This window comes from Streptomyces sp. NPDC086554 (assembly GCF_040686095.1).
Lineage (GTDB): Bacteria > Actinomycetota > Actinomycetes > Streptomycetales > Streptomycetaceae > Streptomyces.
This window is the reverse complement of record NZ_JBFBJK010000012.1, coordinates 1-55,979: the sequence shown is the minus strand read 5'-3', so window position 1 is coordinate 55,979 and position 55,979 is coordinate 1. Positions and strand designations below refer to the sequence as shown.

The 55,979-nt window shown below is 69.7% G+C and carries 53 protein-coding genes and 2 pseudogenes (1 of these 55 running past the window's edge); 25 read left to right on the top strand and 30 right to left on the bottom strand.

The window, feature by feature from the left end; all coding sequences use genetic code 11:
- Nucleotides 1–549 carry the 3' portion of an ATP-binding cassette domain-containing protein gene (locus AB0O76_RS21090; protein ID WP_365493261.1) on the top strand. 471 nt of this gene lie to the left of the window's left edge, so 549 of the gene's 1,020 nt are visible here — the last part of the coding sequence; its start codon lies beyond the left edge, outside the window; its stop codon occupies nucleotides 547–549.
- Nucleotides 546–1,337 carry an ABC transporter permease gene (locus AB0O76_RS21085; RefSeq protein ID WP_365493258.1) on the top strand — a complete coding sequence of 264 codons (792 nt, stop codon included), beginning with the start codon at nucleotides 546–548 and terminating at the stop codon, nucleotides 1,335–1,337. The genes AB0O76_RS21090 and AB0O76_RS21085 overlap by 4 nt, the downstream gene beginning before the upstream one ends.
- A gap of 37 nt (nucleotides 1,338–1,374) precedes the next feature.
- Here AB0O76_RS21085 and AB0O76_RS21080 read toward each other — a convergent pair whose 3' ends face one another.
- On the bottom strand, nucleotides 1,375–1,860 hold the full coding sequence (locus AB0O76_RS21080; RefSeq protein WP_365493255.1) for a MarR family transcriptional regulator: 486 nt from the start codon (nucleotides 1,858–1,860) through the stop codon (nucleotides 1,375–1,377).
- Nucleotides 1,861–1,965: 105 nt separating this feature from the next.
- Here AB0O76_RS21080 and AB0O76_RS21075 point away from each other — a divergent pair, with 105 nt between their 5' ends.
- Together AB0O76_RS21075 and AB0O76_RS21070 are read left to right on the top strand one after the other, a co-directional pair.
- Nucleotides 1,966–2,946: an ABC transporter ATP-binding protein gene (locus AB0O76_RS21075; RefSeq protein ID WP_365493253.1), complete on the top strand. Its 981-nt coding sequence runs from the start codon at nucleotides 1,966–1,968 to the stop codon at nucleotides 2,944–2,946.
- Nucleotides 2,943–4,559, top strand: a complete 1,617-nt coding sequence (locus AB0O76_RS21070; protein WP_365493250.1) for an ABC transporter permease — start codon at nucleotides 2,943–2,945, stop codon at nucleotides 4,557–4,559. The genes AB0O76_RS21075 and AB0O76_RS21070 overlap by 4 nt, the downstream gene beginning before the upstream one ends.
- A 99-nt stretch (nucleotides 4,560–4,658) precedes the next feature.
- Here the strand turns inward: AB0O76_RS21070 and AB0O76_RS21065 are convergent, their stop codons facing one another.
- The gene (locus AB0O76_RS21065) at nucleotides 4,659–5,144 is read right to left on the bottom strand and encodes a hypothetical protein (protein ID WP_365493247.1); all 486 of its coding nucleotides are present in this window, start codon (nucleotides 5,142–5,144) and stop codon (nucleotides 4,659–4,661) included.
- A 324-nt stretch (nucleotides 5,145–5,468) separates the two neighbouring features.
- Between AB0O76_RS21065 and AB0O76_RS21060 the strand changes: the two genes are divergently transcribed.
- The 3 genes from AB0O76_RS21060 to AB0O76_RS21050 are packed head-to-tail and all read left to right on the top strand — an operon-like array spanning nucleotide 5,469 to nucleotide 8,641.
- The gene (locus AB0O76_RS21060) at nucleotides 5,469–6,740 is read left to right on the top strand and encodes a histidine kinase (RefSeq protein ID WP_365493829.1); all 1,272 of its coding nucleotides are present in this window, start codon (nucleotides 5,469–5,471) and stop codon (nucleotides 6,738–6,740) included.
- Entirely contained in the window at nucleotides 6,737–7,405 is a 669-nt protein-coding gene (locus AB0O76_RS21055; RefSeq protein ID WP_365493244.1) for a response regulator transcription factor, read from the top strand. Before AB0O76_RS21060 ends, AB0O76_RS21055 begins: the two co-directional genes overlap by 4 nt.
- An 18-nt stretch (nucleotides 7,406–7,423) precedes the next feature.
- Nucleotides 7,424–8,641, top strand: coding sequence for a cytochrome P450 (locus AB0O76_RS21050; RefSeq protein ID WP_365493241.1), 1,218 nt, complete (start codon nucleotides 7,424–7,426; stop codon nucleotides 8,639–8,641).
- Nucleotides 8,642–8,674: 33 nt separating this feature from the next.
- On the opposite strand, the gene AB0O76_RS21045 is transcribed toward AB0O76_RS21050, so the two are convergent.
- From AB0O76_RS21045 to AB0O76_RS20970, 16 genes are all read right to left on the bottom strand, one after another.
- Nucleotides 8,675–9,346 carry a response regulator transcription factor gene (locus AB0O76_RS21045; RefSeq protein ID WP_365493238.1) on the bottom strand — a complete coding sequence of 224 codons (672 nt, stop codon included), beginning with the start codon at nucleotides 9,344–9,346 and terminating at the stop codon, nucleotides 8,675–8,677.
- On the bottom strand, nucleotides 9,343–10,539 hold the full coding sequence (locus AB0O76_RS21040; protein ID WP_365493825.1) for a sensor histidine kinase: 1,197 nt from the start codon (nucleotides 10,537–10,539) through the stop codon (nucleotides 9,343–9,345). The genes AB0O76_RS21045 and AB0O76_RS21040 overlap by 4 nt, the downstream gene beginning before the upstream one ends.
- Nucleotides 10,540–10,678: 139 nt before the next feature.
- Nucleotides 10,679–11,854: an acyltransferase gene (locus AB0O76_RS21035; protein WP_365493235.1), complete on the bottom strand. Its 1,176-nt coding sequence runs from the start codon at nucleotides 11,852–11,854 to the stop codon at nucleotides 10,679–10,681.
- Nucleotides 11,847–12,812 carry an alpha/beta hydrolase gene (locus AB0O76_RS21030; protein WP_365493232.1) on the bottom strand — a complete coding sequence of 322 codons (966 nt, stop codon included), beginning with the start codon at nucleotides 12,810–12,812 and terminating at the stop codon, nucleotides 11,847–11,849. Before AB0O76_RS21030 ends, AB0O76_RS21035 begins: the two co-directional genes overlap by 8 nt.
- A gap of 171 nt (nucleotides 12,813–12,983) precedes the next feature.
- The gene (locus AB0O76_RS21025) at nucleotides 12,984–13,859 is read right to left on the bottom strand and encodes an alpha/beta hydrolase (RefSeq protein ID WP_365493229.1); all 876 of its coding nucleotides are present in this window, start codon (nucleotides 13,857–13,859) and stop codon (nucleotides 12,984–12,986) included.
- A gap of 200 nt (nucleotides 13,860–14,059) precedes the next feature.
- Nucleotides 14,060–15,265, bottom strand: a complete 1,206-nt coding sequence (gene kynU / locus AB0O76_RS21020) for a kynureninase (protein WP_365493227.1) — start codon at nucleotides 15,263–15,265, stop codon at nucleotides 14,060–14,062.
- On the bottom strand, nucleotides 15,258–16,088 hold the full coding sequence (locus AB0O76_RS21015) for a tryptophan 2,3-dioxygenase family protein (protein WP_135336349.1): 831 nt from the start codon (nucleotides 16,086–16,088) through the stop codon (nucleotides 15,258–15,260). Before AB0O76_RS21015 ends, kynU begins: the two co-directional genes overlap by 8 nt.
- A gap of 149 nt (nucleotides 16,089–16,237) precedes the next feature.
- On the bottom strand, nucleotides 16,238–16,651 hold the full coding sequence (locus AB0O76_RS21010; protein WP_365493224.1) for a DUF3151 domain-containing protein: 414 nt from the start codon (nucleotides 16,649–16,651) through the stop codon (nucleotides 16,238–16,240).
- A gap of 103 nt (nucleotides 16,652–16,754) precedes the next feature.
- Nucleotides 16,755–17,777: a class II fructose-bisphosphate aldolase gene (fbaA, locus tag AB0O76_RS21005; RefSeq protein ID WP_365493221.1), complete on the bottom strand. Its 1,023-nt coding sequence runs from the start codon at nucleotides 17,775–17,777 to the stop codon at nucleotides 16,755–16,757.
- A gap of 110 nt (nucleotides 17,778–17,887) precedes the next feature.
- Entirely contained in the window at nucleotides 17,888–18,439 is a 552-nt protein-coding gene (pyrE, locus tag AB0O76_RS21000) for an orotate phosphoribosyltransferase (RefSeq protein ID WP_365493219.1), read from the bottom strand.
- Nucleotides 18,440–18,458: 19 nt separating this feature from the next.
- The gene (locus AB0O76_RS20995; protein ID WP_365493216.1) at nucleotides 18,459–19,247 is read right to left on the bottom strand and encodes an aldose 1-epimerase; all 789 of its coding nucleotides are present in this window, start codon (nucleotides 19,245–19,247) and stop codon (nucleotides 18,459–18,461) included.
- Nucleotides 19,248–19,290: 43 nt separating this feature from the next.
- Nucleotides 19,291–20,070, bottom strand: a complete 780-nt coding sequence (locus AB0O76_RS20990) for an SRPBCC domain-containing protein (protein WP_365493213.1) — start codon at nucleotides 20,068–20,070, stop codon at nucleotides 19,291–19,293.
- A gap of 57 nt (nucleotides 20,071–20,127) precedes the next feature.
- Complete coding sequence (locus AB0O76_RS20985) at nucleotides 20,128–21,705, bottom strand: polyamine aminopropyltransferase (protein ID WP_365493210.1); 1,578 nt, start codon at nucleotides 21,703–21,705, stop codon at nucleotides 20,128–20,130.
- A gap of 112 nt (nucleotides 21,706–21,817) precedes the next feature.
- A complete protein-coding gene (locus AB0O76_RS20980) occupies nucleotides 21,818–22,336 on the bottom strand; it encodes a DUF2617 family protein (RefSeq protein ID WP_266864079.1) in 519 nt (172 codons plus the stop codon).
- Nucleotides 22,337–22,665: 329 nt separating this feature from the next.
- Nucleotides 22,666–22,923 (bottom strand): hypothetical protein, encoded by a 258-nt coding sequence (locus tag AB0O76_RS20975; protein WP_365493207.1) that lies wholly within the window; start codon nucleotides 22,921–22,923, stop codon nucleotides 22,666–22,668.
- 218 nt (nucleotides 22,924–23,141) lie between these two features.
- Nucleotides 23,142–23,585: a tyrosine-type recombinase/integrase gene (locus AB0O76_RS20970; protein ID WP_365493205.1), complete on the bottom strand. Its 444-nt coding sequence runs from the start codon at nucleotides 23,583–23,585 to the stop codon at nucleotides 23,142–23,144.
- Nucleotides 23,586–23,680: 95 nt separating this feature from the next.
- Here AB0O76_RS20970 and AB0O76_RS20965 point away from each other — a divergent pair.
- Nucleotides 23,681–24,429 (top strand): annotated as a pseudogene (locus AB0O76_RS20965) (transposase family protein).
- 350 nt (nucleotides 24,430–24,779) lie between these two features.
- A complete protein-coding gene (locus AB0O76_RS20960) occupies nucleotides 24,780–25,013 on the top strand; it encodes an excalibur calcium-binding domain-containing protein (protein ID WP_365493202.1) in 234 nt (77 codons plus the stop codon).
- Nucleotides 25,014–25,063: 50 nt separating this feature from the next.
- Here the strand turns inward: AB0O76_RS20960 and AB0O76_RS20955 are convergent, their stop codons facing one another.
- On the bottom strand, nucleotides 25,064–25,237 hold the full coding sequence (locus AB0O76_RS20955; RefSeq protein WP_365493822.1) for a DUF6233 domain-containing protein: 174 nt from the start codon (nucleotides 25,235–25,237) through the stop codon (nucleotides 25,064–25,066).
- Nucleotides 25,238–25,693: 456 nt separating this feature from the next.
- On the opposite strand from AB0O76_RS20955, the pseudogene AB0O76_RS20950 reads away from it, so the two are divergent.
- Nucleotides 25,694–25,898, top strand: a pseudogene (locus AB0O76_RS20950) (IS5/IS1182 family transposase); the annotation flags it as partial.
- A 5-nt stretch (nucleotides 25,899–25,903) separates the two neighbouring features.
- Here the strand turns inward: AB0O76_RS20950 and AB0O76_RS20945 are convergent.
- Complete coding sequence (locus AB0O76_RS20945; protein ID WP_365493200.1) at nucleotides 25,904–26,305, bottom strand: hypothetical protein; 402 nt, start codon at nucleotides 26,303–26,305, stop codon at nucleotides 25,904–25,906.
- Nucleotides 26,306–26,701: 396 nt separating this feature from the next.
- On the opposite strand from AB0O76_RS20945, the gene AB0O76_RS20940 reads away from it, so the two are divergent.
- Nucleotides 26,702–27,949 carry a pyridoxal phosphate-dependent aminotransferase gene (locus AB0O76_RS20940; RefSeq protein WP_365493197.1) on the top strand — a complete coding sequence of 416 codons (1,248 nt, stop codon included), beginning with the start codon at nucleotides 26,702–26,704 and terminating at the stop codon, nucleotides 27,947–27,949.
- A gap of 88 nt (nucleotides 27,950–28,037) precedes the next feature.
- Here the strand turns inward: AB0O76_RS20940 and AB0O76_RS20935 are convergent, their stop codons facing one another.
- Nucleotides 28,038–28,580: a YbjN domain-containing protein gene (locus AB0O76_RS20935; protein ID WP_365493194.1), complete on the bottom strand. Its 543-nt coding sequence runs from the start codon at nucleotides 28,578–28,580 to the stop codon at nucleotides 28,038–28,040.
- Nucleotides 28,581–28,673: 93 nt separating this feature from the next.
- Entirely contained in the window at nucleotides 28,674–31,301 is a 2,628-nt protein-coding gene (gene clpB, locus AB0O76_RS20930; RefSeq protein WP_365493191.1) for an ATP-dependent chaperone ClpB, read from the bottom strand.
- Between the two features lie 96 nt (nucleotides 31,302–31,397).
- Here clpB and AB0O76_RS20925 point away from each other — a divergent pair, with 96 nt between their 5' ends.
- Nucleotides 31,398–31,811 carry a pyridoxamine 5'-phosphate oxidase family protein gene (locus AB0O76_RS20925; protein WP_365493188.1) on the top strand — a complete coding sequence of 138 codons (414 nt, stop codon included), beginning with the start codon at nucleotides 31,398–31,400 and terminating at the stop codon, nucleotides 31,809–31,811.
- Between the two features lie 109 nt (nucleotides 31,812–31,920).
- Here the strand turns inward: AB0O76_RS20925 and AB0O76_RS20920 are convergent, their stop codons facing one another.
- A complete protein-coding gene (locus AB0O76_RS20920) occupies nucleotides 31,921–32,328 on the bottom strand; it encodes a hypothetical protein (protein ID WP_365493186.1) in 408 nt (135 codons plus the stop codon).
- Nucleotides 32,329–32,632: 304 nt separating this feature from the next.
- Between AB0O76_RS20920 and AB0O76_RS20915 the strand changes: the two genes are divergently transcribed.
- From AB0O76_RS20915 to AB0O76_RS20890, 6 genes are all read left to right on the top strand, one after another.
- Nucleotides 32,633–33,622: a helix-turn-helix transcriptional regulator gene (locus AB0O76_RS20915; RefSeq protein ID WP_365493183.1), complete on the top strand. Its 990-nt coding sequence runs from the start codon at nucleotides 32,633–32,635 to the stop codon at nucleotides 33,620–33,622.
- On the top strand, nucleotides 33,619–34,590 hold the full coding sequence (locus AB0O76_RS20910) for a LuxR C-terminal-related transcriptional regulator (protein WP_365493180.1): 972 nt from the start codon (nucleotides 33,619–33,621) through the stop codon (nucleotides 34,588–34,590). The genes AB0O76_RS20915 and AB0O76_RS20910 overlap by 4 nt, the downstream gene beginning before the upstream one ends.
- Before the next feature lie 75 nt (nucleotides 34,591–34,665).
- The gene (locus AB0O76_RS20905; RefSeq protein ID WP_365493178.1) at nucleotides 34,666–35,649 is read left to right on the top strand and encodes a helix-turn-helix transcriptional regulator; all 984 of its coding nucleotides are present in this window, start codon (nucleotides 34,666–34,668) and stop codon (nucleotides 35,647–35,649) included.
- 248 nt (nucleotides 35,650–35,897) lie between these two features.
- Entirely contained in the window at nucleotides 35,898–36,278 is a 381-nt protein-coding gene (locus AB0O76_RS20900; protein WP_365493175.1) for a hypothetical protein, read from the top strand.
- Between the two features lie 103 nt (nucleotides 36,279–36,381).
- Nucleotides 36,382–37,125 carry an ABC transporter ATP-binding protein gene (locus AB0O76_RS20895; RefSeq protein WP_365493172.1) on the top strand — a complete coding sequence of 248 codons (744 nt, stop codon included), beginning with the start codon at nucleotides 36,382–36,384 and terminating at the stop codon, nucleotides 37,123–37,125.
- Nucleotides 37,125–39,410: an ABC transporter permease gene (locus AB0O76_RS20890; protein ID WP_365493170.1), complete on the top strand. Its 2,286-nt coding sequence runs from the start codon at nucleotides 37,125–37,127 to the stop codon at nucleotides 39,408–39,410. Before AB0O76_RS20895 ends, AB0O76_RS20890 begins: the two co-directional genes overlap by 1 nt.
- A gap of 20 nt (nucleotides 39,411–39,430) precedes the next feature.
- Here AB0O76_RS20890 and AB0O76_RS20885 read toward each other — a convergent pair whose 3' ends face one another.
- Nucleotides 39,431–40,048: a Uma2 family endonuclease gene (locus AB0O76_RS20885; protein ID WP_365493167.1), complete on the bottom strand. Its 618-nt coding sequence runs from the start codon at nucleotides 40,046–40,048 to the stop codon at nucleotides 39,431–39,433.
- A gap of 136 nt (nucleotides 40,049–40,184) precedes the next feature.
- On the bottom strand, nucleotides 40,185–40,535 hold the full coding sequence (locus tag AB0O76_RS20880) for an ATP-binding protein (protein ID WP_365493164.1): 351 nt from the start codon (nucleotides 40,533–40,535) through the stop codon (nucleotides 40,185–40,187).
- 367 nt (nucleotides 40,536–40,902) lie between these two features.
- Here AB0O76_RS20880 and AB0O76_RS20875 point away from each other — a divergent pair, with 367 nt between their 5' ends.
- A complete protein-coding gene (locus tag AB0O76_RS20875) occupies nucleotides 40,903–41,775 on the top strand; it encodes a helix-turn-helix transcriptional regulator (RefSeq protein ID WP_365493161.1) in 873 nt (290 codons plus the stop codon).
- Nucleotides 41,776–41,785: 10 nt separating this feature from the next.
- On the top strand, nucleotides 41,786–41,995 hold the full coding sequence (locus tag AB0O76_RS20870) for a DUF397 domain-containing protein (protein WP_365493158.1): 210 nt from the start codon (nucleotides 41,786–41,788) through the stop codon (nucleotides 41,993–41,995).
- 42 nt (nucleotides 41,996–42,037) lie between these two features.
- Here AB0O76_RS20870 and AB0O76_RS20865 read toward each other — a convergent pair whose 3' ends face one another.
- The 5 genes from AB0O76_RS20865 to dnaK all read right to left on the bottom strand — a co-directional run bounded on the left by AB0O76_RS20865 (nucleotide 42,038) and on the right by dnaK (nucleotide 46,955).
- Complete coding sequence (locus AB0O76_RS20865) at nucleotides 42,038–42,544, bottom strand: hypothetical protein (RefSeq protein ID WP_365493155.1); 507 nt, start codon at nucleotides 42,542–42,544, stop codon at nucleotides 42,038–42,040.
- A 124-nt stretch (nucleotides 42,545–42,668) separates the two neighbouring features.
- Nucleotides 42,669–43,118: a helix-turn-helix domain-containing protein gene (locus tag AB0O76_RS20860; protein ID WP_135334684.1), complete on the bottom strand. Its 450-nt coding sequence runs from the start codon at nucleotides 43,116–43,118 to the stop codon at nucleotides 42,669–42,671.
- Nucleotide 43,119: 1 nt separating this feature from the next.
- The gene (gene dnaJ, locus AB0O76_RS20855; RefSeq protein ID WP_365493152.1) at nucleotides 43,120–44,322 is read right to left on the bottom strand and encodes a molecular chaperone DnaJ; all 1,203 of its coding nucleotides are present in this window, start codon (nucleotides 44,320–44,322) and stop codon (nucleotides 43,120–43,122) included.
- A 39-nt stretch (nucleotides 44,323–44,361) separates the two neighbouring features.
- Nucleotides 44,362–45,084, bottom strand: coding sequence for a nucleotide exchange factor GrpE (gene grpE / locus AB0O76_RS20850; protein WP_365493149.1), 723 nt, complete (start codon nucleotides 45,082–45,084; stop codon nucleotides 44,362–44,364).
- Nucleotides 45,084–46,955, bottom strand: a complete 1,872-nt coding sequence (gene dnaK, locus AB0O76_RS20845) for a molecular chaperone DnaK (RefSeq protein ID WP_365493146.1) — start codon at nucleotides 46,953–46,955, stop codon at nucleotides 45,084–45,086. Before dnaK ends, grpE begins: the two co-directional genes overlap by 1 nt.
- A gap of 354 nt (nucleotides 46,956–47,309) precedes the next feature.
- Here dnaK and AB0O76_RS20840 point away from each other — a divergent pair, with 354 nt between their 5' ends.
- From AB0O76_RS20840 to AB0O76_RS20820, 5 genes are all read left to right on the top strand, one after another.
- Nucleotides 47,310–49,592, top strand: coding sequence for a (Fe-S)-binding protein (locus tag AB0O76_RS20840; protein ID WP_365493143.1), 2,283 nt, complete (start codon nucleotides 47,310–47,312; stop codon nucleotides 49,590–49,592).
- Between the two features lie 135 nt (nucleotides 49,593–49,727).
- Nucleotides 49,728–51,161 (top strand): VCBS repeat-containing protein, encoded by a 1,434-nt coding sequence (locus AB0O76_RS20835; RefSeq protein ID WP_365493140.1) that lies wholly within the window; start codon nucleotides 49,728–49,730, stop codon nucleotides 51,159–51,161.
- 156 nt (nucleotides 51,162–51,317) lie between these two features.
- A complete protein-coding gene (locus AB0O76_RS20830; protein ID WP_365493137.1) occupies nucleotides 51,318–52,703 on the top strand; it encodes an FG-GAP repeat protein in 1,386 nt (461 codons plus the stop codon).
- Between the two features lie 54 nt (nucleotides 52,704–52,757).
- Nucleotides 52,758–54,221 carry an FG-GAP repeat protein gene (locus AB0O76_RS20825; protein ID WP_365493134.1) on the top strand — a complete coding sequence of 488 codons (1,464 nt, stop codon included), beginning with the start codon at nucleotides 52,758–52,760 and terminating at the stop codon, nucleotides 54,219–54,221.
- A 152-nt stretch (nucleotides 54,222–54,373) separates the two neighbouring features.
- Nucleotides 54,374–55,873: an FG-GAP and VCBS repeat-containing protein gene (locus tag AB0O76_RS20820; protein WP_365493131.1), complete on the top strand. Its 1,500-nt coding sequence runs from the start codon at nucleotides 54,374–54,376 to the stop codon at nucleotides 55,871–55,873.
- Nucleotides 55,874–55,979: the final 106 nt, after the last annotated feature.

Below are 55,979 nucleotides of genomic sequence, written 5' to 3'. Positions count from 1 at the left end.
CGCCGCCTCGACATCGCCATGACCCTGGTGGGCAACCCGCGGATCATCTTCCTCGACGAGCCGACCACCGGCCTCGACCCGCGCAGCCGCCACAACATGTGGGGCATCATCCGCGAGCTCGTCTCCGACGGCGTCACCGTCTTCCTCACCACCCAGTACCTCGACGAGGCCGACGAACTCGCCGACCGCATCGCGGTCCTGAACGACGGGAAGATCGCCGCCGAGGGGAGCGCCGAGGAGCTGAAGCGGCTCATCCCCGGCGGCCACATCCGCCTCCGCTTCACCAAGCCCGCCGTCTACCGGGCCGCCGCCGACGCCCTGCACGGGGCCACCCGGGACGACGAGGCGCTGTCGCTGCAGATGCCCAGCGACGGCAGCCAGCGCGAGCTGCGCTCCGTCCTCGACTGGCTTGACGCCGCCGGCATCGAGGCGGACGAGCTGACCGTGCACACCCCCGACCTCGACGACGTGTTCTTCGCCCTGACCGGCAGCACCCGCAGCACCCGCAGCACCGACAAGACCGACCAGGCCAAGGAGGCCGTCCGATGACCCCCATGACCCTCGCCGTGCGTGACTCGACCACGATGCTGCGGCGCAACCTCCTGCACGCGCGGCGCTATCCGTCCCTCACGCTGAACCTGCTGCTCACGCCGGTCATGATGCTGCTGCTCTTCGTCTACATCTTCGGCGACGTGATGAGCGCCGGCATCGGGAGCGGCGGGGCGGACCGGTCCGACTACATCGCGTATCTCGTCCCGGGCATCCTGCTGATGACCATCGGCGGCACCACGGTCGGCAGCGCGGTGTCCGTCGCCACGGACATGAGCGAGGGGATCATCGCCCGCTTCCGCACCATGCGGATCCACCGCGGATCGATCCTCATCGGTCACGTCGTCGGCAGCGTGCTGCAGTGCGTCCTGAGCGTGCTCGTCGTCGGGGCCGTCGGCCTCGCCATCGGCTTCCGCTCCGTGGACGCCACCGCCCTGGAGTGGGTCGCGGCGCTTGGGCTGCTCGTGCTGTTCTCCCTCGCGTTCACCTGGATCGCGGTCGGGATGGGCCTGATCAGTCCGAACGCCGAGGCGGCCAGCAACAACGCGCTGCCGCTGGTCTTCCTGCCGCTCGTCTCCAGCACCTTCGTGCCGGTCGACGCGATGCCGGGCTGGTTCCAGCCGATCGCCGAGTACCAGCCGTTCACACCGGCCATCGAGACGCTGCGCGGACTGCTCCTCGGCACCGAGATCGGCCACAACGGGTGGCTCGCGATCGGCTGGTGCCTGGTGCTCACCGTGCTCGGCTACTTCTGGTCGAAGGCGTCGTTCAACCGCGACTCGAAGTAGAGCGACCCGAAGCAGAGCGACCCGAAGCAGGCAGGGGTCACGCCCCGAAGAGGGACTGCCGGTGCACGCGCCAGCGCTCCATCATTCCCTCCAGTTCTGACTGGACGAACTCGAAGAAGGCCAGTGTCTCGGCGAGCCGGCGCCCCGCGGGGGTGTCGGCTCCGAGGCTTGTGATGCCGTCGCGCAGGGCGTCCTCCCAGCGCTTGAGGACCGCGTCCCGGTTGCCGAGGGCCTCGTACCACTGGTTGCTGTGCACCCTGAAGATGTCGCGCCGCGAGCCGGGCTCACGCTCGCGGGCGACCATGTGCTGCTGGGAGAGATAGCGCACCCCGCCCGACACCGCGGCGGGGCTGATCCGCAGCTGCTCCCCGAGCTCCGCCGAGGTCAGCGCGCCCGAGTCCGAGGCGAGCAGCGCCGCGAAGATCCTCGACGGCATCCTCGGCATACCGGCCTCGACCAGCTGGGCGGCGAACTTCTCGACGAAGCGCGAGTGGACATCGTCCGGTGCGGGCTCGTTGGGCATGTGCCGATCATCTCCCCTGTCATCTCCCCCGTATGTGCGAGCACTGCTGAGTTTATACGCTTCCTTAACTTCACAACTTTGTGAAAGTAGCGTACGTTCAGAAACATGACGAAGGCAATCACCGTCTCCGGACTGCACAAGTCGTTCGGACGGACGCACGCGCTCGACGGTCTCGACCTCGACGTCGAGACCGGCGAGGTCCACGGCTTCCTCGGACCCAACGGCGCCGGGAAGTCCACGACCATCCGGGTCCTGCTCGGCCTGCTCCGCGCGGACTCCGGCGCCGCCCAGCTCCTCGGCAAGGACCCCTGGAGCGACGCCGTCGAGCTGCACCGGCGTGTGGCGTACGTGCCGGGCGACGTCACCCTGTGGCGGAACCTGTCCGGCGGCGAGGTCATCGACCTCTACGGGAAGCTGAAATCAGAGGGGCGCGCGAAGCGCATCAGGCAGGGTGGTGGCGGGCGACGGGCGGGCGGCCTCGACAAGGCCCGCCGCGCCGATCTCGTCGAGCGGTTCGAACTCGACCCGACGAAGAAGGGGCGTACGTACTCCAAGGGCAACCGGCAGAAGGTCGCCCTCGTCGCCGCCTTCGCGTCCGACGTCGACCTGCTGATCCTCGACGAGCCGACATCCGGGCTCGACCCGCTGATGGAGGAGGTCTTCCAGAGCTGCGTCGAGGAGGAGCGCGACCGGGGGCGGACGATCCTGCTCTCCTCGCACATCCTCAGCGAGGTGGAGACGCTCTGCGACCGCGTCAGCATCATCAGGAAGGGGCAGACCGTCGAGACCGGTTCGCTGGCCGACCTGCGGCATCTGACCCGGACCAGCGTCACCGCCGAGCTCGCGGGCCCGCCCAACGGGCTCGCGCACCTGCCCGGCGTGCACGACGTCGACGTGGCGGGGCACCGGGTGAAGCTCCAGGTCGACACCGACAAGCTGGACGCGGTCCTGCGCTCGCTCACCGACTCCGGGATCCGGTCGCTGACCTCCACGCCGCCCACGCTGGAGGAGCTCTTCCTGCGGCACTACCAGGACGACGTGCGGGCCGCCGATGTCGAAGGTGCCGAAGGGGCGGTAGCGCGATGACCGCCGTTGCCGACGCCCCGGCGTTCCGGACCCGGCACGGCGGGTCGCGTCAACTCGCGGGCACCGGCGCCCTGTTGAGGCTCGCGCTGCGGCGCGACCGGGTCATGATGCCGGTCTGGGTGTTCGTCGTCTCGGTCATGGTCCTGTCCATGCCGGGCTCCCTGGAGGGGGTCTACGGCACAGCGGCCGAGCGCGCCGACGCCATGGAGTCGATGAACGCCAACTCCTCGATGCGGGCCATGTACGGGCCCGTCTTCGGGGACTCCATCGGCGCGCTCTCCGCCTGGCGCATCGGCGTCTACGCCGGGGTGCTCGCCGCGGTGATGAGCCTGATCATCGTCGTACGGCACACCCGCGAGGAGGAGGAGACAGGACGCCAGGAGATGGTCTCCGCCGCGATGGTGGGCCGGCGTGCGCCGCTGACCGCCGCGCTGCTCGCCGCGTTCGTGGCGAACGCGGCGGTGGCGCTGCTTATCACCGCCGGGATGGCCGGGCAGGGTGCGGGCGGCGCGCTCGCGCTTGGGCTCGGGGTCGCGGGCACCGGCATGCTGTTCGCCACCATGGCGGCGATCGTCGCCCAGCTCACGGAGAGCGCGCGGCTCGCCAAGGGGCTCACGTCGGCGGTGCTCGGGGCTGCGTTCGTCCTGAAGGCCGCGGGGGACGCGGGCACCCAGGACGGCTCGTCCGCGCTGACCTGGCTCTCGCCGCTCGGCTGGCTGGAGAACCTCCGCGCGTACGCCGGTGAGCGGTGGTGGGTGCTGCTGCTCATCGCCGCTGCGATCGTCGCGCAGGGCGCCGTGGCGTACAACCTCGCCGGGCGGCGTGACGTCGGGATGAGCTTCCTGCCGACCCGGCCGGGGCCCGCGACGGGGCGGCTCGGCACGGCGGGCGCGCTCGCCTGGCGGCTGCAGCGGGGCAGCGTGCTCGGCTGGCTGCTCGGCTTCCTCGCCGCCGGTGTCGTCTTCGGCGGGATGGTGGAGGGCGCGGCGGACATCGTCGGCGACAACCAGAACACGCGCGACATCATCGAGCGGATGGGCGGCCAGACGGGCCTCACGGACGCCTTCCTCGCCACGATGGTCGGCATCCTTGCCATGATCGCTTCCTTGTACGTCGTCGCTTCCGTGCTGCGGCTGCACGGCGAGGAGACGTCGCAGCGGGCCGAGCCGGTGCTTGCGGGGGCGGTGGGGCGGCTTCAGTGGGCCGGGGGGCACCTCGCCATCGCCTTCGGCGGTGCGGTGGCTCTGATGCTGGTGGGCGGCCTTGGCCTGGCGGTCGGGTACGGGCAGGATCTCGCCCCCATCTTGGGTGCGTGCCTGGTGCAGGTGTCGGCGATCTGGGCGCTCGGTGGCCTTGCGGTGCTGCTTGTCGGGGCGTTCCCGAAGGCGGCGGTGGCTGCCTGGGGTGTGGCGGGGATTTCCCTGGCCATCGGCTGGATCGGCCCCGCGCTCGACCTCCCCCAGGGGGTCATGAACCTCTCCCCCTTCGGCCACCTCCCGAAGCTGCCGGGCGGCGAGGTGACGTGGAGCCCGCTGCTGCTCCTGCTCGCCGTCGCGGCGGCGCTGACAGCCGCGGGCCTGGCGGGACTCCGCCGCCGGGACATGATCAGCTGAACTCCCGCTTCACCGCCGCAAGCGCACGGCCGGGGGCGTTCCCACGCAGGGAATGCCCCCGGCCGCTTCAGCGCTAGGCGCCGACCGACGCCGACGGGATCAGGGGTCGATGTCGCCGAGGTCCCTGGTCAGGATGTCCTCACCGTCCTGCTGCAGATGGATCACGACGTTGTTGAAGGTCAGGTGGAGCAGACGGACCCTCCAGTTCGCGTTGGGGCACACCTCCCTCGCGCTGGGAGTCTCGGGGGGCGTGATCCCCACGTTCCGGAAGGTGATCTGGCCGTTGCGCGGGGCGATGTTCTGGACAGGGCCGACCACCCGCTGGAATTCAATGCCCTGCCCGGGAGCGGTGTTGCCGCCCCTGTTGACGCAGACGTACTCGGCATCGACCGAGTCCGCCGTGAGGAAGGCGGCCGTGGTGCTGTTGCCGAGACCGGCTGCCTTACCGCTGCACTGGAGTCCCGACGACAAGGACTTGATACAGGTGACCTCACCGATGAAGTGCGGGCTCTGGGCTGTGGCCGTCGGCATGCCGACTGTGGCGGCCACAAGCGTCATGAGCACGGTGGCAAAGACGCGTCGCATGAAGGAGTCTCCGTTTTCTCGTGGAGGAGGGATGGGGTGGCGCTCGCGGCGGCGCCCCGGAGGGTCCGTCGGCCCTCATCCATGTCACGGAACAGACAAAACATGCCCAAGTTGCGCCTTTCGGCGCATGGGTATAACGCACCCGGGCCGCCGGCAGCGGGGTGCGTGGCGAGCCCACGTAGTACCTGCGACGGACCGCCGGAACCCCTCCCGCTGAGGACGACCCCGGCCCTCGGCCCCCGTACCTTCGTAGGTGTGACTGACGCAGCCAAGACCGCCGCCCGCCAGGGCCAGCGTGACCGCAGCCCGGAGTTCCGGCTGGCCATGAGGGCCCTCTCCGGGCTCCGCGCGGATCTCTTCCGGGACGCCTTCGCCTACCGCCCGCTGCAAGCGATGCGCACCGAGGGCTCCCTGACCCGCCGCCTCCCGGCCCGCATACGCAGCTACGCGGGCTGGACCCCCCACGTGGCGGTCGGCGTGCTCGCCTTCTTCGCGACCGTCCTCGCGTACGCGGTGGACGGCGGAGGCGGCCTCGAGTACGCGATCACCGGGTTCGTGCCCGCGGCAGCCATCCTCATGACGCTGCTCAGGCCCATCGGCGCCTGGTGGATCTCCATCGCGAGCACCCCCTTCACCGGTGCCCTCGGCGGCCAGTGGGACGGCTGGCCGTGGACCCCGAGCGCGTTCCTCGCCCACCTCACCGTCATGACGGTGGTCACCCTGCGGACCCGCCCGCGCACCGCCGCGTGGATGTGGGCGGCCACGGCTCTGTACGGCGTCTTCGCCGAGGTCTTCCTCGGCAACGGCTACTACGGCACCGACACCCCCCAGATGCTCTTCTTCTCCGCGCTCGCCCTCCTCGCCGCGTCCCTCGTGCACATCCGCCGCGAGGCCCAGCGCGAGGTCAGCGTCCAGCGGACGGTCACCGCGATCGAGCGCGACAAGCGCACGCTCCTTGAGGAGCGGACGACGATCGCGCGCGAGCTGCACGACGTCGTCGCGCACCACATGTCGGTGGTCGCCATCCAGGCGGAGGCCGCCCCCTACCGCGTGGAGAACCCGCCGCCCGAGCTGGAGCAGGCGTTCGTCACGATCCGCGAGAACGCCGTGGCCGCGCTGACGGAGCTGCGTCGCGTCCTCGGTGTCGTACGCGCGGAGGACTACGAGGCGCCGGACGCCCCGCAGCCCACCCTCGCCGACCTCGACCGGCTCATCGCGAACGTCGGCGAGACGGGCCTCGACGTCGAGAAGGTGATCACCGGCGCGGTCCGTGAACTCCCGCAGGGCGTCGAGCTGTCGGCGTACCGCATCGTGCAGGAAGCCCTCAGCAACACCCTGCGGCACGCCCCCGGCGCCACGGCCCGCGTCGAGGTTGGCTACGTCCTGGGCGGCCTCGGCCTGCGCATCGTCAACGGCCCGGCCACCGGCCTGGTCAAGCCGTCCCCCGGAGCGGGCCACGGCATCACCGGCATGCGCGAGCGCGTCACGATGCTGAACGGCGAGATGACGGCAGAGGAGACCGAGGACGGCGGCTACGAGGTCACCGTGTTCCTGCCGGTCGCCTCCGCGTCGGAGCCCACCGGAGGCAAGGAATGACGATCCGCGTACTGATCGCCGACGACCAGATGATGGTCCGCGAAGGCTTCTCCGTACTCCTGAACGCGATGCCGGACATCGAGGTCGTCGGCGAGGCGGTCAACGGCCGCGAGGCGGTCGACCGCGTCCGCGAACTCGCCCCCGACGTCGTCCTGATGGACATCCGCATGCCGGTGCTCAACGGCATGGAGGCGACCCGCGAGATCGTCGCGTCGGACGGCGACTCCAAGGTCCTGGTGCTCACCACCTTCGACCTGGACGAGTACGTGTACGAGGCGCTGCGCGCAGGCGCCTCGGGCTTCCTCCTCAAGGACGCCTCCGCCCGCCAACTCGCGGACGGCGTACGGGTGGTGGCCGCGGGAGAGGCCCTCCTCGCACCCACCGTGACACGCCGCCTGATCAACGAGTTCTCCCGGCTCGGCGAGACCCCGCGCCTCTCGGCTGCGGTCCAGGCCCAGCAGTACGGCGAACTGACCGAGCGCGAGACGGAGGTCCTCGTCCTCATCGCGCAGGGCCTTTCCAACTCGGAGATCGCCTCGCGCCTGGTGGTGGCCGAGTCGACGATCAAGACGCACGTGAGCCGCATCCTGGTGAAACTGGGCCTGCGCGACCGCACCCAGGCGGCGGTCTTCGCGTACGAGGCAAGACTGGTCACCCCGGGCTGACCCGGCTACCGTCCCCCCATGAACGCCCCCACCACGGACTTCACCCCCTGGGCACCGGAGTTCATCGCCGACCCCTACCCCGCCTACGCGCGACTGCGGGCCGCCGGGCGCGTGCACTACTTCGAGCCCACCGACCAGTGGCTGATCCCGCACCACGCCGACGTATCGGCGCTGCTGCGGGACCGGCGGCTCGGGCGGACCTATCTGCACCGGTTCACGCACGAGGAGTTCGGGCGGCAGGCGCCGCCGACCGCGCACGAGCCGTTCCACGTCCTGAACGACAACGGCATGCTCGACCTGGAGGCGCCGACCCACACCCGCATCCGCCGTCTGGTGTCCAAGGCCTTCACGCCCCGTACGGTCGAGCAACTCAGGCCGTACGTCGAGGAGTTGGCGGACCGGTTGGTGCGGGAGTTCGTCGCGGACCGCGGCGGTGACCTCGCCGCGCGGGTCGCGGAACCGCTGCCGGTGGCCGTCATCGCGCAGATGCTGGGCATCCCGGAGAGCGACCGGGACCAGCTGCGGCCCTGGTCCGCCGACATCTGCGGGATGTACGAACTGAACCCCTCCGAGGAGACCGCCGGGCGAGCGGTCACCGCGTCCCTGGAGTTCTCGGCGTATCTGCGCGAACTGATCGCCGCGCGCCGCGAGAAGCCCGGCGACGACCTGATCTCGGGGCTCATCGCCGCGCACGACGAGGGGGACTCGCTCAGCGAGCAGGAGATGATCTCCACCTGCGTGCTGCTTCTGAACGCGGGCCACGAAGCGACGGTCAACGCCACCGTCAACGGCTGGTACGCGCTCTTCCGGAACCCGGAGCAACTGGCCGCCCTGCGGCGCGACCCCACCCGGATCGTCCCCACCGCCGTGGAGGAGCTGATGCGCTACGACACCCCGCTCCAGCTTTTCGAACGCTGGGTCCTCGACGACATCGAGGTCGACGGCACGGTGATTCCACGGGGCAGTGAAGTCGCTCTCCTCTTCGGCTCCGCCAATCACGACCCTGCGGTCTTCACCGACCCCACCGAGCTGGACCTGACCCGCGCCGAGAATCCCCACATCTCCTTCAGTGCAGGGATCCATTACTGCATCGGAGCACCACTGGCCCGTATCGAACTGGCCGCATCCCTGAGAGCGTTGCTGCGGCGGGCTCCGAAGCTGCGACTCGCGGCAGAGCCGGAGCGTAAGCCGAACTTCGTGATCCGAGGGCTGCGCGAGTTGCTCGTCGAGGTCTGAGAGGTCTGACAGGTCTGACAGGTCTGAGCGGACTCAGTAGCCCGCCGGTCGCACCAAACCCGTCTCATACGCGAACACCGCCGCCTGCGTCCGGTCCCGCAGGCCCAGTTTCACCAGGATGCGGCCCACGTGCGTCTTGACCGTCTGCTCGGCCACGACCAGTTTCGCCGCGATCTCCGCGTTGGACAGACCCTGCGCGATGAGCGCAAGCACCTCCGTCTCGCGTGTCGTCAGGTCCCCCACCCTCGGCTTCAGCGGGGCGCGCGGGCCCTGGCCGATGCGGGCGAACTCGGCGATCAGGCGGCGGGTGATGCCGGGCGCGAGCAGTGCGTCACCCGCGGCCACCACCCGTACCCCCTCCGCGAGTTGGTCCGCCGACGCGTCCTTGAGGAGGAAGCCGGACGCCCCCGCGCGCAACGCCTCGTACACGTACTCGTCGAGATCGAAGGTGGTCAGGACGAGCACGCGGACGTCCGGCAGCGCGGACGTGATGCGGCGGGTGGCCTCGATGCCGCTCAGCTCCGGCATCCGGATGTCCATCAGGACGACGTCCGGGGTGAGTTCGGCGACCCGCGCCACCGCGTCGGCCCCGTCGACCGCCTGCCCGATCACCTCGATGTCGGGCTCCGCGTTCAGCAGGACGGTGAAGCCCTGCCGGACCATGATCTGGTCGTCGGCGATCAGTACGCGGATGGTTGTCCTCATGTGGTCTCCCCGTTGGTCGGCAGAAGGGCGGACACCTCGTAGCCGCCGTCGGATGTCGCTCCCGTGGTCAGATCCCCGCCCAGCATCGCCGTGCGCTCGCGCATCCCCAGGAGGCCGTGCCCCGCGCCGGGCGACGGTGAAATCGCCCCGCGCGGCGCGGTGTTGGTGACGCGGACGCGCAGTCCGGGCCTGGTGTAGGCGAGTTCGATCCGCACGGTGGAGCCCGGCGCGTGCCGGATCGCGTTGCTCAGCGCCTCCTGCACGATCCGGTACGCGGAGAGGTCCACACCCGGCGGCAGCGGCCGGCGCTCGCCGGTGGAGGCGCAGTCGACGGTGAGGCCCGCGGCACGGGCGTTCTCCACCAGGCCGGTCAGCCGGTCGAGGGTGGGCAGCGGGGCCTGCGGGGCCGCTTCGAGGTCGTCCGGGTTCTCCGAGCGCAGGACGCCGAGGACGCGGCGCAGCTCCGTCAGCGCCTCGACGGCGTTCTGCCGGATGCCCTCCAGGTTCTCCTTCAGCTCGGCGGGCGGGTCCTTGACCAGGTGCGGGGCGACCTGCGCCTGGATGGAGATCACCGACATGTGGTGCGCGACCACGTCGTGCAGTTCACGCGCGATGCGCCCGCGCTCTTCGAGGAGAGTGCGCCGGGCCCGCTCCTCCGCCGTCAGCGCCTCCTGCTCGACAAGCCGCGTACGCGCCTCGCGGCGGCCGCGCAGAACGATGCCGATCAGCGTGACGACGCCGAAGACGTACCCGGCGAGCGGCGTCGTGTTGTCGTAGATGTGCGGCGAGCGGACCTCCTGGAGCACCGGAAGCAGACCGACGCTGAGCAGCAGCGCCGCCACGGCGCCCGCCGTCGGCACCCGCAGCGCGAGCAGCAGCAGGATCAGGGTGTGCGCGATGAGCGAGGTCGCGCCCCACGGCCACGGCTCGTCCTCCAGACGCCCCGTCGAGCAGAGCGCGGCAACGGCGGACGCCACCAGCGAGAGCCACCACGCGGGGACCGGCCGCCACAGCGCGAGCACCAGCGCGATGCCCTGCGCGAGCGCGAGCGAAAGGCCGATGGAGTAGCCGAGTTGGTAGCGCTGCACCAGTTGTTCGAGGTTGCCGATGAACGTGCCGATGGTGATCCATACGACGACGAAGTGCGGCGCCCAGCGCAGCAGACGCGGCCTGGACAGCGGCGGCAGCGGCATCGCGGCGAAGGTCCACAACTGGTCGCGCGGCACCCGCAGCGCGGACAGCACGAAGCCGCCGAAGCCCTCTCCGCCCCGCTTGCCGCCCCCGGCACCCTTGGCGCCCTCGGTCCCACCGTCCCCCGTCACAAGATCAACCTTAGGCACCCCGCACCGCCTTCGATGCGGGCCGGTGCACCCGCACCACCCGCGGCCCGCCTCTGCCGCTGCCGCCGCCCCCTTGCTCGTACGTACGGAAGGCCGCCCAGCAGACCGCGAGCCCCGCCGCGAAAACCGGCAGCCAGGCGATCCTGGCGAGCACCCAGCCGAGGCCGTCCGGCACCGTGTGCAGCCCCGGCAGCGGAGAGCCCGCGAGCAGGCCGAGCGCGGTGACCGCCATGAGAGCGGTCTGGTGCCACAGGAAGACCGTCATCGCGGAGAGGTTCACCAGCGCCACCGCCGCCCAGGCCGTGGGCCGCCGCAGCCATCGCCCGAGCGGCTCCCGCACAAGCAGGGCGAGCCCGCACTGGGCGAGGCCGAAGGCGACGGCCGCCAGGGTCGGCGGGTCCAGGTTGGAGACCGTGGCGCCGGGGACGCCGACCATCGACGCCGGGTACCCGGCCCACAGGACGAGCCCGGCGGTCGCCGCCGCACCGCCCGTGAGCAGCACCAGGCCCGAACGCCGGGTCAGCTCGCCGCGCGTCCACGCGGCGCCCAGCGTGTACGGCACCAGCCAGCCCGCCGCCACATTGATCCAGCCGAGCCAGGAGGGGCCGCCGAGCCCGAACCGTATGAGATCCACGTGCAGTACGACGGCCAGCGGCCACAGCGGGTTGATCCGCGCCACCAGCGGTGTCGCCGCCGTCAGCGCCGCGAAGACCAGCAGGAACCAGAGCGGCGAGAGCGCCAGCTTGAACAGGGTGTGGACGGTCTCCAGGCCCGCGCCCGATGCGAGCATGCACCCCGCTGCGACGGTCCACAGCACGAGCACGGCGGCGACCGGCCGGAAGAGCCGCGCGAGCCGGACCGTCAGCCACGCCCGGTAGCCCGTGCCCCGCGCCCGCGCCGACGCGTAACTCTCGGCGGCCACGTGCCCGCCCACCAGGAAGAACACGGCGAGCGTCTGGAAGACCCAGGAGATCGGCGCAAGCCACGGCATGTGCCGCAAGGGGCTGGCCGCGTGCAGCCCGCCGCTGTCCGGCACGATCGCGGTGACCAGCCAGTGCCCGAGGACGACGCCGAGAATGGCGAGGGCACGCAGGGCGTCCACGGCACGGTCGCGGTCGGGCGGGGTCGCGGCGTCGACACGGCGGACGAATGCACGTACGTCACGCATGAGAGGCCCCTTCCGGGCTCTGGCCGCGCACGATCCGCGCGAGGCTGTCCAGCGCTACGGACCCCGGCTTCAGGTAGTCGCTGTGACCGCCGCCGCCCGCCGGGAAGACGCGCGCACCGAAGCCGGGCGACACCGGGTCCGTACCGAAACCGACGGTCGTCCCGAACAGACCGACGCTGCTGTGCGGCACGTCGGATATCCAGTCGTCGCCGCCGCGCCCTGCCCAAATCCGTGTGTGCGTACGGGACTTGAGGTCGGCCGCCCGGTCGACCCCGACGCCCGGGCTGCCGTACAGCGCGATGTCGGCGACATCCAGGCCCTTCGGCCCCTGCGCCGCCGCCCGCCCGCACACGACCGACCCGTACGAATGGCAGAGCAAAGAGAGCCGCGCACCGGGGTTGACACCACGCAACTCACCTACAAAGGACCTGAGTTCGGGAGCGGCCTCCTCCGCGCGGCCCGTCGTCAGAACGGCGGGGCTGACCGTGCCCGGCGTCTCGTAGCCGAGCCAGGCGACGACGGCCGTGCGCGGGCCGAGCCGCTCGTGCAGGGCGACGGCTCCCGCACGGAATCTCCCGTAGGTGTCGATGCCCGTGTCCGAGCCCGGCACCAGGACGGCGACCCGTTCCGCGGCCGCCAGATCGCCGAGCACCTCGGCGGTGCGGCCCGCGCCACGGCCGTCGAAGGAGAGGAAGTTCCGCTCAGGAGAGGCCATGGCCCGCAGCCGCTGCGCCCTGCCCCGGTCGCCGTACCGCTCGGCCATCCCCGCGGCCTCGGCGGCGTTGGCGCGGTTCGCGTCGTACGCGGTGTCCAGCGTCGCCGCCGAGAGGGGCGGCACGGCGGCCGGGGCGGGGGCCGGGACCTGCGGGCGCGCCGCGGCCGACACCGGCACGACGACGGCGCCGACGACCAGCGCGGCAAGCAGGGTGCGGCGCAGCCGCCCGGCCCGGATCTTCATGGGTGCCTTCCCTTCCGTACGAGACGCGTCGTACGCGATGCGCGTCTCTGGAAAGGAAGTTATGGATCAGGACTACTGGTCGGCATCACACCGTGGGACTCACTTGCGCCGTAGCTCTCAGGTATTACGGGTAGCCCACGGTCCCGTCCTGGAGGTCATACCTGAGGCCGCCTAGAAGGCCAGTTGCGCGATCTCCTCCGCGACCACGGCGCAGGCGTCCGCCGCCGGATCGATCAGCGGGAAGTGCCCCACGTCTTCCAGGAGCGTGACCCCGACGACCTCGCCCGCCTTCGCCGCGGCGTCGGCGTACGACTCGGACACGGCGTACGGCACGACGATGTCGGTACGTCCCTGAACGACGGCGGTGGCGATGCCGGTCGGCAGCAGGGCGGCCGGATCGGCATGCGGCAGCCGCTCCTCGAACTTCCCTTCCCCTCCCAGGAGTTGAAGAGCGGCATCCGCGCAGACCCCCAGCTCCTGAGCGACCCGGAAGTCGGCGATCGGGGCGAGGGCGACGACGCCGCGCAGGGGCGCGGGCCGTTCGGTGCGCCAGGGTGATCCTGCGGGCAGCACATGCCGTGCGGCGGCCCACAGGGCGAGGTGTCCGCCCGCGGAGTGCCCCGTCACGACGGTGCGGCGCGGGTCGGCGGACGGCAGGAACTCCCTGACGAGGCCGGGGAGTGCGTCGAAGGCGGCGGCGACGTCGTCGAAGGTCTCGGGCCAGCGCCCGGCGACGGGCCCCTCCCCCTGCACGGGGATGGAACTCCCCCGCCGGTACTCGACGTTGGCGACGGCGAATCCGCGTCTGGCGAGGAAGTCCGCGAAGGGGGTGATGTGCTGCCGGTCGTACGGGGCGCGCCAGGCGCCGCCGTGCAGGACGACGACGAGCGGGGCGGGGGTTTCCGTGCGGATGCGGGGTTCGTAGAAGTCGACGACCTGGTCGGGGTGTTCGCCGTACGCGGCGGTGACGTCGGGCGGCACCGCGGGGTGCGAGAAGGCGGCGTCGGCCTCGGCGGCATCGCGGGCCACGGCGGCGTCGTCCGGCATTGCGACAACCTCTCTGCGGGTGGGGGGAACTGCGGGGCGGGGAGACTGATTCTTGTGATCTTCCCCTACCCCGCCCCTTCCAGATACCGGGGAGGCTAGGGCCTGTCCGATGGGTCCTGCCGGGGTCGCGACCCCTGGCACGCACAGCCCTGCTGAATCGGCACCCGGCACGAAGACCGGCCTGACCCATCGGACAGGCCCTAGGAGCCTGCCAGCACCCCGGCCAGCACCCCCGCCGCCCGCTCCGCATCGGCGAAGCCCACGTACAGCGGTGTGAAGCCGAAGCGGAGGACGTCCGGGGAACGGAAGTCGCCCACCACGCCCGCCTCGACGAGGCGCCGCATGACATCCCCGGCGTCCTCGCACCGCAGCGCGACCTGACTGCCCCGCTCACCATGAGCGGCCGGAGTGATCGGCTCGACCCTCCCCGCAGGGACGTAAGCCGCCACGCACTCCAGGAAAAAGTCCGTCAACGCAAGGGACTTGGCCCGCACGGCCTCGATCGAGACGCCGTCCCAGACATCGAGCGCCGCCTCGAGCGCCAGCATCGAGAGGATGTCGGGCGTACCGACACGGCCCCGCAGGGCCCCCTCCGCCGCCTCGAACTCCGGCCGCATCCCGAAGGGCTCCGCATGCGAGTTCCAGCCGGGCAGCGGCGAGTCGAAGCGACCCTGCAGATCCGCCCGTACGTAGATGTACGCAGGCGAACCGGGCCCCCCGTTCAGGTACTTGTACGTGCACCCGACCGCGAGGTCGACGCCGTGCTCGTCGAGCCCGACCGGCAGCGCACCGGCCGTGTGGCACAGGTCCCAGACGACGAGCGCGCCCGCCTCGTGCACGGCGGCCGTCAGGGACGGCAGATCGTGCAGGCGTCCCGTGCGGTAGTCGGCGTGGTTCAGCAACACCGTCGCCGTGCGCGGGCCGAGCACGCCCCGTACCTCGCCGGGCGTGACCGCCACGACCCGGCAGCCGGTGAGCCGCGCAGCGGACTCGGCGATGTACCCGTCCGTGGGAAACGTCGTCGCGTCAACGACGATCTCGTCGCGCCCCCCTGCCGGGTCACCCGCCATGCGTACGGCGGCGACCAGTGCTTTGAAGACGTTGACGCTGGTGGAGTCGCCGACCACGATCTGGCCGGGGGCGGCGCCCACCAGGGGCGCTATGCGGTCGCCGATGCGCTCGGGCGCGGTCCACCAGCCGCTCTCGTCCCAGGAGCGGATGCGGAGTTGCCCCCACTGCCGTGAGATGACGTCCGCGACGCGTTCCGGCACGGCTGCCGGCAGGGCGCCCAGGGAGTTGCCGTCCAGGTAGACGGTGTCGTCGAGGACGAACTCCTTGCGCTTCGCGCCGAGTTGGTCGTCGGCGTCGAGCTTCGCCGCTCGCGCCTTCAGCAGGGCCTCAGACATGGCTCCTCGCAGTCCACAGCTCGGGGAACACGTTCTTCACCGCACGCTTCTCCAGCCACGCCACCCCGGCGGAGCCGCCCGTGCCCGTCTTGGAGCCCATCGCGCGGCGCGTCGCCACCAGATGGTCGTTGCGCCATCGCCACACCAGCTCGCCGACGTCCGTCAACGTCTCGCCGAGGCGGGCCAGTTCATCGCTCTCGTCACCGGAGTAGAGGTCCGTCCACACCTTCTCGACCTCGGGCGACGGCTCGTACTTCTGCGTCAGGTCCCGCTGCAGCACGGCGTCCGGCACGGCGTGCCCACGACGGGCGAGCAGCGCCAGGACCTCGTCGTACAGGCTCGGCTCCTGCAGCGCCTTCTCCAGCTCCTGGTGGACGCGCGGCGCGCCCCTGTGCGGCACCAGCATGGACGCGGACTTCTCGCCGAGCAGGAACTCCATGCGGCGGTACATCGCGGACTGGAATCCGGACCCCTCGCCGAGCGCGGCGCGGTAGGAGTTGAACTGCCCGGGCGTCAGCTGGGCCAGCGGGCGCCAGGAGGCGTTCAGCGCCTCCAGCTCGCGGATGCTGCGCTTGAGTGCCGCCACCGCGACGGGGATGTCGTCGCGGCGCAGGGCGTGCGACGCGGTCTCCCACTCGTGGACGATGACGGTGAACCACAACTCCATCACCTGGGTGGTGACCAGGAAGACCATCTCTCCGGGATCTTCGGAGCGGGGGTGCTGGAGGTGGGTGAGGACGTCCGCCTGGACGTAATCCTCGTAAGGGGTGGTGCCGGCGAAATCGAGGTTCGGGGTTTCCGCCTCGTGGGACATCGCGGACATCGCGGTCTCCTTGAATACGTACTACGGGTAGCGGTCCGCCCCTGCCGTTACCGACACGGGGGCCCCGGTCCCCACCGGCATCCTCCGCAACATCCCACGAAACAGCAAGACCTGCCTGGTCACAGCGGCGCCCAGGCAGGTCTCAGGGGCTAGCCCAGCGTGTCCGCCGCCGTCTGGGACGAGTCCCTCAGGAAGCCGGCGCAGCGCTCGTACTCCTCCTGCTCGCCGATGGCCTGCGCGGCGCGGGCCAGGGCGTGCAGGGCGCGCAGGAAGCCGCGGTTCGGCTCGTGCTCCCACGGCACCGGGCCGTGGCCCTTCCAGCCGCTGCGGCGCAGCGAGTCGAGGCCGCGGTGGTAGCCGGTACGGGCGTACGCGTACGACTCGACGACGCCGCCACGCTCGAACGCCTCGTCGGCGAGCTGCGCCCAGGCGAGGGAGGAGGTGGGGTACTTGGCGGCGACGTCGGCGGGCGCCGCGCCGTTCGCGAGCAGCTCGCGCGGCTCGGGGTCGTCGGGCAGGTGGGTCGGGGGCGGTCCCCCGAGCAGATCCTTGTGAATGGCCATGGGTTCCAGTCTGCGCCATGACGGCATGCGACGGGCCCGGCACCCCGTGCTGAAGCGGGATGCCGGGCCCGTGGCAGGGACCGTGCCGGTTGGACCGTGCCGGTTACTTCAGCTTCGTACCCGTGGAGCGCAGGTTCGCGCAGGCCTCGCTGACGCGCCCCGCCATGCCCGCCTCGGCGAGCTTGCCCCAGGTGCGCGGGTCGTACTGCTTCTTCGAGCCGACCTCGCCGTCGACCTTCAGGACGCCGTCGTAGTTGCGGAACATGTGGTCCGCGACGGGGCGCGTGAAGGCGTACTGGGTGTCGGTGTCGAGGTTCATCTTCACGACGCCGTTCTCAAGGGCGGTCGCGATCTCCTGCTCGGTGGAGCCGGAGCCGCCGTGGAAGACGAAGTCGAACGGGGAGGTCTTGCCGTACTTGGCGCCGACGCCCTCCTGGAGGTCCTTGAGGAGCTCCGGGCGCAGGACGACGTTGCCCGGCTTGTAGACGCCGTGCACGTTGCCGAACGAGGCGGCGAGCAGGTAGCGGCCCTTGTCGCCGAGACCGAGCGCCTCCGCCGTACGCAGCGCGTCGTCGACCGTCGTGTACAGCTCGTCGTTGATCTCGTGGCTGACGCCGTCCTCCTCGCCACCCGTCGGGGTGATCTCCACCTCGAGGATGATCTTCGCGGCGGCGGCCTTCGCGAGCAGCTCCTGGCCGATGGCCAGGTTGTCGGCGAGGGTCTCGGCGGAGCCGTCCCACATGTGCGACTGGAAGAGCGGGTTCCGGCCGGCCTTGACGCGCTCGGCGGAGACGTCGAGCAGCGGGCGGACATAGCCGTCCAGCTTGTCCTTGGGGCAGTGGTCGGTGTGCAGCGCGACGGTGACGTCGTACTTCTCGGCGATGATGTGCGCGTACTCGGCGAGGGCCACGGCGCCCGTCACCATGTCCTTGTTGTACTGGCCGCCCAGGAACTCCGCACCACCCGTGGAGATCTGGATGATGCCGTCGCTCTCGGCCTCCGCGAAGCCGCGCAGGGCCGCGTTCAGGGTCTGCGAGGAGGTCACGTTGATGGCCGGGTAGGCGAACTTGCCTGCCTTCGCCCGGTCCAGCATCTCGGCGTAGACCTCGGGGGTTGCGATGGGCATGTGTCCGCTCCTTGTGATGTGCGGGTGTGTGCTTTGGCCCTGACCTAAGGGGGCGACGTCATCGTCGCCCCCATCTTTCCAGACTCGCCGGACGGCTCCAGCCGTCGGACCTAGTCCAGTCCGAGGTCGTCCTTCGAGTACGCGAAGAGGTACGGCACCCCGGCGCCCTCGGTGATCTTCTCGCCCGCCCCGGTGGCGCGGTCGACGATGGTCGCGACGCCGACCACCTCGGCACCGGCCTCGCGCACGGCCTCGACGGCGGTGAGCGGCGAGCCGCCGGTGGTGGAGGTGTCCTCGACGACGAGTACGCGGCGCCCCTTGATGTCGGGCCCTTCCACCCTCCGCTGCATGCCGTGCGCCTTGGCGGCCTTGCGCACGACGAACGCGTCGAGCTTCTCGCCGCGGGCGGCGGAGGCGTGCAGCATGGCGCCGGCGACGGGGTCGGCCCCCATGGTGAGCCCGCCGACGGCGTCGTAGTCGAGATCTGCGGTGAGGTCGAGAAGCACCTGGCCGACCAGCGGGGCGGCCTCGCCGTCGAGGGTGATGCGGCGCAGGTCGACGTAGTAGTCGCCTTCCAGACCCGAGGAGAGGGTCACCTTGCCGTGCACGACGGCCTTGTCCTTGATCTGCTGCAGCAGAGCGCCGCGTACGTCGTCAGTCATGTCTGCCAGCTTAAAGCCGCTACAGCCGCGTCCAGGTCCAGGTCGTCGCCGTCTCCAGGGGCTCGATCGGGGTGACGAGGCGGGGCAGGGTGTTGAGCCCGTCCGGCGGGCCGGTCTGCGGCTCGACGCAGACGGCGGCGTCCTGCTCGTCGTACACGACGACCCATGGCTCGCGGCTCTTCACCTGGAGCCGGAGCTGCTCGGGCCAGGTGAGGGTGACGTCGACGCCGTCGGGCATGCCGAAGCAGTCGTCCCAGGGGCCGGGGGTGGGGGTGATGCGGCGGCCGGTGGGGAGGTGGTCGTCGCCGCGCTCTTCCTGCCAGGCGGCGCTGAAGTCGACGCGCACGTCGTCCTGGCCGAGGTTCCGGTTGAACCACGGGTGCCAGCCCGCCTGGGCCGGGAACGAGTCGCCGTAGGTCTCGATGCCGAGGGTGAGGGTGAGGGAGTCCTCGGTGAGGGCGACGATCTGGGTGACGCGGCCCTGGTAGGGCCAGGGCTCGGCGAGGTCGTACGTGAAGGTGGCCTCGGTCGCCGACGCCCGGGCGGTCTTCCACCGGGCGTCACGGGCGAAGCCGTGGATGGCGTGGGGCGGCGAGTTGAGCGGCATCTGGTGGCTCGTCCCCCCGTTACGGAACCGCCCGTCCCGAATCCGCCCGCACCAGGGCACCATCGGGAAGCACCCGTACCGCTCCCCTTGCCGCAGCAGCTCCTTGCCGCCGACCCGCAGACTCCCCACCCGGCAGCCGTTCCCCGCCTGCACGGTCACTTCCGCGTCACCCGCGGCCAGCGTCACGTCATCACTCATCACGGGCTCGACCCTACGGGGTTCGTCCTCAGCGGGGCCCGGGAAGCTACCGGCGCTTCCTCAAGGCTCGGCCCAGGACGATGGCCGAGGCTACGACCACCGCCGCCGCCGGCGCGGCCCAGCGCAACGTGGCGCTCGTCGACATCGCCTCCGCCGCAGGCGCCGGCGCGTACCGCCCCCGCGGCGGCGCGTGATCGACCTCCTCCGCGCTGCGGCCGATCATCGTCCGCCGGGCGTGCGCAGCCTCCGCAGGCGGCGCGATGACGTCGTCGTCATCGTCCACGTCATCGAACGACGACGGCGGCACCTCGGTCTCGAAGACGGAGACTTCAGGCGTCACTGGCTCGGGGTCGGCCTCCGGCGAAGAAGCGGGCTCCGCCTCAGCCACCGTCTCCGCAGCCAGCGACGCCGCAACCCCTGCCGCGAACCGCTCAAGAAGCCTCCGCACGGCCCCCTCCACAGCCTGTGGAGAACTTTCCGCGACCCGCCCGTCGGCGGACGCCGTCCCCCCGAACAGCACCCGCGCCCCACCGTCCGCCGGAACGACCCGCACCGTCAGCGAGATCTTCACGGAGCCGCTGCCGCGCACCTCCGTGCCCTCGCCCTCCACCACGTAACCGTCATCGCCCCGTGCGGCGACCCGCGCCGCACCCCGGTACGTGATCGTGTGCCCCCCGACCCGCACCTTGAGACGGCCGGAGAGCGGCGCGGCCGCCTCGTCCGCGTCGCGCTGAAGCCCGGGCACCGCCCCGGCGACCCGCTCAGGGTCGCCGAGCACTTGCCGGAGGCGGTCTGCGGGAACCGGAACGAACACCTCATGCTCCATGGCAGTCGAGCCTACCCACGGGCCCCGCACCATGTACGTCAGTTCGCCGGTTCCTCCTCAGTTCGCGTACCGCGGGTGCACCAGTGTGGAGGGGGTGAGCCCTCGCGGCCGCGGCCGTTCGGCGGATTCGGCGGACTCCACGCCCGCCTGTTCCAGCGCCGCCGTCCGGGGTGTCGCGAGGGCGGGCACGGTCCGCGCGGCGAGGACGAAACCCCAGTCGCGCGGCGCCGCACCGCCGTCCGCCGTCCGGTCGGGCCCGGCAGCGAACCCGGAGACCCTGCCGCCCGCCAGGTACGGCGCGGTCCGCAGCCCGGCCGCCCGCAGCGTCGTCTCCACCGTCCAGAAGACCCGCGGCCGCGAGGAGACGGGCCCCGCGTGCACGGCGAGCCGCCCGCCGGGCGCGAGCGCACGGGACGCGAGGCCGTAGAACTCCTGCGAGTACAGCTTGGTGCTCGCCGTGATGCCGGGGTCCGGCAGATCGGAGATGACGACGTCGTACGTACGCGGCGGCGACCGCAGCCAGCGGAACGCGTCGGCGTTCACCACCCGCACCCGTCGGTCCCGGTACACCTGCCCGTTCAGCTCGCTCAGCGCGGGATCGCGCCGCGCCAGACGCACCACCCCCGCGTCGAGCTCCACCACGTCCACCCGCTCGACCCCCGGATGCCGAAGCACCTCGCGCGCCGCGAGCCCGTCGCCGCCGCCGAGGATCAGCACGCGCGCGTGCGGCCCGTTCATCGCGGGGTGGACCAGCGCCCGGTGGTAGCGGTGCTCGTCGCGTCCGCTGACCCTCAGCCGCCCGTCGAGGTAGAGGTCGAGCGAGCCGCTCGGCCCACCGGTGAGCACCACTTCCTGTACGTCGGTCTGCACCGCGACCCGCACATCCTTCCCGTACACCGCACGCCGCGCCGCCGCCTCGAAGTCGCCGACGAGTACGGCGGCCGACGCGAGAAGCCCGAGCACGGTGACGTTCGCGACGATCAGGACCCAGCGCGCCCGGGTGCTCAAGTCCCGCCGGAACAGGCCGAATACGAGGGCGCCGCCCGCGATCGCGTTGATCGCCCCGGTCATCAGGGCGCCGGTCAACTGCCCGAAGAGCGGGAGCAGCAGGAAGGGGAAGGCGAGCCCGCCGACCAGCGCGCCCACGTAGTCGGCGGCGAACAGATCGGACACCGCACCGCTCGCGTCCTGTCGCCTGATCCGCTGGATCAGGACCATGAGCAGCGGCACTTCGGCGCCGATGAGCAGCCCGATGGCGAGCGAGAACGCGACGAGCAGATACCGCGAACCGCTCGCCCACACCTCGCCCCGGTCGCCGGTCCAGGCGAACGCCGCGTACAGAGCCATCGCACTCAGCCCGCCGACCAGCGCGAGCGCCGCCTCGACCAGACCGAAACCGGCGGCCGCGCGGTACCGCAGCCGCTTGGCGAGCAGCGAGCCGATGCCCATGGCGAAGACCATCACGGACAGGACCACCGAGGCCTGGGTGACCGAGTCGCCGATCAAGTACGAGGCGAGGGCGACGAGTTCGAGTTCGTAGACCAGGCCGCAGGCCGCGCAGACGAAGACGCCCGCGAGGACGAGGAACCGCCCCGTCCGGGGCGTGACGGGCAGACGCGTTGACGGCTCTCTCACGCTGGGAACGCTACGTCACAGCATGCTCACACCGGGTCCCCCACAAGGGTGCATCTGCTCCACACCCCGCCCCTCTGAAGATCCTTCAGATCCCTGGGACCTCTTGGATCTCTCAGATCCCCGCGTGGATCCGCACGCCCACCCGGGTCCGCGTGGCCACCAACTGGCCGTCCTGCGGATACGCGTGCCACGTACGCCACTGCACAGCGCCCTCGTGCCGCTGCGCCAGCATCGCCGTGAAAGCGTGCGGGCTGCCGGGGAACACCCCGGCGAGGCCATACGGATGCTCCGACACCAGTGCGAGCAACTCCTGTGCCCGGCCCGCGAACTGCCCTCGGGAGAGCGTCTCGACGCGCGCCGCGAATTCGTACTCCCACTCGCCGAGGCGCTTGGAGACACCGAGCGGCAGCGGCGTACTGCTGCCGGGAATGCAGGCGACGGTCTCGGAGCAGCTGCCCTGCTCCTCCTCGAGCAGCACCTGATGGGAGGCCCCCAGGAGCCTCAACTCCATCTTGGCGTCGTCGAGTTCGAGTTCGAGTGTGGCGAGCGCGGGCAGCGGCTCGCGCCCCAGAGTCCAGGCGAGGTCTGCGGCGCACGTGTCGGTATAGACAGTCTTCAGGGTCGTGAGCATGGGTCGGCTCCGCTAACACGCAAAGGAGGTGGTGCCGGCGCACCCGGTCGGTCACCGGGAGGCCGGAATGCCGGCTCGTGCCCACGAGAACGTCCTTGTTGTCCAAGTCGTCCGTCCGAGGGCGGCGCTGACGGTTAAGAGGGAATCATGGACTGCTGCACTGCCACAGCGTTTTTACCCAACTTCGTAGGGTTTCCATCCCCTCGGGGGCTCCACAGCTCAACTGTTCAAGGACTTCTTCGAGTTCTTCACCAGTCAACGACAAAGTGCCCGGCAGGAGTTGTCTCCTGCCGGGCACTTCAACGGATCGACGGACCAGCTGCCCCGTGTCAGCTGCCTCCGCCGCCTCCACAGCCGCCCCCGCCGCCCCCGCCGCACGAGGAACCGCCGCCGCAGGAGGAGCCGCCGCCACAGGAACTTCCACCGCCGCTGTCGCCACCGCCGGCCCACCAGCCGCCGCCGGACGCCGCGCCGCCGGACGCCCCCGAGCGCGACCGCCCGCCCCGTCCGCTGCCGGCCGCCGAAGCGAGTGCGACGACCACCAGAACCACCGCGACAAACACGAAGACGAAGACCATGACCTTCACGCCCTTTCTGTTCCCCCGAAGCAGGCCCCCCGTGGGCCGCGTTCTTTAAGACGTTGTTGTGTGCCGTTCTTGCACGCTGGTCTCGCGTGCCGTTCTTGCGTGAAGGGGGAATGCCCCGGCCCAAGCCGACGCAAAGCAGAGTTGAGGAAGTTCAGAGGGTTCTCGTGGGGTGACGGCCCCTGACCTGCTCAGAGAGACAGTTGGGGGGCGTCCGCGCCTCACTGGGCCGTCTGTGGGCCGTCATCGCCTGCGGAAAGGGCTCCAAAGACCTGGTCGATGGCGCGACGGGCGCGCTCTCGACTGTCGGGCATCAGATGGGCGTACACGCGCAATGTCAGCCCCGGATCGGCGTTGCCCATGTACTCGCTGACGGCCTTGATGTTCTCGCCCGCATCCAGCAATGCAGAGGCGTAGAAGTGCCGCAGGGTGTGCATGCCGTGCTCGCGTGCGCCCGCTGCAGGACGGTCTGCGCGAGAAGGTCGCCCTCGATGAGATCGTGAGTAGCGAGACGCCGCCTTCGCGGTGAGTACGTCGGTGCGCCTCAGCAGCCCTTCTGCCGTGGCGCGTGCCTCGCCCAAACTCTCTTTGATCAGCGCGAGTTCAGCGTAAGTGAGGCCCGCTAGCTCGTTCCTTCGCTCATTGAGCCTTTTCAGCGTGGCCACCGATCGGGTGATGGCCGCGGTGCCCGCAACGCACAGGGCTCCCGCGCCGTTGGGTGAGGTGTTCGAAGTCTCAACCGGTCGGCCCAGGAGCCCTGTTGGTTCCCTATCCTGCCGCACTCGACCTGCCGCATGCGCTGGTCGAGTGGGTCACGATGCTCACCGTCACCCGTGAGGGTGACCGACGCTGCAAGCTCCCGCCGCACCAGCGTGCCCTCGTCGGCCTGGTCTACCTCCGTCGGCACTACACGCTTACGCAGATCGCCGCCGGATTCGGCATATCCGTCGGCACCGCCCACGCCTACACCACCGCGGTCGTGCGGCTCCTCGCCGACCGGGCGCCGGGCCTGCTCAAGACCCTGCGAGAGCACGACCCCGACTACGTGCTCTTGGACGGCACCCTCAGCGAGTGCGACCGCCTGGGCGACGGGCGGGCCGACTACTCCCACAAACACCGACGCCACGGCGTGAACGTCCAGGTCGTCACCGATCCCGAAGGCCGGCTTCTGTGGATCTCGCCGATCCTGCCGGGCCGCGCTCATGACCTGATCGCCGCCCGCACCCACCGCATCATCCGGATCTGCGAACGCCAGGGCGTCCCGATCGTGGCCGACCGCGCCTACATCGGCGCAGGCCCCTGGGTCACCACCGCCACCCGCCGCCCGCCCAACGGCGAACCGTCCCCGACCGAACGGACGCTGAACCGCGCACTCGCCCACGCCCGAGCTCCCGTCGAACGAGGCGTCGCCCGCCTCAATCCTGGCGGATCTTCCGCAGAAGCCGCTGCAGCCCGAACCGCATGACAGCCATCGCCGCCGCGGTTCTCACCCTAGAGAGGCGACGCTGAAAGGGCTCAATGTGCGGCCGACGTGAGCGCGTGATGCACTGCTGTGGTGAGCGGAACCAGCCATGGCCGGTAGCGGCGGACAGCAGCGGCGGGGGCCTATTTGGCGTGCGCGTCGGTGCTGGGCCGGGATGGGTCTGCTGGGCCGAATCGTCACGGCGGTGGTTGCCGCGACGGTTGCCCTGCTCGTGCTGTTGGGCATCGTGGGGGCGATCCTCGCTTCTTGCGGGTATGACGCGGATGAGCCACGGGCACCAGCTACAACCAACGCTTCCCCCACCCCAAGCCCCTCGCCGTCGAGCCCGACGCCTACTGAACCGCGACCGTCGCCCACTGAGACGGTCACGCCGCCTGTGTCGCCCAGTGAGAGAGTCACACCGCCGCCGCGTCCGCCGGAGACAGCCACGGAGACGAAGACAGAGACGCCGGAGCCCACACAGCGCCCCGAGTCGTCAGCAGCTCCGGATGTCTATTACGAGAACTGCGACGACGCACGGGCTGCCGGCGCGGCGCCGCTGCTCGTCGGGCAGCCGGGCTACCGCCCCGAGCTTGACGGCGACGGAGACGGGATCGCCTGCGACCCGTAGGTGCAGCGCATGCGTTACGGAGTAGGCGCAACCGGCCGCCCCGTACGTAGTCAGTCCAGTACGCCGAGCTCAGAATCGGGGCGGCAGTGCGGGCACGAGTCGACCTGCTCGTACAGAGCCCGACGTGCTTGGTCCTGAGGGACGCCGCGCGACCGCTTGCCTGCCATGCGGCAACCACCGACGTGGACGTACACCGGGGCGCGTCCGTCGAGACCCTGCTCTATGAGCCAGTCCAGCGCTGGCGGTCGGGCCTGCTCGCCCCGGAGCCGCTCGGCCCTGCTCCATCAGTTCAAGCGCCTCGCCATCCGCAGGGAACGACACATCGAACTCCACGACGCTTTCGTCTCGTTGGGCTGCAGCCTCATCTGCTGGAGACGACTTAGGAAGGCCGGATCATGATCGCGTTACAAGTTCTAAATTTGCCCTCCCGCGCGTAGGTAGCGCCTCAGCCTTGCTGTGCCTGCCTCCCGGCGGGCAACGACGGCTCCGCCGCAGCTCAGAGGACCTTCCTCGGCCATCGCATCAGGCCCTCGAGCCCGGACGTGAGTTGGGTGGCTACCGATGGTGTGATCTGGTCGAGGGCCCGCAATGCGCGAGGCTCCCATGCCGTTTAGGAGGCACTGACGCCTCAAAGCACTCGCACAGGAGCCTCGTTGGTTCTCTAATCTGCCGCGCTTGGCCTGCCACATGCGCTGGTGGATTGGGTCACGAGGCTCTTCAGTCACCCGCGAGGGTGACCGACGTTGCGAGCTCCCACCACACCAATGCGAGCTCGTTGCTCTGGTGTGCCTGCGCAAGCATGACGCCCTCGCTCAGGTCGCCGCCACAGGATTCGGCGTCTCCGTTAGTGCCGCCTACGCGGTCTTTAACCTAGTCGCCGACCGTGCTCTTCACGCCCAGCCGGACTTCCATGCCCCGTAGTTGTGGTCGTGGCCTGATGATTCGTTGTACATCCATCCTTGAATCTTCATCGCTGACCCCTCAACCAAGTTGAGATTGCGGTCTTTGGAGTTGCCCTTTCCAGCGGCGCAAACCGCCCTGTATTCGTATTTGTTGGATGAGACCATTCTGCCGTATATGGTCACGCATGCGGATTCGCCGTCTTTGGCGTCGTCGTAGGCTCTAAGGAGGTCCCCCTTCGTACTGAAAGCCCCCCTGCCGTGCGAGCTGTAGGAGCCAGACGGGTTGGCCCAGTAGATGGTGTCAACGGCGTGCGCTTGGGTGCTAGAAGCGAACAGCGTCAAGGTCAGGGCAGTTACCCCGACGGATGCCCATTTGGTTGAATGCTTCACGAGTCCTCCATGCTGCCAATTAACCGATTTTCGCGGCGAATTCTATCACTGAGCCTATACAGCTGCCCCGCCAGTCGGGGAATTGCCGCGGGTGGGCAATGCATGAGACCCCGTGCCGCGGAAGAGGATTCGACGTTTCAACTCACCCGCTCAGGAGCCTCGTTGGTTCGGTGCGCGCCTACGGGCCGCGGAATCCGGGCCGGGCGCCCGTGTCCCTCGCCCGCAGCTCAACCGAGGAGGAGCCGGGCCGCCTGTGGGCCGTCCAAGGAGGATCGGCAACGACCGACAGCGGCCAACGACGACGACTCCGCCGCAGGTCAGAAGCCCCGCCTCGTACATCACTTCAGGCCCCCAAGCCCGTACGCGAGTTGAGGAAGTCCAGAGGTTCGGCGCAGGATGGCGGCCATGACCTCCACTGCCGGGAACGGCCGCCCGCTGCTCAACCGCCGCCTCGCCGAGTTCGGTACGACGATTTTCGCCGAGATGTCCGCGCTCGCGGTGAAAACGGGCGCGATCAACCTCGGCCAGGGCTTCCCCGACACGGACGGTCCCGAGGAGGTCCGCGAGGCCGCGGTCCGCGCGCTGCGCGACGGCCGCGGCAACCAGTACCCGCCGGGCCCCGGCATCCCCGAGCTGCGCACCGCGATCTCCGAGCACCAGCAGCGCCGGTACGCGCTCTCGTACGACCCCGACCGCGAGGTCCTGGTCACGGCGGGCGCCACGGAGGCGATCGCGGCGTCGCTCCTCGCCCTGGTGGAACCGGGCGACGAGGTGATCGCCCTGGAGCCGTACTACGACTCGTACGCGGCGTCGATCGCACTCGCGGGCGGCAAGCGCGTCCCCGTGACCCTGCGCCCGGACGCGGCGGCAGGACCCCGCGGCGGAGCCGCTAATCGACGGTTTCGCCTCGACCTGGACGAGCTGCGCGACGCGATCACGCCCCGCACCCGCCTGCTCCTCCTCAACACCCCGCACAACCCGACCGGCACGGTCCTCACGCGCGAAGAGCTGACGCAGATCGCGGCGCTCGCCGTCGAACACGACCTCCTCGTCATCACGGACGAGGTGTACGAACACCTCGTCTTCGACGACGGCGACGACACGACGCACATCCCGCTCGCCTCCTTCCCCGGCATGCGCGAGCGCACGGTGACGATCGGCTCGGCCGGCAAGACGTTCTCGTTCACCGGCTGGAAGGTCGGCTGGGTGACATCGACGCCGGAGCTCGTGACGGCGGTCCGCTCGGCCAAGCAGTTCCTGACGTACGTGGCGTCGGGCCCGTTCCAGTACGCGATCGCCGAGGCGCTTGCCCTCCCCGACGCGTACTTCTCCTCGTTCCGCGAGGACATGCGCGCCAAGCGTGACCTGCTCGGCGCGGGCCTGACCGCGGCGGGCTTCGACGTCTACCGCCCGGCGGGCACGTACTTCATCACCACGGACATCCGCCCGCTCGGCGCTGTGTCTTCTAAAGAAGGCGACGGCTTCGCCTTCTGCCGCTCTCTGCCGGAACGCATCGGCGTGGTGGCCATCCCGAACGCGGTCTTCTACGACCACAGGGACGCGGGGGCCCCGTTCGTACGGTTCGCTTTCTGCAAGAAGGACGAGGTTCTGGCCGAGGCGGTCTCCCGCCTGAAGTCGCTGTAGCTGCCGACCGGTCCCGTCACGCACGACAGCCCGGCCGAGGGGATGCACCCCGGCCGGGCTCTCGCGTACGTATGTGAAGCGTGAAGGCTCAGGCCTCGTCGTCGCCGGGCTTCTCGTCGCCGTCGGCGGAGTCGGCGTCGGCCTCCAGGCCGAGCTGCTCGACCAGCCAGCGGTCGAACTCGATCGCGGCCCGCACCCAGCTGACCGTCGACGAGACGAAGTGCTCGAGCGCTACGCCGGTGCCGATCAGCATCTGCGCCTCGCCGATGAGGCGGACGGTGCCGTCGTCGTGGGTGTGGGTGTAGACCTTCGGCCACAGCGTGCGGCGGTTCCAGTCGTCGATCGACTCGAGAAGCTGGGGCTTCTCGTCGATCCCGTGCGCGCGGTCGTAGAACGTCCGCACCGAGAAGACCTGCTGGTCCCCTTCGCCACGGAACATGAAGTACGTGCGGAACTCCTCCCACGGCGCCGCGAGGTCACCCTCTTCGTCGACGACGTGCTTGAGCTCCATCTGGTCCAGGAGCTGCTTGACCAGGTCCTGGTCGGGGACAACGGGGCCCGCCGGTCCATCGCCCTGCTGCGGTTCGGGCTGTCCCCCGAAATTCGGAATCGAGGACGGGTCGATGCTCACGTGCTTAGTCCCTTCGTACGGATTCCGCCATCCTCCCCCATGTCGGGCGGGGGCCCGCAACCCCCGCCCCGCATGTGTCCGGGTTCTGTCCGCTTACAGCGTCTTTCCGGTGGACGCCCCTGCTGAATCCGGTGCCGCGGGCCCGACGATCAGACCATCCCCGAACGTGTCGACGCGGACCGTGTCGCCGTCCTTGACCTCGCCCGCAAGGATCTCCTTCGCGAGCCGGTCGCCGATGGACGTCTGGATGAGACGCCGCAGCGGACGTGCGCCGTAGGCCGGATCATTGCCCTTGTCGGCCAGCCAGGCGAGGGCCTCGGGGGTGACGTCGAGGGTGAGCCGCCGGTCGGCGAGCCGCTTGGCGAGGCGGCCGATCTGCAGCTCGGCGATGTGCGCAAGCTCGTCCTTGCCAAGCGCGGAGAAGACGACGAGGTCGTCGAGCCGGTTGAGGAACTCCGGCTTGAAAGAGGCCCTGACGACTTCCAGGACCTGCTGCTTCTTCTCCTCCTCGGACGTGAGGGGCTCTACGAGGTACTGACTGCCGAGGTTGGAGGTAAGGATCAGGATGGTGTTGCGGAAGTCGACCGTCCGCCCCTGCCCGTCGGTGAGCCGCCCGTCGTCGAGCACCTGGAGCAGGATGTCGAAGACCTCCGGGTGCGCCTTCTCGACCTCGTCGAGGAGTACGACGGAGTAGGGGCGGCGCCGCACCGCCTCGGTGAGCTGACCGCCCTCCTCGTACCCGACGTACCCGGGAGGAGCACCGACCAGCCTGGCCACGCTGTGCTTCTCGCCGTACTCGCTCATGTCGATGCGGACCATGGCCCGCTCGTCGTCGAACAGGAAGTCGGCGAGCGCCTTGGCCAGCTCGGTCTTGCCGACGCCGGTCGGCCCGAGGAAGAGGAAGGACCCGGTGGGCCGGTCGGGATCGGCGATCCCGGCGCGCGTACGCCGTACGGCATCGGACACGGCCCGCACGGCCTCGCTCTGCCCGATGAGCCGCCTGCCGAGCCCGTCCTCCATGCGGAGCAGCTTCTGCGTCTCACCCTCCAGGAGCCGCCCGGCGGGAATGCCGGTCCAGGAGCCCACCACATCGGCAATGTCGTCGGGCCCGACTTCTTCCTTCACCATGGTGTCCTTGGCGTGGACGGCCTCTTCCTCGGCCTCGGACGCGGCCTCCAGGTCACGCTCCAGGGTGGGGATCTCGCCGTAGAGCAGCTTGCTCGCGGTGTCGAAGTCGCCGTCACGCTGGGCGCGCTCGGCCTGGCCGCGCAGCTCGTCGAGCTTCTCCTTCAGCTCGCCGACGCGGTTGAGGGACTGCTTCTCCTTCTCCCAGCGGGCGTTGAGCCCACGCAGCTCCTCCTCCTTGTCGGCAAGATCGCGCCGCAGCCTTTCAAGCCGCTCCTTGCTCGCGGGGTCGGTCTCCTTGCTGAGCGCGAGCTCCTCCATCTTCAGCCGGTCGACGGCGCGCTGGAGTTCATCGATCTCGAGGGGCGAGGAGTCGATCTCCATCCGCAGCCGGGATGCGGCCTCGTCCACCAGGTCGATGGCCTTGTCGGGCAGGAACCGGGAGGTGATGTACCGATCGGAGAGCGAGGCGGCGGCGACGAGCGCGCTGTCGGCGATCTGGACCTTGTGGTGGGCCTCGTACCGCCCCTTGAGCCCACGAAGAATGGCGATCGAGTCCTCGACGGACGGCTCGGCGACGAGCACCTGCTGGAAGCGCCGCTCCAGGGCGGCGTCCTTCTCGATGCGCTCGCGGTACTCGTCGAGGGTGGTCGCACCGACCATCCGCAGCTCACCGCGGGCGAGCATGGGCTTGAGCATGTTGCCGGCGTCCATGGCGGAGTCTCCGCCGGCCCCCGCCCCCACAACGGTGTGCAGCTCATCGATGAACGTAATGATCTGCCCGTCGCTCTCCTTGATCTCGGAGAGGACGGTCTTGAGCCGCTCCTCGAACTCACCGCGGTACTTCGCGCCGGCGACCATCGCACCGAGGTCGAGCGACACGAGCCGCTTGTTCTTGAGCGACTCGGGCACGTCGCCCTTCACGATCCGCTGGGCAAGCCCTTCGACGACGGCGGTCTTGCCGACGCCGGGCTCGCCGATGAGAACGGGATTGTTCTTGGTACGCCGGGACAACACCTGCACAACCCGCCGGATCTCCTGATCCCGCCCGATGACGGGATCGAGCTTTCCTTCTCGCGCGGCGGCGGTGAAATCGGTCCCGAACTTCTCCAGGGCCTTGTACTGACCCTCCGGGTCGGGTGTGGTCACCCGGCGCCCTCCCCTTGCCTTCTCGAACGCGTCGAGCAGTTTCTTCGCGGTGGCCCCGTGCTTGCTCAGGACCTCACCGGCGCTGCCGCCCTTGGCGGCGGTGCCGATCAGCAGGTGCTCGGTGGACAGGTAATCATCGCCCAGCTCCTTGGCTCGCTGCGCGGCATCGGCGATGACGGCGAGGAGCTCGCGGTTGGGCTGCGGCGGCGCGACGGTGGATCCCGTGACGCGGGGCAGGCCGCTCAGCGCTCGCTCGGCGTCGCCCCGGACGGCGACCTGATCCGCCTCGACGGCGGCGAGCAGATCGACGATGTTCTCGTTGTCCTGCCCCTCGAGCAGCGCGAGCAGCAGGTGCGCGGGGGTCAGGTCCGGGTTCCCGTCGGACACGGCCCGGCTGGTGGCCGCGTTGATCGCGTCCCGGCTCCGGTTCGTCAGCTCGGCGTCCACGTGCGTCGTCTCCTCCTTGCGTTATCTGACTTCGTAAGTGTACATAAAGTTGAGTCGATCCCACTCAAGGGAATGCTGCCGGGTAGGTTCCACTCCATGGCCATGGACCCCCGGAACCCGACCGCCCCGTACCTCAGCTTCTGGCGCGAACGGCATCTCTGCACCCTGACGACTCCCCGCCCGGACGGCACCCCGCACGTCGTCCCGGTGGGCGTGACGTACGACCCGGAGGCAGGGGTGGCCCGCGTCCTGGCCAACAAGTCGAGCGCGAAGGTAGGCCACATCCTCGCGGCGACGGGCGTGGACGGGCCAGGGGCGCGGGTGGCGGTCTGCCAGGTGGAGGGGCGGCGCTGGGCGACGCTCGAGGGGGTGGCGACGGTGCGTACGGAGGCCTCGGCGATCGGCGTGGCGATGGCGCGCTACGAGGAGCGGTACGGCAGGGTGCCCCGGCCGAACCCGGACCGCGTACTGATCGAGATAGCGCTGACGCGGGCGATGGGCAAGGCGTAGCGGCCTCGCGGGTCCGCACACACCACAGCGGCGCCACCGTGTTCAGGTCCACGGTGGCGCCGCTGCTGGGGGAAGCACCTACGCGATTTACAACGACGGGGGAATCGCGTCAGGCGCTGCGGGGGGTGGCTGTGATGGCTCTTGTAGTGGTGGAACTGGTTGAGCTGGTGGAACGAGTGGTGGAACTCTGCTGCTGTTGCTGCTGCTTCCGCTGACCCGGCTGTTCCGGCTCGCCGACCAGCTGATGGTCACGCCGATCGAGATTGACGAAGACCATCCCGTACCGAATGGCACACCGCACGGGCTGCGGCGCACCACGCGGCCTCCGGAGACACCGGTAGGCCCGGATCTCCTCTTCCTCGTCCCGGGTGACGACGATGGGCTCGCCGAGAAGAGTGACCATCAACGAGTCGCCTGCGTGGGGTATCGCGGTGGCGAGATCGATGAAGTGCCAGCCGGAGCGGTAGGCGGTGGCCATTTCTCGGCGGAAGGTGCGGTCGTCGGGGGGTGTGCTCATGCCTCTACACCCTTCGGGCCCAAGGTCCAGCCAAGATCCAGCGGGGCTGCGGAATCCGCACTCGCACGCGCTGGCTCGCTCTGCCAGCCGAGATCGAGAGTGCTCACCGTGCCCAAGACCAGCCCTGCGGAGAAGGTGGTGACAAGCACCGAGCGAAGCATGCGCTTAAACATGGTCGGCTTCGTCCTCACTTGGTAGGTTCCTCTCCCCCGGCTCAACAAGACGATGTCTCAATCGAGCACGTCAAAGCCACAGGGTCGATGCATCATGTTCCTGCACGTTCAGGACCCTGGGGGGTGGAGATTTGCTTACAAGCCACATAAAACCGACACATCCTCACCCCTCGACCCCACTTTGCGACGAGGGTTCGCGCCTCTACGCGACAGCTCTGGGCAACGGTCGCCTGGCACGCGCGGAGGCTGAGAACGCACCCTGCCTACTGGAATCCGCTCTGCTGCACCCGGACCCGGATGACGCCGACTGGCTACGACCGGTTTCCCCGTCCACGGCACTGGCCCAGCGTCTCCACCCCATCGAACGGGAAATCCAGGATCGGCGGAGACTTGCCGTACAGCTCGCCGATGCCTTTGAGCCATTCATGGCGATCACCGCACGGGCTGAACCGGCGACTCACGCGGTCACCGTGCTGGAGGGGGACGCCCGTATCCACGCGGCCATCGAGCGGGCCACGGCGGAGTGCCGTTCCGAAGTGCTCACCGTCCAGCCGGGAGGCGGCCGCAGCGAGAACACGCTGACAGTGGCGTTGCAACGCGGGCAGACCGTCCTGGACCGCGGCATCAAGATGCGCACGCTCTACCAACACACCGTCAGGCACAGCCAGGGGACCCTCGCCTACGCGGCACACATGGCTCAAGGCAACGTAGAAATACGGACCTTGGAGGAGGTGATCGATCGGCTGATGATCTTTGATCGCACCGTCGCACTCATCCCCGCGCGCGCCGACCAGCAAGTCGCCCTGGAGCTGCGTCACCCCGGCCTGGTCGAGTACCTCGCCAAGGTCTTCGAACAGCAATGGAGCCGTGCGACCCCACTGATCGACGAGGTCCCGTACCCTCCCTCCACCGACGGCATCACCGGAGTCCAACGCACCATCGCCAAACTGCTGGTGGACGGTTACGTCGACGAGGCAATCGCCCGCCGTCTGGGCATGAACGTCCGCACCTGCCGCGCCCACATCGCCAAGATCGCCGCCGCCCTGGGCAGCGGGAGCCGCGCTCAACTCGGTTTCCTGATCGCCCAGTCCGGAATCCTGGATCAGGATCGGGTGAGATGACCGTCGAGCAGCACTCCCACGGCCCTGCTGAGTTGTGCGAGGTAGGAACGGAGCTGTACGCCCGCGCACTGGGCGAGGGCCGGGTGCCGCGCCAGGAGGCCAGACAAGCCCCGTGTTTGGTCGACTTCGGACTCCTCCGCCCCTCTGCGGAGGAGCCACAGTGGCTATGGCCGGTAGCCCCTTCCGTCGCTCTGCCTCAACTCCTCGATTCGGTCGCGCAGCGAATCGCGGATCAACGTCGGCGCGAGGCTCGACTGGCCTCAGTATTCGAGCCGCTCATGACTCTCACTACCGGCGAGACCCCAGCCGCGAGCACCCCTGCCGTCACTGTCCTGACAGGGCTTCCTCATATCAACGAAGCCATCGACAAGGCCGTGGACCTTACCTCTGAAGAACTGCTCACCATCCAGCCAGGCGGTGCCCGACCCGCCGCAAAGCTGATGGAAGCCATCCCACAAGAGCAATCGATGCTGTCCCGTGGTACCCAGATGCGGACCCTCTACCAGCACACAACGCGCCACTCCCTGCCGACTCTCGCCCACTACGAACGACTCGACGGCGATGTCGAAGTCCGCACCCTCGACGAGGTAACAGAGAGGCTGCTGATATTTGACCGCACCGTTGCGTTCATCCCCGCCAGCAGCAACCGCTCCGTTGCCGTTGCCCTGGAGTTGCGTAACCCCGCTCTCATCGATTTCCTCGTCACGGCCTTTTACCGCATGTGGCGCTTGGCGACCCCCATGTTCCCGCACACCGCCCCGCAGCCCACGAACAACGGCATCACAACTCGCCAACGAGCCATCGCCACGCTCCTGACCGAAGGCCTCACCGACGCGGAGATCGCCGAACGTCTCGGTATGAACATCCGCACCGCCCGCGTCCACATCTCCAAACTCGCCGCCACCCTCGGCAGCAACAGCCGAGCCCAACTCGGCTACCTCATCGGCCAGTCGGGAATTCTTGGCTGAGGCGGTTGGAGCTGATGCTTCCCGTGCCCCCTTGCATAGAGTTGCGTCGATTCAACCAGGCAGGAGGGAGCTCCCATGGACACGAAGCACGTGCCACACACGGTTGAAGAGCTCTGCGAAGCGGGGCTGTCCGTCTACGCCCGTGCCCTGCGCGACGGCCGGGTCCGCGATGAGGACGCCGCGCAGACGCCCTGCCTCGTCGACTTCGGCCTTCTCCACCCCGACCTCGGCGACCTGCGGTGGCTGCTCCCCACCGCCCCCGCCGTCGCCCTACCCCGCCTCATACGAGGCATGGAGGACCAGGTCGAGGAGCAACGCCGCCAAGAGGCCCAGCTCACCGCGGCGTTCGAGCCACTCATAGCCCGCCACACGCAGCTCAGCTCCGGCGCCGTAGTCCCCGCCATCACCGTCCTCGACGGCCTCGAACGCATCAACTCGGCCATAGATCGCGCCATGAAGGACGTCTCGGAGCAGTTCCTCGCCGTCCAGCCCGGCGGTACCCGGCCGCCCGAGACGCTGGCCGAAGCCTTTCCCCGGGACCAGGCGATCCTGAGCCGGGGATGCCGAATGCGGACCCTCTACCAGCACACGACACGCCATTCCCTGCCCGTGCTCGCCTACTTCGAGCAGCTCGACGGCGACGCCAAGGCCCGCACCCTGGACGAGGTCACCGACCGGCTCTTCATCTTCGACCGCACCGTGGCGTTCATCCCTGCAAGCAAGGACCGCAGCCTTGCCCTCGAACTCCGCCACCCGGCGCTCGTCGATTACTTCGCCACCATTTTCTGGCGGCTGTGGCGCCTGGCCACACCCATGTGGCCCCAGGCCGCCCCTCAGCCCTCCGAGAACGGCATCACGCCTCGCCAGCGCGCCATAGCCACCCTCCTCGTCGAGGGCCTAACCGACGCCGAAATCGCCGCCCGACTCGGCATGAACGTCCGCACCGCCCGAGTCCACATCGCCAAACTCGCCGCCACCCTCGGCAGTCACAGCCGCGCCCAACTCGGCTATCTCATCGGACAGTCAGGAATCCTCGACCAGCAAACCCCGCAGCTTTGACGGCTTTTGCCCCTTCCTCCGCCTCCTGCACAGCAGCAAGATGAGGCTGGCGGCGCCCCGCTCGCACCCCGCATGGTGGATCCCAGTGGAAGGAAACACCGCGCCTCTGCCGGGGCAGATTCCGCTGATGCAAGGCTCTGCGAGTACTCCAGCCGCAGGGCCGATTTCCCCCGAGCAGCCTCGGCCGGCCGCCCCCGTGGCCGGCCGAGGCGCTCTCTCAGTGCACTCACACATCGCGAGGAGACACCATGTCCAGACGAAGAGCGGCCGCGAATGTCATCGCCACCGCCGCTGCCGTGATGGCCTTAATGGGCGCAGGCCAGGCATTCGGCGACGCGGGCGAGAATCTCGATTCCTCGACCGTCGGCTCCAAGACGTGGAGCCACGAGAACATCGGCAACAAGAACGTGAAAGTCATGGACACCGAGCCCGACAGCCACCCTGTCTACTCGCTGTACGACCGGCGCACCAGCACCGGAAAGCGCCTGGACAACCACAAGGGCAACGGTGAGACCGCGAAGAGCGGCGATGACTCCCGCAACTACGTGACCAAGGTGACAGCCTGTGTCAACGTTCAGTTGAGCCCTGACCGGTGCGGCTCCGACGACCGTCCGGGCGACGGACGCTGATTTCGAACGCGGGGGCGGACGAATCGACCTCGCCCGCCCCCGCGGCACACATTGTGCACCTGATGGCCGAACCGCGCAGCTCAGGACAGCGAGGGCAGCATCTGTGACCACCCGTGGCGTCGAGCCCGGCACCAAAAGTGCGGGCAGTTCGCGTGAACCCGTCCTGGACGTAACCGGGTTGGAGTTCACTGTCCGCCGACGCAAGCTGTTCTCGGAGTTGCGCCTCACCCTTGACGCCGGTGAATCGGTCGCGGTGATCGGGCCCAGCGGTTCCGGCAAGAGCACCCTTCTCTCCTGCGTACTCGGCCTGCTGAAGCCCACCGCCGGGTCTGTCAGCGTCGACGGTACGGAGATCACCACGCTCCGCCATGCCCAACTCGCCTCCCTGCGCAGCCAATCCATCGGCATGGTCTTCCAGTTCGGAGAGTTGCTGCCCGAACTTAGCCCGGTGGACAACGTGGCCTTGGCCGCCCTGCTCGCCCGCGGCCACCGCCGCGGCCGCAGCCACCGTGATGCGCGTCAGCGGGCCCAGGAACTGCTCGACGAGCTCGGCGTTCCGCAAGCTGCGACCAGCGATGAGCTTTCCGGTGGAGAGCGGCAACGCACTGCCGTGGCACGGGCATTGATCAACGAGCCGCGGTTACTCCTTGCCGACGAGCCCACTGGGGCACTCGACGCCGAGACCCGGGACCTGACCGCCGAGCTGCTCTTCTCTCTGCCCCAGCGGCACTCCTGTGGGCTCCTCGTGGTGACCCATGATCTGACGGTGGCTGCCCGCGCGGGCCGTGTCCTGCGGCTCAAGGACGGCGCGCTCGTCCCCGCGTCGGTGGACGGGACGGGTGTCTGATGAGTGAGGTCAAGGGCCAGGACCGCGCCGGGCTCCCGAGGCGGCTGCTCGGCATCGGCAGTGCTGCCGGACGCCGTGCGGAAGCCGGGGGCATCCGGTTCACCGCACTGCTCGTCGCCACTCTCGTCGTGGCGATCGGCCTCGGCAGCCTCGCGGCAGTGCACGCGGCGTACGAGGGGAAGCAGGTGAAGCGGGAGGCCCGAACGCCTGTCACGCCCGGCCGCCCGGCGGTTGGTACCCCTGCCGAGAAGTCCACCCTGTGGCTCTGGGGGTCCGATTCCCTGCAAGGCGAGCGGCGCTTCAGCGTCGTGTACCTCTCGCCCCGCACCAAGGATGCCCCGCTGCCGCCAGGCGTCGTTCGTTGGCCGGGTCCGGGCGAAGCCGTTCTCTCGCCCGGACTCCGCAAGGCCGGTGCCGCCGAGGGCATCGACCGGCGCTACGGACGCCTGGCCGGCACCATCGGGCAGGAAGGCCTGGAGGAACCCTCCGAGTGGCTCGCGTATGTGCGGCCGCCCAAGGACCTCGCGCCCAAGGTTCCCGTCGAGACGGTCGTCGGGTTCGGCCCGGACGCGAGCGGCAGACCCGCTCCAGGGCTCGAACCCGGATCGAGCCGCGACGACGACAAGTCGGAGTGGATGTTCCAGGCCCTGGTCATCGGGATGCTCCTCATCCCCGGCATCGCGCTCCTCCTCGTCGCCGCCCGCGCGGGAGCGCAGGCCCGCGACCGCAGAACCGCGCTGGTCGCCGCGCTCGGCGGACGACGTACAGATCGTGCGTTGATCGCCGTCGGGGAGGCGTACCGGCCGGTTCTCCTCGGGGCCATCGCCTCCGGCGGCCTCATCGCAGCCGCCATGCTGCACGACTGGCGCGTCCCGCACACCGGCTTTCAGCTCTCGTCGGCCTACCTGCGGCAGTACGGCCCGGTGACAGCTGTCGCACCGGTGGCCGCGGCCGCCGTGGTTCTCGCCGTGGTGATCCTCGCGGGCCAGCTTCCGGGCAAGAGCGACAAGGGGACGAGGCCGCTCGGCGACCGCCGAAGCCGCTGGCTTCCCCGCCTCGCTCCCCTCTGCCCACTGATGATCCTGCTGGCCGTTCGCGGACCCGATCTCGCGAGCCCCGATTCCGCACTGCGCGTACTGCTGAGTTGGATCGGCATCGCGGGCACGGTGCTCACGCTCCCCGCCGCAGTGGCCACCGGCACCGCCGCGCTCGGGCGCCTGCTCACGCGCTGGGCGCGGGCACGGGGCCGTGCGGGTACGTTGGTCGCAGGGCGCCGGACCAGCGTGCATCCGGGTGCCACCGCCCGCCTGGTCACGGGCGTGACCGTGGCGCTCATCGTGCTGATGCAGGCCGTCGCCTGGCAGGGTCTTTTCGGGGCGCAGAGCGATCAGGCCCAGGCCACGTTGGACCGGATCGGCCGCAGCGCTCTCACCGTCGGTACGCACGGCGAGGTGAGCGCCACCGCGATGGACTCCTTCGTCCAACGGCTTCCGGAGGGCACCAGGGCCGTACTCCTCGCCTCCTCCCGCGACAGTGTCAACGGCCCGGTGACGCTGCACGGCGACTGCCCCGCGCTGATTAGCCTGCACGTGGCCTGCCCCGCCGCCGGACACACCCGCCTCGATCGGTTGGTCGAGGACCCTCGACTCCAAGAGCTGATCAAGTGGACGCCGCACGGCGTCGGCGCGACGCGGCTGAAGGTCGCTCGCATCGACTCACGTACGAGGTTCGCCGCACGGGCAGCGGCAGGCGGCGAGAACGGCTCCTCCCTTGCGGTGGTGCGCCCTGATGGGGACAGCCTCTCCGTACCTGCCCTGAAGCAGCTCTCCTACGAGATCTTCCCCCGGGGAGCTGCGGTCCGAGCCCCCGGAGAGGGGGAACTGACGGCCGGTATCCCCAACCGCGACCAAGGCCGGTGGAGTGCCCTCTTCGGCGTGACGGGCATCGGTGTACTCACCCTGACGGCCGGACTGAGCGGTATGGCGGAATTCCTCCGGCACGGCCGAGCACTCGCCCCGCTCTCGGTCCTGACCGGTGGCTACCGGGTCTTCCGTACCAGCGCGGCCTGGTCGGTACTTGCGCCGCTGGCCCTTGCCGGACTCGCCGGAACCGTCGTGGCTGCCATGCTGGCGGCGCCCGTCTCAAGTGACGGGGAGTCCTACATTTCTGGCGGCCTGCTGATCGCGAGCGCGGCCGTGGTGGTGGCCGTCAGCCTCGTCATGTGGCTGTGGTCGTCCTCGGTCGCCGGAACCCAGGCCAGGCAGTGGCGCCCGCGCGGTGACTGACATACCGGGGACGCGCCCCCTCACCCTCGCCGCGCCCCGGTGATCGCCTCGGTGATGGCAAACCCCTTGGCGGGCCCCTCGGGGATCACGACCTCCGTCCCGTACGGGACACGGTGGACGCCGACCCAGTCCGCCTTCTCCGGCTGCGGCTCGGTCAGGACGGTGACGGTTCCCTCGGCGTCGTAGTCATCGATGATCACGTAGACGGGGATCCCGGCGCGGGCGTACTCGCGGCGCTTCTTCACGCGGTCGCGGTCCTGGTTCCGCTTTCCGGGGGAGACGACCTCGATGACGAGGTCCACTGCCTTCGCCTTGACGCCGAGGCCGTCCTCATCGGCGTACGGGCCCAGGTCTTCCGGCCCTACGAAAGCATCCGGGATCCATGTCCTGCGCTTGTGGATCAGGTTTGCGTCCTGGTGGCACGCGTATTCGCCGCCATCCAGGAACTTGTCCAACGCCCGTCGCACACGATTGGCGACCTGGGCGTGGGTAAGGCGACCGGTGGGCGACACCTCGATGACTCCCTCGATGATTTCAGCGCGGTAGCCCTCGGGGAGTTCCATGGCCTTCCATGCCTGCCACAGCACCTCGTCCAGCTCGGCGGCGGACGGGGCGGACTCGGTCCCTGTGTCAGACATGGTCTTGGGCCTCTCAGCTGCAAGAGCGGTCATGGTGGCGCACCTCCTTTCCAGTGTGGGCTTGGCGTCCTCGCGGCACAAGCAACGCGATCACGGTAGGAACGTTCACGGGCCGGACGGGGGAAACGACCCCTGGTCACCCGATGTGGTGAGGGCGGAACGGTTCCCCGCCCCGCTCCCCCCCCAGCTCGAACCACACCCCCTTCGCAAACCGCCCCGCCCTGTCGTCCGCCACGCCCCACGCATCGGCGAGTTCCACGACCAGGGCCATGCCCCGGCCCCAGCAGGCGGCCGCGCCCGCTGCCGGGTGGGTCACCACCGGTGGGTCCGGGCTCTCGTCGAAGACCGTTACCCGTAGGCGGGTCAGGGTCAGCAGGATGCGGAGCATCGCCGAGCCCTTGGTGTGCAGGTGCACGTTCGTGATGAGTTCCGAGGTGCAGATGGTTGCCGGCATCACCAGGGGCTCGCGGTCCAGGGTGCGGAGCACTGTGCTTACGAAGTCCCGGCAGATCTTGGGGGATGTCGCATCTGCTGGGCTGAAGAGGCTGTAGTTGTGAGTCAGTTGAGCTGCGCGGGTCGGGGCAGGGGGCATGGCGGATTCTCCCGTCGGGAGGGTGAGGGGCCCTTGCCGGGCGATGGCGTTGCCCGTGGGTCCTGGTGGGAACCTCGGGTGCCTTTCGGCTTGATCGGCTTGTGGGCAGGGGGAGTTGAGAAACTCCGGTGCGTTACCGGTGCCACACTTAAGGTAGAGATGCAGGGCACGCATTCGCAACCTGAATCGTGGAACTTGTGGACCAACTCCCTCTAACGAGGGGAGACTTCGCCGAGAGCATTGAGGAGATACCCCCTTGGGAATGCGTACCGCCATCACCGAACGCCAGCGCCGACTCGGCCAGGAGCTCAAGAAGCTGCGCGAACAAGCTGGGTTGTCCGCCGGAGAGGCTGCCGAGCGCATCGACATGGGCCGCGGACAGCTGAGTCATATCGAAGCGGGGCGCACCTCGATCCTGTCGGACCGCCTCCGGGATCTCTGCGGAGCGCTTGGATGCGAAAGCGTGCCCTATATCGAGGGCCTCGTCGCCATGTCCGAGGCAACGGGCAAAGGGTGGTGGAGCGCCTACAAGGGCAACGTCGGCTCCGCGGCCATGAATCTGGCTGAGCTTGAGGCCGGCGCGACCGCGCTGCGGAGTCACGAGTCTCTGTTCGTCCCCGGCCTGTTGCAGACCGAGGAGTACATGCGCGCCATCTTCGCCAACCCCAAGTTGGACGTGCGCGACATCGACGAAGCCACGGCTTTCCGCATGGAGCGGCAGACAGTGCTCACCTCCGAGAACCCCCCGGAGTTCCATGCCGTGATTCACGAAGCGGCGCTGCACATGCGGTTCGGCGGTGCTGCCGTCCTGCGCGGCCAGCTTCTGCACCTCGTCGAGGTGGCCCAGCTCCCCAACGTGACCGTTCAGGTTGTCCCGTTCGAGGCGGATGTCGATGCGGCGCTCAGCGGAGCCTTCCTCCACAGCGTCACACCGGTTCGCGAGCTGAGCACGGTCGTACTCGACCACCCCTCGGGCCCGCTGTATCTGAGTGACGACGAGCACCTTGCGCTGTACGCCAGCGTGTTCGATCGTCTAACCGGGTGTGCCCTCGCGCCGATCGGCGTGCGTACACACGCCACACTCGCGGCCAAGGACTCGCTGGCCCTGATCCAGCATCTGCTCTACGCACTCTAGGAGCCCAGAAATGCCCCGCCTGAACTGGCAGAAGTCCTCATTCAGCGGCGGCCCGGAGAGTAACTGCCTCTACGTCGCCGCCGAGTCGGACGGAACGATCCACCTCCGCGAGAGCGACGCCCCGGACGAGATCCTGACCACCGCCCCCGCCCAACTGACCGCCCTGCTGGACCACATCAAGCGGCGTCGGTCGCGTCGAGCGGGAGCAGCTACCGCTTGAGGTCGATCATCCGGACGCGTCGTGAAACGCGGCCTGATGGGCTCACCCCTCGGCCCACTCCCGCAACAACCCTTCCCGCTCCGCCGCCCGAGGCGACCCGCCCTCCCGCGACCGCCCCCACTCCGCCATCGCCGCCAGCGTCGTCAGCAGGGTCCCCGCACCCTCGCTCAGGCGGGACAGCAGCTCGCGGGAGAGGTCGTACTCCGTCTGGGAGTAGCCCGTCGCCGCTGCCGTGTACACCGTCAGGTCCGTCGTCTCGCCCTCGGCGTCCGTGACACGCAGCGTCATCGTCGCGGCCTCGTCCGCGCCGCCCAGGCCCACCGTCAGCGCCATGTCCACCAGCACGCCCACGTTCCGTTTCAGCGACTTCACCGGGACGTCCGCCGCCGTCAGGGCCGCGACGTCCTCCCAGGGCCAGAGGCCTGATTGTTTGTCGCCGAGGGCCAGCACGCCCTCCGGCGTCAGGCGCACCCCGGGCGCAAGGCCCGACGGCTTCGCGCCCACGTACACATCGCCCTCGGCGATCCAGAACAGTCCCACCATGGACATGGCGAACCCCACTTCCCCCGCTACCAGCACACTTCAGGTCGACCAGCGCAACGCACGAAGGGGCCGGGAGGTTCCCACCTCCCGGCCCCAACGGTCACTGCTCAAAAGGCTACTGCCCAAAAGGCTACTGCTCCGGCGACCGCTTGGGCCGCCACACCACCAACGCGCTCGCCTGCTGCACATCCTGGTAGGGGACGAGATCGCGACGGTACGAGGCGTGCACCGCCGCTTCACGTTGCTGCATGGCGACGGCGGCTCCCTCCACGGCCGCGGAGAGCTCCGCGACGCGGGACTGAAGGGCCGCCACCTGGTTCTCCAGCTCGATGATGCGCTTGATGCCGGCGAGGTTGATGCCCTCCTCCTGCGACAACTGCTGGACGGTACGCAGCAGTTCGATGTCGCGGGCGGAGTAGCGCCGGCCCCGGCCCGCCGTGCGGTCGGGCGAGACCAGGCCGAGGCGGTCGTACTGGCGCAGCGTCTGCGGGTGAAGACCGCTCAGCTGTGCCGCGACCGAGATGACGTATACCGGCGTCTCATCGGTCAACTGGTAGGGATTTCGACGGCGGCCGTCCATCTCATGCTCCCTTCGCGGCCTGGAACAGTTCTGCCCGCGGATCGTCGCCCGCAGTCGCCTTGCGGTAGGACTCCAGGGCTTCCTTCGCCGACTCGCTCAATGATGTCGGTACGGAGACCTCCACCGTCACGAGCAAGTCGCCACGCGAGCCGTCCTTGCGGACCGCGCCCTTTCCGCGCGCCCGCATCGTACGGCCGTTGGGGGTCCCCGGCGGCAACTTCAAAGTCACCGGAGGCCCGCCCAGCGTCGGTACCTTGACCTCGCCGCCCAGTGCCGCCTCCGGATACGTCACCGGAACCGTCACCGTCAGGTTGTCGCCCTTGCGGCCGAAGACCGGGTGGGCGTCGACATGGACGACGACGTACAAGTCGCCCCCTGGACCGCCCCGTTCACCGGGTCCGCCCTTGCCGCGCAGGCGGATGCGCTGGCCGTCGCTGACGCCGGCCGGGATACGCACCTGCATCGTGCGCGATGACTTCGCCCTGCCCGAGCCCTTGCAGACCTCACAGGGGGTCTCCGCGATCAGGCCGCGGCCCTTGCAGTCCACGCAGGGGTCGGTCAGCGAGAAGCCTCCGCCGCCGCCTCGCGAGACCTGGCCCGTGCCGACACAGGTCGGGCACACGCGCGGTGTGCCGTTCTTGTCGCCCGTGCCGGAACAGGCCTTGCAGGGCGCCTGGGAGGACATCCGGAGCGGGACCGTGGCCCCGTCCACCGCCTCCGTGAAGCTCAGCGTGACCTCGGACTCGATGTCCTGGCCGCGCCTGGGCTGCGTACGCGTGCCGGTCCCGGCACCCGCACCGCCCCGGTTGAACAGGCCCCCGAAGACGTCACCGAGACCGCCGCCGAAGCCGCCGCCGGCACCGCCCGCTCCACCGCCGCCCGGGGCGCCGCCTCCGAAGAGGTCGCCCAGGTCGAAGTTGAACGAGCCGCCGCCGCCCGCTCCGGGACCGGCCCTGAAGCCGCCGTTGCCGAAGAGAGCACGCGCTTCGTCGTACTCCTTGCGCTTCTTGGGGTCCCCGAGGATGTCGTTCGCCTCGGAGATCTCCTTGAAGCGCTCCTCCGCCTTGACGTTGCCGGTGTTGGCGTCCGGGTGGTTCTCGCGGGCGAGTTTCCGGTACGCCTTCTTGATCTCGGCCTCGGTGGCGTCCTTGGGGACGCCGAGGACCTTGTAGTAGTCCTTCTCGATGAAGTCCTTCGTGCTCATCCCCGACGTCCCTCCTCTCGCTTCACCAACACGGTCAGGTCAGCCCTCGTCCGGGCCACCGGTCTCCTTGTCCTCCGCCGTGTCGGCGGAGTCCGCGGATGCTGCTGCCGCAGCGTCCTCTGCGGCCCCCTTGGCCGGCTGTGCGCCCGGCTGCGGCTCGGCGACGGCCACCCGCGCGGGGCGGATGGTGCGCTCGCCGATGCGGTAGCCCGGCTGCAGGATCGCTACGCAGGTCGTCTCGGTGACGTCCGGCGCGTACGAGTGCATCAGGGCCTCGTGGATCGTCGGGTCGAAGGGCTCGCCCTCCTTGCCGAACTGCTGCAGGCCCAGCTTGGCGACGACCGTCTCGAGAGACTCCGCCACCGACTTGAACCCGCCCACCAGCTCGCCGTGCTCACGGGCGCGGCCGACGTCGTCGAGGGTCGGGAGCAGCTCACCCAGGAGGTTCGCCGCGGCGATCTCCTTGACGGTGATCTTGTCCCGCTCCACCCGACGGCGGTAGTTCTGATACTCGGCCTGCAGCCGCTGGAGGTCCGCCGTGCGCTCGTTGAGCGCGGTGCGCACCTGGTCCAGCTGGGCGGTCAGGCCAGTCAGGCCCGAGTCCTGTACGGACGTCTTGCTTGCTGCGTCCCCGGCCGGGGCCGCCGGGCCCTCCGCGATGGAGGGCTCGGCGGCCTGCGGCGCCGCGTCATCAGGGGTGGCGCCAGAGGGGACGTCGGACGTCTCGGCGTTCTCGCCGAAGCCCGGGGTCTCCTCGGTCATCAGGCAGCGCCACCCTTCGCGTCACCGGGCTTCTCGTCGTCGACGATCTCGGCGTCGACCACGTCGTCCTCCTTGGACATGTTCGGGGCCTCGCCGCCCTCGGCACCGGGGGCAGCGCCCTCGGCACCCTGGGCCGCCTGGGCATCCGCGTACATGGCCTGGCCGAGCTTCTGCGAGACCGCCGCGACCTTCTCGGTCGCCGTGCGGATCTCCGCCGTGTCCTCGCCCTTGAGCTTTTCCTTCAGCTCTTCGACGGCGGACTCGACCTCGGTCTTCACGTCACCGGGGACCTTGTCCGCGTTGTCCGCGAGGAACTTCTCCGTCTGGTAGACGAGCTGCTCGCCCTGGTTGCGGGACTCGGCGGCCTCGCGGCGCTTGTGGTCCTCGTCCGCGTACTGCTCGGCCTCCTGGCGCATGCGGTCGACCTCGTCCTTCGGCAGCGAGGAGCCGCCGGTGACGGTCATCTTCTGCTCCTTGCCCGTGCCGAGGTCCTTCGCGGTCACGTGCATGATGCCGTTGGCGTCGATGTCGAAGGCGACCTCGATCTGCGGGACACCGCGCGGGGCCGGCGGAAGGCCCGTGAGCTCGAACATTCCGAGCTTCTTGTTGTACGCGGCGATCTCGCGCTCGCCCTGGTACACCTGGATCTGGACGGACGGCTGGTTGTCCTCGGCCGTCGTGAAGATCTCGGACCGCTTGGTCGGGATCGTGGTGTTGCGCTCGATGAGCTTGGTCATGATCCCTCCCTTGGTCTCGATGCCGAGGGACAGCGGGGTCACGTCGAGGAGCAGTACGTCCTTGACCTCGCCCTTGAGGACACCGGCCTGCAGGGCGGCGCCGATGGCGACGACCTCGTCCGGGTTCACGCCCTTGTTGGCGTCCTGGCCGCCGGTCAGCTCCTTGACGAGCTCCGCGACGGCGGGCATACGGGTCGAGCCACCGACGAGAACGACGTGGTCGATCTCGGAGAGCTGGATGCCCGCGTCCTTGATGACGTTGTGGAACGGCGTCTTGCAGCGCTCCAGAAGGTCGGACGTGAGCTGCTGGAACTGGGCGCGCGTGAGCTTCTCGTCCAGGTGCAGCGGGCCCTCGGCGGACGCCGTGATGTAGGGCAGGTTGATCGTGGTCTCCGTGGAGGAGGACAGCTCGATCTTGGCCTTCTCGGCCGCCTCGCGCAGGCGCTGGAGCGCCATCTTGTCCTTGGAGAGGTCCACGCCGTGGCCGTTGTTGAACTGCTTGACCAGGTAGTCGACGACGCGCTGGTCCCAGTCGTCACCACCGAGGTGGTTGTCGCCGTTCGTGGCCTTCACCTCGACGACGCCGTCGCCGATCTCCAGGAGGGAGACGTCGAAGGTGCCGCCACCGAGGTCGAAGACCAGAATGGTCTGGTCGTCCTTGTCGAGGCCGTACGCCAGGGCGGCGGCCGTCGGCTCGTTGACGATGCGCAGGACGTTCAGGCCCGCGATCTCGCCGGCCTCCTTCGTGGCCTGGCGCTCCGAGTCGTTGAAGTACGCCGGGACGGTGATGACCGCGTCGGCCACCTTCTCGCCCAGGTACGCCTCCGCGTCGCGCTTCAGCTTCTGCAGGATGAACGCCGAGATCTGCTGGGGGTTGAAGCCCTTGTCGTCGATGTCCACCTTCCAGTCGGTGCCCATGTGGCGCTTGACCGACCGGATGGTCCTGTCGACGTTGGTGACCGCCTGGCGCTTGGCGACCTCGCCGACCAGCACCTCGCCGTTCTTCGCGAAGGCGACGACGGACGGCGTGGTCCTGGCGCCCTCGGCGTTGGTGATGACGGTGGGCTCGCCGCCTTCAAGAACGCTGACGACAGAGTTAGTCGTGCCCAGGTCGATGCCGACCGCACGTGCCATTTCGATTCCTCCAGAGGTACTACTTGAGTGGATCTGGCTCAAGGATGCACGAGCGCTTCACTGGAGTCAACAGAGCTGAGTCGAGGCCACTCAACTCTTATCTAGGGCTTACGCGCAACTGGGCCCCGTAAGGGGCGCGGGGCTGTGACATGTGCGGCTCCGCCGCGTGGGCGCGACCAGCCACAACAGACCCGCAGACGGCGTCGCCCCAAGGAGGCGCGCTCAGGGTTGCCTGAGCGACGCAGATCACCGCCGGGCTGGCTACAGTGCGGCGGAGTAAGTGGGTAGTCTCAGACGGACTGCATAAGTTACCGCTTAGTAATAGTTCGCCTCGCAGGCCCGAGGAGCCCCCAAATGCAACTCGCCGCGATCATCGTGTCGCTGGTCCTAATCGCGGTCGGCGTCGCGCTGTTCGGCCGTGCCATCGTGCAGATCTACCAGTTCATGCGGCTCGGTCAGAACGTGCCCGCCGGCACCCGCACCGACCAGCCCGTGCAGCGCACCATCACGGTGGCCAAGGAGTTCCTCGGCCACACCCGAATGAACCGCTGGGGCATCGTCGGTGTCGCGCACTGGTTCGTGGCGGTGGGCTTCTTCTCGCTGCTCCTGACGATCGTCAACGCCATCGGCCAGCTCTTCAAGGCCGACTGGATGCTGCCGATCATCGGCGAGTGGGCGCCGTACAACATGTTCGTCGAGTTCATCGGCACGATGACGGTGGTCGGCATCCTGACGCTGATCGTCATCCGGCAGCTGAGCAAGCCGGGCAAGCCGGGCCGCAAGTCCCGCTTCGCGGGCTCCAAGACGGGCCAGGCGTACTTCGTCGAGGCCGTCATCCTCATCGTCGGCGTCTGCATCTTCATGCTGCACGCCCTTGAGGGCGCCCAGCACCACGTGGACAGCTACGAGGCGTCGTTCTTCATCTCGTACCCGGTGGTCTCGGCGTTCGAGAACCTCGATGTCTCGACGCTGCAGAACCTCACGTACTTCTTCGCGGGCCTGAAGATCGCGACGTCCTTCATCTGGATGATCGTCGTCGCGCTCAACACCAACATGGGTGTCGCCTGGCACCGCTTCCTCGCCTTCCCGAACATCTGGTTCAAGCGCGAGGCCGACGGCTCCACCACCCTCGGTGAGCTGCAGCCCATGACGTCCGGCGGCAAGCCGATCGACTGGGAGGACCCGGCCGAGGACGCCGTGTTCGGCGTCAGCCAGGTCGAGCAGTTCTCCTGGAAGGGCCTGCTCGACTTCAGTACGTGCACCGAGTGCGGCCGCTGCCAGTCGCAGTGCCCCGCCTGGAACACCGGAAAGCCGCTCTCCCCGAAGCTCCTGATCATGTCGCTGCGCGACCACGCGCACGCCAAGGCCCCCTACTTGCTCGCCGGCGGCGGCAAGGACATGGAGGGCAATGAGAAGGCCACCGAGGAGCAGCTCAAGGACGTGCCCGCGGCCGCCATCGCGGAGGCAGAGCGCCCCCTCATCGGCACCGCCGAGGAGAACGGCGTCATCGACCCCGACGTCCTGTGGTCCTGCACCTCCTGCGGCGCCTGCGTCGAGCAGTGCCCGGTGGACATCGAGCACATCGACCACATCGTCGACATGCGCCGCTACCAGGTGATGATCGAGTCCGCGTTCCCGTCCGAGGCGGGCACGATGCTCAAGAACCTGGAGAAGAAGGGCAACCCCTGGGGCCTCGCCAAGAAGCAGCGCCTGGAGTGGCTCAAGGAGCTCGACTTCGAGGTGCCGGTCGTCGGCAAGGACATCGAGGACCTCACCGAGGTCGAGTACCTCTACTGGGTCGGTTGCGCGGGTGCGTTGGAAGACCGCGCGAAGAAAACGACGAAGGCCTTCGCGGAGCTCCTCAACATCGCGGGCGTCAAGTTCGCGATCATGGGCGGCGACGAGAAGTGCACCGGTGACTCCGCACGCCGCCTGGGCAACGAGCCGCTGTTCCAGCAGCTCGGCCAGGAGAACGTGATGGCGCTGAACATGGCGTTCGGCGAGGAGCTCGACGACGACGGCAAGGTCACGCCCGAGTCGGCCAAGCCGAAGACGGCGAAGAAGATCGTCGCGACCTGCCCGCACTGCCTCAACACGATCGGCAACGAGTACCCGCAGCTCGGCGGCGACTACGAAGTCATCCACCACACGCAGCTGCTCCAGCACCTCGTCGACGAGGGCAAGCTGGTCCCGGTCACCCCGGTCGAGGGCATCATCACGTACCACGACCCCTGCTACCTGGGCCGCCACAACAAGATCTACACGCCTCCGCGCGAGATCATCGGCAAGGTGCCCGGCCTCCGCAACGAGGAGATGCACCGCCACAAGGAGCGCGGCTTCTGCTGTGGCGCCGGTGGTGCCCGGATGTGGATGGAGGAGCGGATCGGCAAGCGCATCAACGATGAGCGTGTCGATGAGGCGCTCTCGCTCAACCCGGACATCGTCTCCACCGCCTGCCCGTTCTGCCTCGTCATGCTGACCGACTCGGTCAACGGCAAGAAGAACGATGGCAAGGCCAAGGAGTCGATCACGGTCGTGGACGTCGCGCAGCTGCTCCTCGAGTCCGTGAAGACGCCGGTGGACCCGGAGGGTTCGCAGGAGACGGCGGACGAGCCGGAGCCCGAGCCGGTGAAGTAAGTCCCGCTGCCAACGTTTCAGGCCGGTTCCGCCCTTGCAGGCGGGACCGGCCTGTTGCGTCGTGGCGGAACGGGAGCATCATGTGCTGGTTGTTGTGCGGGTTGTTGTCTCAAGGGGCGGTCGAGGTCAGGGTTGATGGTGGGCATACGGAGCGACAGACGCGGCGGCAGACGTAGCGACAGACCTGACGGCGTACGTGGTGCCATCCGCGTACGCCGTGGACGCCGCGCCCGGATACGGCTGACCGCGGCCACGCTCGGCTGCGCCCTGCTGCTCGCGGGCTGCGGCAGCGGCGGTGACGCCGACGACGCGTCCGCCGAGCACCGCCCCGTCGGCATGGCCGACCAGGGCAAGGCGTCCGCGCCGCTGCCCGTCCCCCGGGGCGACGGCAGCAAGGCCGACGACGACTTCAACGGTGACGGCGCCCCCGATCTCGTACTCGACGATCTCGTGCACCGCGGCCACGGCGACGACGCGGGCATCGGTGTCGTCTACGGCTCGCGGAGCGGACTGCGGCCCGGCGCGCGGCAGTTGCTGAGCGCGCGGGCCAACGGGGCGCGGACCAAGGGCGAGTTGCCCGCCGCCTTCGAGTCGGAGGCCTCCTGCGACCTCGACAAGGACGGCTTCACCGATCTGCTGGTCTCCACCGACCCGCCGTACGACGGCCTCGGCCAGCCGCCCGTGCCGCTGCAGATCCTCTTCGGCTCGCCCAAGGGCCTGACCGGCAAGGCTGTGAAGGTGCGGGTGCCCGCGCAGGCCCGGATCGGCAACGACTGGTCCGACCAGCCGGTCTGCGGCGACTTCGACGGGGACGGCGCGAGCGACCTCGTGCTGCACGCGAGCGGCGCCCGGCTGACCTTCCTGCGCGGCCCGTTCAAGCGGACCGGCGCCGCGCGCGCCGCCGGGAAGCCGCTGGCCGCGCCCGGCAACGACCTCGTCACCGGCGAGGCCACCGATGTGGACCGCGACGGTTACGACGACCTCCTCGTCCGCAAGGCAGCGAACGCCTCGGGCGCCGCGAGCAGTGCGCTCGTCCTCGGCGGTGTTCGGGGTCCCGCCGAGACCGGGGTGCTCTTTCCCTCCGGTACGGACGTCGCGTTCGGGCGGTTCGGCAAGGGGAAGGGGATGGACGCCGCCGTCGCGGGGCCGGGGGGCGTGGCTCTGCGCTATGACGTGCCGGGGGCTGGGCGTGCCTCGCTGGAGGCGCGGCGGGTCTCCGTGGACGCCGGTGATCTCGACGGTGACGGGCTGAGCGAGCTGGTCATGAGTGGGGGCAGTAGCGGGAGTGGCGGCGGTGTGGGGGATGTTCGCGTCTTCCGGGGCCGTGCGGGTGGGCTCGACGCCAATGCGTCGGCGATTGTCGATCCCTCTGCGGAGGGGACCACGCAGGTTCTTGGTGTCGCCGACTTCGACGGGGACGGGCGCGGTGATCTTGTCCTGCGGACGGCTCGGGGGGATGGGGCGGACGCGGTGGGGATCTATCCCGGGGTGAAGGGGGACCTTGTGGTGCGTAAGCCTCGACTCACGTTCTCTACGCGGGAGTTTCTTGGCATGGGGGATGGTTCGTAGTCCACCTGCGGGTCCGATGGGGCTGGGCGCGCAGTTCCCCGCGCCCCTACGGGGCACGTTCACCTTGCCGCCACGTTCTATCCCCCGTCGCACAACCATTCGCACGTCTCACAGGTCACACCCCCGGAAGTATCGCCCCACTCCTGGGAGTTCCACGTGCGCGTACGAAACCTGGCCATCGCCGCGAGCGTCGCGGCCCTCGCCGCCGCGGGCCTGAGCCTGCCGTTCGCGGGGACGGCGAGCGCCGCGTCCACCCTCAAGGACGACTACAATGGCGACGGCTACCGCGACCTCGCGATCGGCACGCCGGGCAGCAACTCCGTGACGGTGACGTTCGGTTCGGCATCCGGCGTCGCGGCCAACCGTGCGGTCACCCTCAGCCAGAACTCGACCCAGGTGCCCGGAGTCACCGAGGCCGAGGACGAGTTCGGCGAGAACATCACCAGCGGTGACGTGAACGGCGACGGCTACGCCGACCTGATCGTCGGCGCCCCCGGCGAGAAAGTGGAAGGCAAGCCGTCCGGATCCGTCACCATCCTGTGGGGCGGCCAGGGCGGCTTCACCTCCGGCGGCCGGGTCCTGAACTCCCCCGCCGACACCACGGGTCGCTACGGCGAGGCCACCGTCTGGACCGACTTCGACGGCGACGGCTCGCCCCAGCTGAGCGTGATCAGCGGCGACAACTGGTGGTACTACTCCGGCGCGGGCGAGGACGGCCGCGTACACGGCCTGGAGGTCGACTTCATCCCCGAGGGCGCCCGCCTCGACGGCATGATCGCGGGCAAGTTCAAGGTGAAGGACGGCAACGGCCTCGTCCTGTACGGCGAGCGCGCGGACGGCGGCGCCTACACGGCGCACATGAACGGCGGCTTCGGCGACTACGGCTACCAGGCCGAGGTCCTCGGCCAGGGCGACGACCCGACCGCGACGCGCGACGCGGCCACCGCCGGTGATGTCAACGGCGATGGTTACGACGATCTCGTCACCGGCAACTCCCGTGCGGGGGAGGGTGGTTCGGTCACCGTGCGGTTCGGTGGCGACCGCGCGTTCGGGGCCCCGGTGACGTACGACCAGGACAGCGCGGGCGTTCCCGGTGCCGACGAGGCGGGCGACGGCTTCGGCGCCGCCGTCTCCGCGGGCGACGTCACCGGCGACGGACTGCCGGACCTCGCGGTGGGCGCGCCCGGCGAGACGGTCGGCACGGTGGCCGGTACCGGCAGCGTCACCCTCCTCAAGTCATCGGCAGGCGCCTTCACTTCGGGCCGGGCCTGGCACCAGGAGACCGCCGGCGTACCCGGCGTCGCCGAGCCGGGTGACGGCTTCGGCACCTCCGTACGCCTCAAGGACATCAACAAGAACGGCAAGGCGGACCTGGCCACCGGCGCGACCGGCGAGGACATCGGCACGACGCGGGACGTCGGCGCGGCGTGGGTGCTGCGCGGCACGGCGACGGGCCTGACGTCGTCGTACGCGGCGTCCTTCAACGGCTCGGACTTCGGGGTCGGCGGGACCGGCGCGGGCTTCGGCCGGACGATCCGGTAGCACGCACCTTTTCCCTCAACACCCTTTGTTCATACGTGAGTTGGAGACATCCCAGTGGCCTCTACGGCTGACCATGCGCGGCGACCCGCGCGGAACAAGATCCTGGCGGCGGGCGCGCTCTGCGCCGCCACCGTGCTCGGCGTCGCGGGCCTGACGGCGGGCGGCGCGTCGGCCGCCGAGCCGTCGAAGCTCAAGGCGGACTACAACGGCGACGGCTATGTGGACCTCGCGGTCGGCGTGCCGGGCGCGACGGTCGGTGGCAAGACCAAGGCCGGGTACGTGAATGTGGTGTGGGGCGGGGCGTCCGGGCTCGGGAAGCACGGCTCGACCACGGTGAACCAGTCCACGGCCGGTGTGCCCGGCACAGTGGAGGCCGACGACCGGTTCGGCACGGCGGTCCAGTCTGCCGATCTGAACGGCGACGGCTACAGCGATCTGATCGCGTCGGCGCCCGGCGAGGCCATCGACACCACCCCGGACGTGGGCACCATCTCCGTGGTGTGGGGCTCCGCGGGCGGCTTCGCCAAGGGTGGCATCACGGCCGCCAAGGGCGGTTCCGAGGACTCCAGGATCGGTGGCGTGCTCAGCACCGGCGACTACGACGGCGACGGCACGCAGGACCTCGTCTTCCCCATCGCCGGTGAGGAGGGCACGGCGACGATGATGCGCCCCGGGCCCATCACGTCGGCGACGAACACCAGGCCCGCGATAGTCGCGAACCACCAGTTCGGCGGTCCCCGCGCGTACGCCTCCGGCGACTTCGACGGGGACGGCAGGGACGACCTCGCGGTGACGTACAAGGGCATGGAGAGCTCCGGCACGCGCGTCGTCGCCAAGGCGTCCGGCGAGTGGAAGAGCCTCTGGAGCACCGGCGACTACGGCACATCGGTCGCCGCCGGCGACTTCGACGGGGACGGCACGGCCGACCTCGCGCTCGGCGGCGTCACGGCGAACCCGGAGGTGGAGACCACGAACTGCGAGGACCGGATCGGCGGCGCGGTCCTCACCGTGTACGGCAAGCAGGGCACCGCGCTCGGCGGCGGGTACGCCTGCACCACGCAGGCCTCGCCCGAGGTCGGCGGCAGCCCGGAGTCCGGCGACAACTTCGGCGCGTCTCTGGCGGTGGCCAACCTCGACCGGGACGGGATCGACGAGTTGGTCGTCGGCGGTGACGCGGAGGCGGTCGGCACCGCGGCGAACGCGGGCACGTACTGGATCCTCGCCTCGGCCGGCACGGGCAAGCCCCTCGTGGGGCCCGCCTTCAGCCAGAACTCGGCGGGCGTCGCGGGCACGGCCGAGGCGGGGGACCGCCTCGGCGCCGGGGTCGCCGCAGGCGACTACAACGGTGACTCGTACCCGGATGTCGCCGTGGGCGCGCCGGGAGAGGACGCGGCTTCGGGCGGCGTCTGGTACGCGGCTACCCCGAAGGACGGGCCTAACCCGGGGGTGGTCTCGGTGACGCCGACCAAGCTGGGGCTGACGGGCGCCACCGGGTACGGAGCTGTACTGACCCGGTAGCCGCCCTTTCCCGCCAAGGCCAGCGAAGCCGGACCACGCGGCGGAGCCGCAAATGTCACAGCCGGGAAGGGGCGGGATTGGGGAAATGAAAGCCGCTTGAACCCCACCCCCCCTTGGCGAACACCCACGGAAAAACAGGAGCCCAGAACCCCATGCCCAAGCACAAGCGCTCAGTGCCCCGCACCCACAGACCCGGCCGCCTCGCCGCGGCCACCGCTGCCGCCGCGGCACTCACAGGCGGCCTCCTCACCCTCACCGCAACCACCGCCACCGCCGCCCCCGCGGCCCCCGCGGCAAGCAAGGCGGACGACGCCGACTTCAACGGCGACGGCGCGGCCGACATCGCCACCTCCGCCCCGCACGCGAACATCGGCGGCAAGGACAAGGCGGGCCAGGTGGTCGTCACGTACGGCGGCGGCGCCGGTGGTACCGAGCAGCGGCACACCACCTACAGCCAGAACAGCGCGGGCGTCCCCGGCACCGCGGAGGCCGGCGACGCCTTCGGCGCGGACACCGCGTACGGCGACTTCGACCGCGACGGCTACGACGACCTCGCGGTGGCGGCGATCGGCGAGGACGTCGGCACGGACGTGGACGGCGGCACCGTACAGATCCTGTGGGGCTCGGCGGCCGGCCTGTCCGGCGGCAGCACGCTCACGGACCCGCGCCCCACCCAGCACGATCGGTTCGGCGGCCCCCTCCAGGCGGGCGACTTCGACGGCGACGGCACGGACGACCTGGCCGTGGGGGCAAGTTCGGGCGCCGCCACCATCGACCTCTTCGACGGCGGCATCACCCGCACCGGCACCCCCGGCAACCACTACACGGTCCTGCCGCCCATCCACAGCGGCGAAGGCGCGGGCCCCTTCAACCTGCACTCCGGCGACGTCAACGGAGACGGCCGCGACGACTTGATCGTCGACGGCTACTCCACCGCCGACGACTACAACGCCAACCTCTGGCTCCCCGGCAGCGCGAACGGCATCACCACGACCGGCGTCCAGCGGCTGCCCGCCGGCTACATCACGGATGTCGGCGACACGAACGGCGACGGCTACGGCGACATCATCATCGGCCTGACCTGGGACGAGGGCATCGCGGGCGCCAACAAGGGCGGCACGGTGTACGTCATCGAGGGCAACGCCAACGGGCCGTACGGCCCCAGCCAGGCCATCACCCAGGACACGACCGGCGTCCCCGGCGGCAGCGAGAACGGCGACAACTTCGGCGCCGAACTCGACCTCGGCGACATCAACGGCGACGGCCACCTCGACCTGGTCGTCAGCTCCCCCGGCGAGGACCTGGACGGCGTCGCCGACGCGGGCTCTGCGACCCTCATCTACGGCGCGGCGGACGGCTCGGGCCTCTCCACGCAGGGCGCGGTCCTGCTCAGCCAGGACACCCCGGGCGTCCCCAACTCCAATGAGACGAACGACCACTTCGGCTCGGACGTCCACATCGACGACCTGAACGCGGACGGCCGCGGCGAGGTCGCCATCGGCGCGCTCGGTGAGAACGGCGCCAACGGCGCCTTCTACGTCCTGAACTCCAACGCCGACGGCAGCCTCACCTCCTCCGCGGGCATCTACACGTCCACGGTCGGCATCTCCGCCACGGGCACCCCGCACCTGGGCTCCAACTTCGCGGACTAGCCAGCCAGTTCGACCCCCAGCCGCGGGGGGCCCCCCCCCCCCCCCCCGCCGGCCCGCGCGGCCCCCCCCCGCCGCCCCCCCCCCGGACCGCGCCCCCCGCGGCGCG

Bases quoted from the DNA above. Each gene is read 5' to 3' on its own strand.
- AB0O76_RS21085 (WP_365493258.1), top strand. From the start codon at position 546: ATGACCCCCATGACCCTCGCCGTGCGTGACTCGACCACGATGCTGCGG.
- AB0O76_RS21080 (WP_365493255.1), bottom strand. From the start codon at position 1,860: ATGCCCAACGAGCCCGCACCGGACGATGTCCACTCGCGCTTCGTCGAG.
- AB0O76_RS21075 (WP_365493253.1), top strand. From the start codon at position 1,966: ATGACGAAGGCAATCACCGTCTCCGGACTGCACAAGTCGTTCGGACGG.
- AB0O76_RS21070 (WP_365493250.1), top strand. From the start codon at position 2,943: ATGACCGCCGTTGCCGACGCCCCGGCGTTCCGGACCCGGCACGGCGGG.
- AB0O76_RS21065 (WP_365493247.1), bottom strand. From the start codon at position 5,144: ATGCGACGCGTCTTTGCCACCGTGCTCATGACGCTTGTGGCCGCCACA.
- AB0O76_RS21060 (WP_365493829.1), top strand. From the start codon at position 5,469: ATGAGGGCCCTCTCCGGGCTCCGCGCGGATCTCTTCCGGGACGCCTTC.
- AB0O76_RS21055 (WP_365493244.1), top strand. From the start codon at position 6,737: ATGACGATCCGCGTACTGATCGCCGACGACCAGATGATGGTCCGCGAA.
- AB0O76_RS21050 (WP_365493241.1), top strand. From the start codon at position 7,424: ATGAACGCCCCCACCACGGACTTCACCCCCTGGGCACCGGAGTTCATC.
- AB0O76_RS21045 (WP_365493238.1), bottom strand. From the start codon at position 9,346: ATGAGGACAACCATCCGCGTACTGATCGCCGACGACCAGATCATGGTC.
- AB0O76_RS21040 (WP_365493825.1), bottom strand. From the start codon at position 10,539: ATGCCGCTGCCGCCGCTGTCCAGGCCGCGTCTGCTGCGCTGGGCGCCG.
- AB0O76_RS21035 (WP_365493235.1), bottom strand. From the start codon at position 11,854: ATGCGTGACGTACGTGCATTCGTCCGCCGTGTCGACGCCGCGACCCCG.
- AB0O76_RS21030 (WP_365493232.1), bottom strand. From the start codon at position 12,812: ATGAAGATCCGGGCCGGGCGGCTGCGCCGCACCCTGCTTGCCGCGCTG.
- AB0O76_RS21025 (WP_365493229.1), bottom strand. From the start codon at position 13,859: ATGCCGGACGACGCCGCCGTGGCCCGCGATGCCGCCGAGGCCGACGCC.
- kynU (WP_365493227.1), bottom strand. From the start codon at position 15,265: ATGTCTGAGGCCCTGCTGAAGGCGCGAGCGGCGAAGCTCGACGCCGAC.
- AB0O76_RS21015 (WP_135336349.1), bottom strand. From the start codon at position 16,088: ATGTCCGCGATGTCCCACGAGGCGGAAACCCCGAACCTCGATTTCGCC.
- AB0O76_RS21010 (WP_365493224.1), bottom strand. From the start codon at position 16,651: ATGGCCATTCACAAGGATCTGCTCGGGGGACCGCCCCCGACCCACCTG.
- fbaA (WP_365493221.1), bottom strand. From the start codon at position 17,777: ATGCCCATCGCAACCCCCGAGGTCTACGCCGAGATGCTGGACCGGGCG.
- pyrE (WP_365493219.1), bottom strand. From the start codon at position 18,439: ATGACTGACGACGTACGCGGCGCTCTGCTGCAGCAGATCAAGGACAAG.
- AB0O76_RS20990 (WP_365493213.1), bottom strand. From the start codon at position 20,070: ATGGAGCATGAGGTGTTCGTTCCGGTTCCCGCAGACCGCCTCCGGCAA.
- AB0O76_RS20980 (WP_266864079.1), bottom strand. From the start codon at position 22,336: ATGCTCACGACCCTGAAGACTGTCTATACCGACACGTGCGCCGCAGAC.
- AB0O76_RS20940 (WP_365493197.1), top strand. From the start codon at position 26,702: ATGGCGGCCATGACCTCCACTGCCGGGAACGGCCGCCCGCTGCTCAAC.
- AB0O76_RS20925 (WP_365493188.1), top strand. From the start codon at position 31,398: ATGGCCATGGACCCCCGGAACCCGACCGCCCCGTACCTCAGCTTCTGG.
- AB0O76_RS20920 (WP_365493186.1), bottom strand. From the start codon at position 32,328: ATGAGCACACCCCCCGACGACCGCACCTTCCGCCGAGAAATGGCCACC.
- AB0O76_RS20910 (WP_365493180.1), top strand. From the start codon at position 33,619: ATGACCGTCGAGCAGCACTCCCACGGCCCTGCTGAGTTGTGCGAGGTA.
- AB0O76_RS20905 (WP_365493178.1), top strand. From the start codon at position 34,666: ATGGACACGAAGCACGTGCCACACACGGTTGAAGAGCTCTGCGAAGCG.
- AB0O76_RS20900 (WP_365493175.1), top strand. From the start codon at position 35,898: ATGTCCAGACGAAGAGCGGCCGCGAATGTCATCGCCACCGCCGCTGCC.
- AB0O76_RS20890 (WP_365493170.1), top strand. From the start codon at position 37,125: ATGAGTGAGGTCAAGGGCCAGGACCGCGCCGGGCTCCCGAGGCGGCTG.
- AB0O76_RS20885 (WP_365493167.1), bottom strand. From the start codon at position 40,048: ATGTCTGACACAGGGACCGAGTCCGCCCCGTCCGCCGCCGAGCTGGAC.
- AB0O76_RS20875 (WP_365493161.1), top strand. From the start codon at position 40,903: ATGCGTACCGCCATCACCGAACGCCAGCGCCGACTCGGCCAGGAGCTC.
- AB0O76_RS20870 (WP_365493158.1), top strand. From the start codon at position 41,786: ATGCCCCGCCTGAACTGGCAGAAGTCCTCATTCAGCGGCGGCCCGGAG.
- AB0O76_RS20865 (WP_365493155.1), bottom strand. From the start codon at position 42,544: ATGTCCATGGTGGGACTGTTCTGGATCGCCGAGGGCGATGTGTACGTG.
- AB0O76_RS20860 (WP_135334684.1), bottom strand. From the start codon at position 43,118: ATGGACGGCCGCCGTCGAAATCCCTACCAGTTGACCGATGAGACGCCG.
- dnaJ (WP_365493152.1), bottom strand. From the start codon at position 44,322: ATGAGCACGAAGGACTTCATCGAGAAGGACTACTACAAGGTCCTCGGC.
- grpE (WP_365493149.1), bottom strand. From the start codon at position 45,084: ATGACCGAGGAGACCCCGGGCTTCGGCGAGAACGCCGAGACGTCCGAC.
- dnaK (WP_365493146.1), bottom strand. From the start codon at position 46,955: ATGGCACGTGCGGTCGGCATCGACCTGGGCACGACTAACTCTGTCGTC.
- AB0O76_RS20840 (WP_365493143.1), top strand. From the start codon at position 47,310: ATGCAACTCGCCGCGATCATCGTGTCGCTGGTCCTAATCGCGGTCGGC.
- AB0O76_RS20835 (WP_365493140.1), top strand. From the start codon at position 49,728: ATGGTGGGCATACGGAGCGACAGACGCGGCGGCAGACGTAGCGACAGA.
- AB0O76_RS20820 (WP_365493131.1), top strand. From the start codon at position 54,374: ATGCCCAAGCACAAGCGCTCAGTGCCCCGCACCCACAGACCCGGCCGC.